Here is a 50,221-nt window from a genome sequence, read left to right on the forward strand (position 1 = left end):
AGGAGGTGCAAGATCACGCCACGGATTGGCTATGGACCTACAACAACGACAGACCCAATATGGCCATCGGCGGCATCACACCCGCCCAGAAACTGAAATTGGCCGCGTGAGTTCTATGTTCCAACCCCGTTAAAAACGGGGGGATTACCCTACAATGCACTACAGATACTACAATATACTACGGCGACAGCTGCGGCGTAATAAGCCTGAAATTTCAATGCTTTGATCAATAGTACCGTGCGGTTTGCCGTGCGGGTCATCGTGCGGTCAACCCAGCGGTTTGCCATGCGGCATTCAGGCTTTCCGCGGCATGTCCTTCTTGGCTTTCAGGAGACGAACAATACGCCTGGAAACTGTGTCAGGATCAAGCCGCTGCCCCGTCATTTTCATGAACTCTCTGGCGATATCGGTCGGACTGACCTTGATGTCGTCAGCAACGGTCAATCCGGTATAGCGCATGGCGGCGACCTTGCGAGCCAACCAAAGCTGTTCCCACTCGGCCGCCTGATTCTGGATCTGAGGTGTGCGATGCCTACCCAGCCATTGCCCGAAACGCTTGGCTTCCTTTCGCCACTCGACCAGTGCTGAACGCACCTTGGCAGGGCGCAGCATGGCAAGGTCCCAAACTTCATCTAGCTCCAGGCCGAGTGCGGTGATCTTCTTATCGAATCCCCATTCCGCAGTTGCGAAGTCGGCCGCCTTCTCTAAGTCGAATCCGTCAGCAAAGATCGGCTGCACGTTTTTAGAGCAGCGATCCGAGGAAAAGTTCTGGTTTCCAAGCCAATCCAGATCAAGCACCTGAAGATCAATCGCGAAATGCCCATCTATTTCTGACCATTCCGGAGACTTCGAGTGGACGACCTTCATCCGTGGACGATAGATTGGCGCGATCTCTCGGCGTAAATTTAGCTCCATTGCCAGTGCAAAATACTTACCGCGGAGACAATCGAATACTGCACGATCATGGCGGTTACAGTCCATGTCATTCGCTATACGACGCATGCCGTCGAGGATCATGTCTGTTGGGCGCTTTGAAAGGTCTGCGGCTTTTGGTTCAGGTAGAACGTAGGTCGATGGCTTCTTCGTCAGTGGCTTGGACGGCGAGATGATCGAATGGCTTTCGGTCAGAGGGATTGGATCGTCAAACATGGTCAAACCTTCTTCGGCGTGATGGTATCAGCGATCTGACGCGCAAGATCACGCGCCACTGACGGATGAAATGGGTGTTTGATGGTTTCGATGCTGGTGATCAGGCTCAGGACGAAGCCGTTTCCTTTGCGTCGGTAGGTGATGTCATCACCCGTGATGGTTCTTGCGTCCCCTGCGCAGCCCTGCCCCATCGCGATGGATAGTGTGTCGGCGTCTTGCATGGCTAACTGGAGCCGAACAGCCTGGTTGTCAGGTCGGTCGATGCTGACCATTACGACTGGCGTTTCATTGTCCGGCCCTATGGCGCGTATGACCTTGAAACCAGGAAGACCAAAACAGCCGGTATCAGACCACTCCCGAACGATGATCTGGTCCAGCCATTCTGACACCGTGACACCTTCACGTTCCGCCATCAGGCGAAGCTGTCTGGCGCGCACGGCGTCAATGGTAAGTCCGCTTTGATGTGGTCGGCGTGCCATGCGATCTCCGTTTATAATGCACGTGCATTTGATGACTCGATTCCGACCCAGAGTCAAGCCGCTCTACAAGGATGTACTGAAGATGGTCGCGGATCAGCCGCCATCCGGGCCAGCAGGTGCTGGATTTTCTAGGACTTCGATCTGCCCCAGCTATAGCAGCACGAGCGTGAGCGATAGGCGGCGTTGCCCAGTCCGGCCCTATGACTTTAGTTTCAATACGTCACTTGATCACACCGCCATCAGTGTGCAATGAAGCGGCCCCAAGGGAAGGGAGCGGGTCATGAAAGCTGTTGCCCTCGGCGATCTTTATCAGAGCGATGGTCGGAGCCGGACGGTTTGGTCGGTGGACAGCATCATCGACGTCCCGAAATCTGGAACCATGGTGCGGCTGACCAAGATCGATGGTTATGGCTCGGCGACGGTCCATGCGTCACAGCTGGGCATCGGCAGCGGGTTCACCAAGATCGACGAGGTTCTAATCCAGACAGGTTGATGCATCAACCCAACCGCAGTGCCAAGTCCTCGGCCCGCAGATGGGTGTACCGTTTCAACATGGTCAGGGTCTTGTGACCGCTGATGGCAGACACCTCCATCACATCCAGCCCCTTCTCGAACAAACGAGACACGCCTTCATGACGCAGATCATGGAAGTTGATGTTGTCCAGACCGATGCGGGTCCGCAGGCGATCCCATGCAAGACGGACGGCGTTCTCGGACACCATGAAGACCTTCTCTGGATCACGATCAGGTTGTTGCATCAACCCGGTTAGCGTCTCCACCGCCCTGGTAGACAGCGGCACGTCGCGGCTCGATCCATTCTTGGTCATGGACAGGTGGGCAACCCGACGATCAAGATCAATGTCGGACCACCGGAGCGATAACATCTCTCCACGGCGCATGCTGGTTTCCACTGCCAGCACTACCATGGGCTTGAGCCACCGGATGCGGCCCCGGTCGCAGGCAGCAAGAATGCGCCGCTCCTCATCACCTTCAAGACGGCGGTCACGGCCACGGGGAAGGCTAGGGCGACGAACAAGCTTGGCGGGATTGCGAACCAGATAGATGTTCCAGTCCTTCATGGCGGTGTCGATGGCTTGGCTGATGGTGGCGATCTCCCTGACCACCGCCGCCGGACCAACGGACTGGAGACGCTCATCACGATAGGCGGCAATGTCAGAACTGGAAAGAAGCGCCAAGGTCCGATGCATGATGTCATGACGCAGCATGGCATTGATCCGGAACACCTCGATCTTGGCACCGCGCTTCCTGGGCGTCACCTCTTCGCGATACCGGGTCATGATCTCGGCGAGAGTTGTATCCTCGGCGAGCTTGGTGTCGGGAAGGAACCCGCACCGATCAACCTCGGCTTCCAGATCACGCGCCCACTTCTCGGCATCGGTCTTCTTGTCGAAGGATTTGGACCTCGGCGCGGTGCCCTTCCGCCGCACCATCGCCTGCCACCTACCCCGGAGTTTCCTGATCGTCGCCATCGTCATCACCATCGTTGAGGTTGTCGATGAGTGATTCTTGGACGCCGCGATCAGGAAGTGAAGGAAAAGTCCATGTGGGTGTGCCTGGATCGTGCCGCTGGCATAATTTGAGACTAAAATGCGGTTAGTTCGGAACACACTGGGGCTAAGCCAGGCTTATGCTTGGCTTGTTCCTGACGATGTCTGTGGCTTTTACTTTCGGAGGGCAGCGCTCTATCCAGCTGAGCTACGGCTGCGCGGGTCTCGGGTTAACGAGAGGCGAGGGTTATAGCGCAAGGCGGCAGCGGTGGGAAGGGGGAAGCTGTGTGGATACCGACTCTGCTTCCCCCACTTCCCCTCCAGCACGAGTTTGCCGAACGAGTGGCAGAGGTTGAAGGCATTGCCACCTTGAACGATAAGGCGGTGGTAGCGGCGGAACAGTTGGCTCAATCGCTTATGTCCCAGGTGTTCGGGAAAGCGTAATGGCTGCAGGTCCGGATTTTACCGCCCCGCCTTCTTTGCGGCAGCTTCAATCCAGTTACCCATCTTGTTGTAGCCGTCATCGTTGACCCAGTCATAGGTGGGATAGGTCACCACATTGCCCTGGGCATCTTTGAACGTCCAATTGCTGAAGGGATTTGCCCCTTTTGTGTCGGTCTTGCTGCTGGAATCCTTCAGATTGTGAATGTAGATTCCCAGCAAGCCATTCCCTTTCTTATGGCTTTGAGTGATTTCGTACCCAACATATTCTCGAGTCGAAGTCTCAGAACCAATTAGTACGACGGTGACCGATGTGCCTTTCAGTTGGTCATCGATCCATGTCTTGATGGCTGCCTCACCTTTTCTCTTGACCTCTTCCCATGCCGCCGAATCCCAAAATCCTGCGGCGGCTCTATCTTGCGTGACCCAGCTATTCCGAACCTGCCCTGCCCGCCACACATCACGCTCGAAGTGAAAACTAAAAAAGGTATGCCGTGCCATTTTTAATCACTCCTATGATTTGATCAGAGCCAACATCGCTACAACGATCGTGATAAGAACGGCACCATGGAATGCCAACAGCGTTCTCGAGAAAACCGCACTTATCCATGGTGGAGTGCTGTTGTGAACAACAAGTGTGTTCATTGAATAATCAATATCGTCAGGGTTTAGAACCCGCACCCTGTCGTAAAGAGATCTAAAAAGTCGCTCTTGCCAGAGAAAATATCCATCGAGCATCCAAAAAATAAGCGTTGGAAAATACGCAATATATATAAAAACAGGCTTTGACTCTTTCGCCCCAAGGGCGACAAGACCAGAGACAAGTATGACGGACCAGCCTTTTAATAAAAACGAATTATTTGAAAGACGATTTACCACCCCCTGAATCATATTCAAGTGAGTATGTTTAGCGTCCATTGCTTTGTCCCCCATACCCACAAATCCCCCGAATTATGTGCCACAAAGCTTGACCGACTGACGAGTCGGTATTCTACCAAAAGAGGATGGACTCTCAATGAGTCATTCAATCGGGGACCAACCATCGACCACCACGGTCCAGATCACCGTCCTGAACCTTGCCCCGATGCGAGGTAGCGGAAACCTTCTGGCATTGGCTGACGTCGAGGTGTTGCTCGATGGCGTCTCCATCATTCTTCATGGTGTCCAGGTTTTTGCCACGGATCAACGCACCGAGGTCAGATTGCCCAAGTACCGTGCCCCAGATGGGAACTGGATGGCGGCGATCACCTTGCCAGACGAGGTGAAGGGTCCAATGGGTGATGCCGTGATAGCCGCTGGCATCGAAGCTGGAGTATTGCGGGAGACCGCTCCAATTCCTGGGCGAATCGAAGGGCGCAGTGCTTCGCTGATGAATCATGGCTCATTCCGACATGGTATAGCATCGGGGTAAGCACTCAATGATAGAGATTTTATTATTTGTGACTGAATAATACATTCATAAGAGATGGCTGTTTTAGGGATGGCGATCGTGCCACCGGCAGAGTTGAGAGTCGCAACTTTTGTCGAGGGTTTGGTCGACAAACATAAACCGGTATTATCACTTCCTTGATAAATAGATCACAAACCTATTTGAGAAGGAGGAGTGCTATGACGAATATTACTTTTAACAATGTTACAAACAGATTGAAGGCTGCTGGCAAAATTAAATCAGAAGCCGATATGGGGAACCTACTGGGGAAAGGTCAATCCTACGTATCATCAAGAAAGTCCAAGAATCGACCACCATCACTTGACGCGTTGACCCATTTAGCTTTCAATCTGGAGCAGGACATCCAAGAATTTCAGGATGAAGCCCGTGAGGGATTGGCATCGGCGGAAGAATGGGAATCTGCCAGCATCTTGTGGGATCTCCAGAACGAGGTGTTCGCCGTTATCAGGGAAACGGTGCAACGGGACCGTCCCGAGATATTTGACCGTCATCCCGAATTGAAGCGGATGACCTCTTGGATCAAGGACTGATCGGATTCCAGCAAGATTCCCGGGAATCTTCCCAGTGGTGTCCAGTAATCAAAAATCCCTAACGAAACTCCTCTAGATAGTAGTTTCGTCTGGGATTTTTCGGGGCACCAAGGGGCAATCACCTGCAAAAATATCTGCAATACCAGATGGTTAGCATGGACATGAGGCAGAAACCCACCAGGGAAGCCGACCAATGGCTCGTTCGATCTGGCTGGTGGGATTGGGCATTCCTTCCAGAGAAGCCCCGTATGGGCTTGAAAATGGCTTTCCCCACCATCGAGGGCAAATTCATCCCTTGTCCGATTTGGACATGAGGACGGCAAGGTCGCTCTGGGTCTTGATCATCTTGGTCCGTTGCCCATTGATCTGCTCCCGCTTCTTTGCCAATGCAGCCTGCTGTTTCATACGTTTTGCTTGATCAGCTTTGGCATCTGCCTGCTTGGTTAAATTACCAGATAGGGTGTTGGCGGATTGGTTTTCTGTAATCGTCATAAATTCGTGATATCTCATCTGTATGCCTCCGTAAAATGGTTCAACAGTATTTATGTTTGATATGTCGAATAGAGCTGGACTGATATTTTTGATCGCGTTACTGGTCGCTTCAGGGCAATATTACTGGAGATGACCATGTCCCTTTCCGAATTGAAGTTCAGCACCGATAAGCGTCCCACTCCTGCTTTTCGTGCCAATCCCACCGAGAAGGCTCGGAGTGCCGTTCTTGCCAGCATTGCCGTTCAACGCACCCTGTTGAATTCGGAACGCACTGGCACCGCCCACAGCATCACCAAGACGGTCAAGACCGTTGATACCGATGGCAATGTCATCACCAACACGGTGCAGCGGAAGCCCCGCAAATGGTGGTTCACGAATCCGCAGGGCGTGTTCCTGATCGAGGTTCTGTTTGGTGGTCAGCCCATCGCCATCAACGGCAAGCAGACTGCCATTGAAGCTGGAGACCTTGATGGGGTGGAGAAGGTGCTGACCATCATCGCCACCGCCGTTGGTGCTGGCGAGTTGGACAAGGTTCTGGCTGATGCCAAATCCAAGCGGAAGGCTGGTCGCCCCAAGAAGGCGTCCTGATGTTTCCCACGATTCCCACCTTCCCCTTTTGAATAATTGGGTGAAGGTGGGAGGAGGAGTTCCAATGAGCCGCCAAATTTCAATCCATACCGCATACGACGGCACCATCACCTTCAAGGATGCCATCAATGGCAAGGCGATTGGCTATGCTGGCTGGGCGGGCTTCATTGCCAGCATCATCCATACGCAGGGTTGGCGGGCATATGGTTCGCCATCCCAAGAAGGGGGCTACTTCATTGCCCTTCAGCATCCCCATATTCCCGAAGACCTTCCCATCGACCCAGGCTTTCATGGATGGCATAGACTTCAACTGGACGACCTGCTGGATTTTGCAGGTGATGATGGGCTGGTGATTTAGACGGGTTCAGCGACCCAACGGGACTGCCGCCAGTTCAACTTCTCCACCAGCACCAAATTGGGTCTGCATCACGGCGAAGGCGTATCGTTCCCCATCGGTAGGACGCCTCGCAGTCAATTTGGCAACTTCATCGGGAGTCGGGTCACGATAGCCAGCCTGCCCATTCAACGGCATCGCCAGGAAGCCAGAAGCGTTTTTGACCGCTGAACGGAAGTCACCCGCCCGAACCATACAGAAGGGCTTATGGTTATAATCCACGGCAAACAGCACACGAACAGCCATTGGTTCCTCCTCTCAAATTCAATGGGCTAATGTTCACCATTTGTTCTAATCGGGTCAAGTGGAAAGAATCTGGTGATGACGCTATCTAATCGTCGGATTGTTCGCTGGTAGTGCGTCTAAAACAGGGGTATAATTTGGCATTAAACGCGTATCAATACACAAGCGATACACACGAACAACCGACCATGAAATTATTTAACAATTACAATGACATAGTTGGCGTTACAACCCCTCCGAAGGCAGAGGTCGTAGGTTCGAATCCTACCGGTTGCGCCAAATTTTCCGCTTTGAATTGATGCGCAAAATTCCAGTCCCCGGATCGCGCCCGGTCCGGCGGGGTGGGTTTCTTGCTGCGATTTGGCTGGGCAAGGCACGGAGATTGACCGGGCCGCGTGGCTGGTTCACCATTCACGGCCTTATGCCGTTCAGAAGGAATGGCCTATGCCGGGAGATGCGGCCGAGATGATCGAAGAGAACTTCGCCGATGTGCTGGACGGCATCGCCATATCCAACGGAATCGTCCGCATGTCCCTGGCCAAGGCCGATCCCGATGTGCAGGGCAAGACCATTCCCGTTTGCCGGGTGGTGATGCCGGTTCGTGGATTTCTCGACGCCTATGAGACCCTGCTGGAACATGCCAAGGGGCTGGCCGAGGCTCCGGTGGTGGTGACGGCGGCCCCGGTGGCGCCGCGTTCGCCCAATTTCGGCTGAGATTTCCCATGACCGAAGGCCTCGCCCAGCCCATGACCGTGGTGGAGTGCTTCTCCCTGCTGGCCCGCCATCACGGCATCGAGGTCACCACCGAAAGCCTGGTGCACGAATACGTCCTGGACGGCACCAGCGTCTCCCACGCCCAACTGGTCTCCATGGCCAATGCCAATGGTCTGAAGGCGAAGGTCTCGTCGCTGTCATGGGGGGATCTGGCCAAGCTGGGTCAGGCCTTTCCCGTCCTGGGGCTGTTGAAGAACGGCAATGGCGTCATCTTTTCCGGCATGCGCGAGGAGAACGGCGTGCTGGAACTGGCGGTGATCGATCCGCTGGCCGACCGGCCGGGCTTTATCTTTCTCACCCGTGACAAGCTGGCCGAGGCCTGGGACGGCCATGTGCTGCTCTTGAAGCGCCGCCATTCCCTGTCCGATCCCGACCAGCCTTTCGGCCTTGCCTGGTTCGTGCCCGAGATCTTGAAGCAATCGCGGACCTTCGGCCATGTGGCCTTGGCCGCCATCTTCCTGCATCTGATCGGGCTGACCACGCCCTTCTTCTTTCAGATCGTCATCGACAAGGTGCTGGTCCATCACAGCCTGTCGACCCTTTACGTTCTGACCGTGGGCGTCTTGGTGGCCATCGGATTCGAAGCCGCTCTGGGTTTCTTGCGCAATTACATGCTGCTGTGGGCCACCAACAAGATCGATGCGCGGCTGGCGGCCCGGACCTTCGACCATCTGATGCGCCTGCCCATGCACTTCTTCGAGCAAAGCTCGGCTGGCGTGCTGGTCAAGCACATGCAACAGACCGAAAGCATCCGCGAATTCATGACCGGCAAGCTGTTCATGACCGCGCTGGATTCCACCGCCCTGCTGCTGTTCATCCCCATTCTGCTGTTCTACAGCGTGCCCATGGCGCTGATCGTACTGACCCTGTCGGGGCTGGTGGCGGCCATCATCTTCCTGGTGATGCCCATCTTCCGCCGCAACCTGGAAATGCTTTATCAGGCGGAAGGGTCGCGTCAGGCCATGCTGGTGGAGACCATCCACGGCATGCGCACCGTGAAGGCCCTGGCCATCGAGCCCGACCGCCGCAAGCAATGGAACGACCGCACCGCCCAGGCCATCACGCGCCACTTCGCCGTGGGCCGTATCTCGGTGGGCACCAATGCGGTGGTGGCGGGGCTGGACAAGCTGTCCTCGGTGGCGGTGGTGTTCTTCGGCGCCCTGTTCGTGTTCGACGGCAAGCTGAGCGTGGGCGAAGTGGTGGCCATCCAGATGATGGCGGGCCGGGTCAGCGGGCCGCTGGTGCAACTGGTCCAGGTGGTCAACCAGTTCCAGCAGACCTCGCTGTCCATCCGCATGCTGGGCGAGGTGATGAACCGCAAGACGGAGCGTTCGGGCGGCACCGCCTCCTTGCATCCCCAATTGACCGGCGATATCCGCTTCGAGGATGTGACCTACCACTATCCCGGCGCCGCCACCCCGGCCCTGGCCCATGTGGAGGTGGAGATCCGCAAGGGCTCCATGGTGGGCGTGGTGGGACGCTCCGGCTCGGGCAAGACCACCTTCACCCGGCTGCTGCAGGGGCTGTATCTGCCCCAGGCGGGCATGATCCGCTTCGACGGCTTTGATATCCGCGAGTTGGACCTGGCCCATCTGCGCCGCTCCATCGGCGTGGTGGTGCAGGAAAGCTTCCTGTTTCGGGGCTCGGTACGCGAGAACATCGCCGTGTCCAAGCCCGGCGCGCCCTTCGAGCATATCGTCGAGGCCGCCAGGCTGGCCGGAGCCGACGAGTTCATCAAGCGCCTGCCCCAGGGCTACGACACCATGCTGGAGGAGAACGGCGCAAATCTGTCGGGCGGCCAGAAGCAGCGGCTGTCCATCGCCCGCGCTTTGCTGCCCCAGCCGCGCATCATGATCTTCGATGAGGCCACCAGCGCGCTCGACCCGGAAAGCGAAGCCATCGTTCAGGAAAACCTGGACCGTATCGCCGAGGGCCGCACCATGGTGATCGTTTCGCACCGGCTGTCCAGCCTGACCCGCTCGGATGTGATCCTGGTCTTTGATCAGGGCCGTGTGGTGGATGCGGGCAGCCATGCCGAACTGCTGACCCGCTGCGAGATGTATCAGACCTTGTGGCGGCAGCAGACCCGCTTCATGGCGGAGCCCGCATCATGACCACAGCGCCGCGCATGGATGCCGAGGACGGCCAGATCCTGTTCCGCGAAGGCGAGCCCCGCCAGGGTGTCTGGGTAATCGCCGAGGGCAGCGTCAGCTTGAGCCGCGGCAGCATCGCCCTGGCGCGCTTAAACAGCGGCGCCCGCCTGGGCGAGGAGGGGGAGGGGGTCTGGGACTTCACCGCCACGGCCCAGGGACGGGTGAGGCTGACGCGGCCCACCACTTTGCCCACCACCATGGCCGAAGCGGGTGAAGTGGCTTTGGGCGCCGCCCAGCGGCTACAGCGCGGCGTGGCGCGACTGCTGACGCCTGATCAACACTTAAGCGGCGATCTTCTCGATTTCCAGCCCGACCTGATCGAACTGGAGGAGCGCCCGGCGCCGCGGGCCGCCGAATGGAGCCTGTTCGCCATCATCGCCGCCATCGTCTTTTCGGTGCTGTGGGCGTCTCTGGCCGAGGTGGACCGGGTGGTCACCGCCGAGGGCCGCCTGATCACCACCGCGGGCAAGATGGTGGTTCAGCCCCTGGAAACCGGGGTGGTGCGCTCTATCCGGGTCAAGGTCGGCCAGCCGGTGCGCCAAGGCGAGGTGCTGGCCACACTGGACGCCACCTTCACCGAAGCCGACGCCAATACCAGCCGCAATTCGCTGGTCAGCCTGGATGCCCAATTGCTTCGCCTGGAGGCCGAATTATCGGGTCAGATGCCGCAGAGCTTCTCCCCCGATGCCCGCGAGAACGCATTGCAGGCCGATCTGCTGCGTCGCCGTCAGGCCGAGATCAAGGCCAATCTGGCCGCCATCGACGGCGAGATCGGCGCCCTGTCGGCCGAACTCAACACCAATCTTCGCGACCAGAAGGACGCCGAGAAGGCCTTGCGGATCGCCCGCGAGGTGGAGGATATGCGCCGCCGTCTGGTGGAAAAGGACGCCGGGTCCAAGCTGCAATTGCTGGAAGCCCAGAACCGGGTCTTCGCCGCCGAGCGCGACATCAACCATTCCGCCAATACCGCGCAGCAGGTGTCTCAACGTCTGGCCGCCGCCCGCGAGAAGCGGATCGCCTATCTCAGCGAGACCCAATCCAAGGCCACCCAGGAAGTCCAGTCGGTGCGCCGCGAGCGCGACAAGGTCTCCGAGGATCTGAAGAAGCAGGACCGCCGGTCCAGTCTGGTGACGCTCACCGCGCCGGTGGATGCGGTGATTCTTGAAGTGGCGCCGCGCTCGGTGGGATCAGTGGCCTCCCAGGCGGAACCCCTGATCACCATGATTCCGCTGGATGCGCCGCTGGAGGCCGAGGTGGACATTCCCACCCTGGACGTGGCCCTGCTGCGCACCGGCGATTCCGCCCGTATCAAGCTGGAGGCGCTGCCCTATCAGCGTCACGGGATCCTGGAGGGGCGTGTCGACGTGGTCAGCGGCGACGTCCTCAAGGCCGAGAAGAGCGGCCCCATGGGCCAACAGGCTTCGGTCTATCGCGCCCGGTTGGCATTGCTGACCCGCGAGCTTCGCAACGTGCCCCCGGATTTCCGCCTGATCCCTGGTATGGCGGTCACTGCCGAGATCAAGATCGGCACGCGCCGCGTTATCACTTATTTCATTTATCCGTTGTTCCGCGCCCTGGATGAGAGCTTCCGCGAGCCGTGATCAACCCAAGGTGGGGCGGCAAATATTCATCTGATATTTAGTCAATAAAATCAGCGCGGTATCCTGTCTCCACCCGATAGCATCCGGGTCCGATAAGGCTGTAAATAGTGTGATCTGGTCCACAGACGCCTTTATCCGGAATGGATAGGGTGATGATCGATGGAACGGGACGCTCCCCTGGGGAGCTGATGAAGACACAGAGGGATATTATGGCCAAGATCTCCACTGCTCGCCGCTGGACCTCGGAACAAGGCTTGGAAATGGACGCTTCGGCGTTCAGCTTCGGCAGCTCCACCTATGCCGACGAACTGGTTTCCGCCAAGACGGTCAGCGTGACCGATAGCACGGTCTCGTCGGAAAGCATGAGCAGCAGCGAGCCGGGTGAAGCCGCGGGCTTTACCGCCAATCCCGGCATCGGCACCTACAACGCCCAGATTGGCAGTGCCGCCAACGCCTATATGATCAATGCCGCCCGGCAGTCCTTCATCTCGCGGCCCAACGGCCTGTACAATATGGGCTCCATCTTCTCGGTGAACGCGGCGGCCTCCAACGCCCCGTCCTATATCTCGCTCACCGTCTATGACCGCGATAATTACGGCGGCAAGGAGACCTATAACTACGGCACCATGATCGCCACCAACGGCGCCACCTACACGGCGGGCGGCTATACGGTCAGCTTCACCAAGGTGGGCAATCAGTATGTCACCGGCAACGGCCTGACCCTGTCGGACTTCACCTTCAAGGCCTCGACCCAGGAAGACCGCGTCGCCAATTTCGCCGTCTACGCCTACGACTCCGCTGGTAAGGTGTTGACCAGCCGCAACGTCGAAGTGGTGACACATGCCAGCACCGTGGACACGACCCCGGGTCTGGCCACCGCCGCCGAGATCGCCAAGACCGCCCAGTCCATGATCGGCAAGGTTTGGGACGCGTCGGGCTGTTGGAATCTGGCCTGCGACATCTCCGCCACCTCGGGCGCGGCCTTGGGCATCAATTCCGGCTGGATCAGCCCGTCTGTGGGCACCAACGGCCAGTGGAACGTGGCCTATTCCGGCTATAACGGCGTCAACGCCAACTGGATGAACACCATCCAGGCGGGCGACATCGTCGAACTGGGCTGGAAGAACGCCAATTACGGCCATATCTTCACCATCGACCGGGTGACCAATGGCGTCGCCTATCTGGTGGACAATTCGGGCAGTTCGGTGAAGGGCGGCGACGCCACTGACGTCTATGTCACGGAGCGCAAGCTCTCCGACTACGCGCCCTACATCAATCAAAGCACGGTGATGGTGTTCCGCGCCAACGGCACGGCGGCGACCACCGCCAATATGACCGCCACCACCGAGGTCAATCCCTACACCAATCTGACCTCGGGCAAGACCGTTTCCCTGGCCTCCATGGTCAGCGCCAGTGATACCGACAACGATGCCATCACCCAGTACAAGGTGATGTATGGTGGCTCCAACGGCAGCAAGGTGACCCTGAACGGTGTCACCCAAAGCGCCAATACCTGGTTCACGGTGACCGCCGCCCAGATGGCCTCGTCGCTGAACTATACCGCGGGCTATGGTTCCAGCTCGGATAACCTCTCGGTCATGGCCTATGACGGCAAGGCCTGGGGCACCGCCAGCACCGGCCGTGTGGTCAGCCTTTACGACCAGACCGGTCAGAAGGACGAGCAGACCTTCCGCAATCTGGGCGTTCTCGACAAGGCCAATGCGCCGACCCGGGCCACCGAATGGGTGGGCTCGACCGACGCTTACGACACCTGGACCTTCTCCATCTCCAGCCAGCCCACGGCGGTGGATATCCAACTGTCCAACATGACCGCCATGGCCAATCTTTATGTCTACAGCAGCACGGGTCTGGTGGGCGCCGCCTATGGCAACGCCTACAACAACACCGCCTGCAAGCTGACCGGCACGCTGGGCGTCGGCACCTATACGGTGCGGGTCATGAGCTATCTGGGCAATACCGACTACGACCTGACCGTGGGCAAGGCCGGAACCCTTCCCGCCGTGACGTCCGGCGGCACCACCCAGGCCATGTATTCCGGCACCACCTTGAAGCCCACCCAGGGCGAGGTTCCCAACTTCGCCATGGACCCCCTGACCTCGTCTTTGGCCCTGGCCGACAGCATGGGTCTGGGCAGCGGTCTGGTTTCCGCCGCCATCACCAACCAGCCCACCAACCAGAACGACCGTCTGCTTCTGGCCCAGGCGTAACCCGATCGGGATCTGTACAATGGCCGGGGGGCCTGCTCCCCGGCCATTTTTGTCGCCATTTCACCGATACGCACGGCCAGGGCGGCATAACTCATTTGGTGCGAATCACGAGCAGTGCTTGCATTTGAGCGCTAAAAAACAAACACTGTAAAAGTCGATCATGCCACGAGCAAAATTCTAAGTTGATCGGCACCTGATACAGGTTGCGAGGGTCGCGGCTTGTCTATCTCATTTTCGGAGAATTCTTCATGCCGAATGGCAGTGTCAAATGGTTCAACAGCACCAAGGGCTTCGGCTTTATCGCTCCGGACAATGGCGGTCCCGACGTGTTCGTGCACATCTCTGCCGTCGAGCGGGCCGGCCTCTCCGGGCTGAATGACGGCCAGAAGGTCTCCTTCGAAGAAGAGCGCGATCCCCGTAAGGGCAAGACCTCCGCGGTCAATCTGAAGGTCCTCTAAGCCTTCCGATGATACGGCCGGCACTGCTCGTCAGTGCCGGCCGTGTTCATTTTTCAGCTTGCGTCCCCATCTCCAAAGCTCATATAGCGGGTATCGTCTTGGACGAATCCGCCCGCCATCTTCATGAAGGCTTCGGCCGTCAGAATCGCGTCGAGCAGGGCTCCGTGATGTTCGAACCGGTCCGACCGGTCGACCCAAAGACGATCACACAGCACGTCCAGCGAGCCGGGAACGCCGGGGAAAAACTGCCGGGACAGGTCTTGGGTGCAGACGAAATCGTCGACGCTGAAAATCATCTCGTCAAATCCGCACCGTCCGGCCCGCGCATATTCAAAATTCAGAAACGCCATCTCGTTTTCAGCGCTGTGCGCCAACAGCACGTCCTGGCCGATGAAGGCTTCGAACTCGTCCAGGATATCTCTGAACGAGGGGGCGTTCTTCAGTTCCGCCGGGCTGATCCCATGGACTTCGACCGATGCCTTGGAGACGGGGCCGCCCGGTTGGATGCGGCGCTGCCAGCTTTTTCCGGTTTTCCATCCCTCTTCCGAACGAACCAGTTCGAGGCAGCCGATTTCGATGACGATGCCCGGCAGGCGCAGCCCCTTGGGCATCTTCCTGATCTCGGCCGGGGTCGGGACCTGAAATCCCGTGGTTTCGGCATCAATGGCGATGATCCGGTCAATGGCGCTCAAATCTTCAAGGGACAACATGGCGGTGTATTCCTGGGGGCGGACGAAGAAGGGACCACCGTGTTAGACACCCTCAAGGGGGCGGCGTCCATCGTGCAACTTGGAACGAAAAAGCGCCGCCGTCAGCCGGAATCGCCGACAGGGGACGCGGGCAGGAAGAAACGGGGATCCGTCAGGGCGGAGACAGAGATGATCCGCGTCTCGCCCTGATGGAAGAAACTCTCCATCCGGACATGGGCGATGCCGTCGACCGTATCCCAGACCCGAGACACCACCCAGACCTTATTGGGCTGATCTCCGATCTTGACGAACCGGTCTCCGGGCTTGACGGAGGGGAGCGCGCGCTTAAACCAGGACATGTTCCGGCTCCAAAATAGCAATCCACGCCGGAGCCGCTTCCTGATCTTTTAATCAGGAGTTGAATGCGTGGGGCTGCCTTTGAATTGAGTCCCGCCGTCGGGCGGGCGGGAGAGAAGGTTACGCCCTGGGAGGCGAATTGGGCAATGGGCGGAATGCTCCGGGCGCCCCCTCCGAACGGGAGGCTCCCATGTTAACGGGTTGTAAACTTTTGTATAGCGGTTCAAGATTCCGCCACCTATATTTCCCTCCTTCGCCACGATGAACAGGGGGGCTGTCGTGACGCGTCACTCATCCAAGGGAAATCCATCCGGGCCGGATGCCTATTTCTCTCCGGGGCAGATGCTTGTCGTCATCGACCAAAACCCGCGCATGCGCGATGAACTGGCCCGGCTGGCCGCATGCTCGTTCCGGGTCACGGATTTCCCCGATGTGGATGCGGCCGTGGCGCGGGTGACCAAGGAGCCCGCCGCCATTCTGATCGGCGCGGGCGTACCGGCCAGTGGCCGGACCCCGCCCATCGAGCGACTGCGCAAGCATCCCACATTCGGCCGCACACCCGTTATCCGCGTGGGCCATGCCAGGCCGGCAACGGGCGGCGCGGCGGCCGCCGACCGGGTGCCCGATGCCGAGCTGGCGCTGCCCGTCACCTCCCACGACCTGATCCGCCGGATCTGCGATCTTGCCAACAAGGCCGTGGAGGGCGAATGGGATAAGCTGCCCAAGGGGCCGCGCGCCGCGCTGAGCCAGACCCTGGCGGTGTTCAGCGGTATCCGCGATCTGGTGGGAAAGGGCAAGCCCATCCAATTCAAGACGGTCTCCGATGCCTGCGCCCCCGTACTCGACAGCGTGCGGCAGTCCGGGCATGGCTATATTTTCGAGGGGCTGCGCAGCCACAATGACATCTGGTATGTGCACTCTCTGCGGGTCGCGACCTTGCTGGCGCTGTTCGGGCATCGGATCGGCCTGGACGACGAGTCCCTGATGACCCTTGCTTCGGCAGGGTTCGTTCATGACTTCGGTAAGACCAATTACCCCGAAGGTCTCAGTTCCAAGATGGACGCGCTGACCCCGGAGGAGAAGGCGGTCGCCCATAACGGGCACGTCCTGGGCACGGCTGACTATCTGCGCCAGCACAGCGACGCGCCGCGTGCCGTCGTCATGGTGGCGGAACAGCATCACGAGCGGCTGGATGGCAGCGGTTACCCCAAGGGGCTGAAGAATGGCGATATCAATGACCTTGCCCGCATGGCGGCCATCGTCGATGTGTTCGCCGCCCTGACCGAACGCCGGTCCTACAGGGCCGCCATGACCCCGATGCAGGCGTTGGAAGTCATGGAGGAATTGTTGCGCGACAAGCTGGACATGCGTCTGGTGCGATTGTTCCGCGAGATGTTGCTGCAAGCGGTCTAGGGCCCTCTTTCCCGGGTTGCCCATTCCCGCCCGGCGTCATAGCCTGGGGCGTCAGTGCTGACTGATGCGTTCCGAGAACAGGTGGACAGGAATGACCGACGATCTTTGGACCGACGAAGCCGACCGGCGCCTTGTCGCCCTTGAATCCCGGTTGTCCCACCACGAGGTGATGGCGGAGGAATTATCCCAGGTCCTGGCTGAACAGGCCCGGACCATCGACAGGCTGGTGATGGAAATCCGTAGCTTGCGGGACCGGTTGGGCGAGGCCGAGGCCGGATTGCCCGCCTCCCCCCAGGACGACAGGCCTCCGCCACATTACTGAAGAAGGCGATGACACCATGATCGGCAATGACGGCAAGCCTGTGACCCGAGACCAGATTCGCGCGGCCATCACCGCCTATAATACGGGAGAGCGCGGGTCCAAGGATTTTGCCGCCATCCCCCGTGCCCTGGTGACCATCCTCGACAATCTGGCCGTGGGCAAGACCACCTATGTCAAGGGAGGCGACGGCCAGCTTCAGGTCAGCCGCCGCAAGGACAAGAGCATCGCCGCCGGATAGGCCCTCCGGGCAATGTGAGGATTCAGATTCAGGTGCGGAAGCCGAGGCGCAATCCGCCCCAGTGGCGTCCCTTGACGAAGATGGGCGCTGAGGCGTCGACCATCAACTGCACCGTTCCATCCCCCATATTGCGCCGGTAGTTCTGAATCAGCAGCGGGCTGGTGTTTTTGGCCGCCGCGAGACCCGTCGGATCAACGAATTTGCGCCGGTTGCGGCAATGGGCATCGTTCCATGCCGGGTCGGATCCCTGGGGCTGGGAGTAGATCTTGTTGTGAGTTGGCAAATAGCCGTTGCGATCGACTCCGGCGCTGAAGACCACAAGGTCGTTCATCTTCAGGGCGCTTTCCTGAAGTTCGGGGAACAGGCGATCGGTCAGATCGACGAACTTGGTACTGAATTGCTGCGGGTTGGTGCCGGGAATGGGCATGTAATTTTCGTCGAACAGATCGGCCATGGTAATGGCTCCGGTCTCCACGGCATTCTCAAGGCGCCGCGACAGTTCTGCGGCATTGGCGATCACCGCGTCGAACAGGACCCGGTTGCGCTCGACCATCTTTTCCGGTTCGCGGACGGTGGACAGGAAGGACTGCACCTGGGTCGACAGGAATTCCCCCTGGCGCGACAGTTCGGAAGCCGATGAACTGATCTGCTGCGCCGCCGCGCCGGTATCGCTGGCCGCTGTTTCCACCAGAGCGATGCTCTGAGCGACTTCCTCGGTGGCCGAGGAGGCTTCATGCACGTTGCGGGCGATTTCGCTGCCGGCGGCGCTTTGCTGGGTGACGGCGGCGGAAATGGAGGCGCTGACGGAATAAAGCTGGCTGATGGTTCCGGCGATCTCTTCGATGGCGCCAACGGCAGCCACGGTGTCACGCTGGACGGTATCGATCTGGCTGCGGATATCGTCGGTGGCGCGGCTGGTCTGGTTGGCCAGGGTCTTGACCTCATTGGCCACGACGGCGAAGCCTTTTCCCGCTTCGCCAGCCCTGGCGGCCTCGATGGTGGCGTTCAGCGCCAGAAGATTGGTCTGGCTGGCGATGTCGTTGATCAGGTTCACCACCTCGCCGATGCGCTCGACGCTGCGCGAGAGCGTTTGGATGAGAGCCATGGTGCTTCCGGCCTGGTCCTTGGCCTGACTTGAGACCGTCTGGGAGTAATCCACCTGGCTGGCGATTTCCGCGATGGAGGCGGTCAACTCCTCGGTGGCGGTGGCGACCGTACCCACATTGATGCTGGTTTCGTGGGCGGAGGACGCGACGCGGATCGACTGATGGCTGGTGGATTGGGCGGTGGCGGACATTTGCTGGGCGGCGGCCTGTAATTGGGTGGCCGAGGAGACCACGCTCCGCACAACCTCACCGACCGATTCCTCGAAATTACCGGCCAGGGCCAGCAAGGCGGCGCGGCTTTCGGCGCTGGCCCGTTCCTGGTTCTCCTTTTGCGCAATATGAAGCGCATCCAGTTCCTGCGCGGAGGTGAGGAATGCGTGAAGAGCCTTGGCGATGGGACCCAATTCGTCCTTGCGGTCCTCGGTCAGGATCAACTTGGCCCGGTAATCCTTGGCCAGGACAATGCGCACGTCGGAATTGAGGCTGTTGAAGACATGGGTCATGTGGCGGGAGAACAAGAATGCGATCACGACGCCGCCCGCCATGGTGGCGCCAAGCAACATCCAGATACGCCGAATAAGCGCCGTGCTGTGATTGAGCAATGATTCCGAGGTTTCCGAGAGGCCATTCATGGCGGTGTCGATGAACTCGTCCCCGGCCCGCTGCATTTCCTGCATGGAGTCCTGCAAGGCCTCTGAGGACTTGTCGAAATCACCCATGATCGGATTGCCGCCTGCCGGGCCCGACTTGACATAGGCCTCGGCCATGACCCGGCCCTGCGCGTAATAGAGGGGAAACTGTTTTTCCACTTTCTCCAGGGCATTGACCACGGAACCGAGTTTCAGCGCCAGGGCTTCCTTGCGGACCAGATTCAGATCGGTCTGAAACTTGCCCGCATATTCCTCCGCTTTCTCGAAGCCGTCGCCCAAGCCGTCCAGCCCGCGCGTGGCGGAAACATCGGAGAGGAACTGCTGCACCTGGACCACGTCCAGTTTCAGGGAGTCCAGGCTGCGCAGCATGGGAATGGCGTGGTCATGAATCCTGTCGGCGCGGTTGTCCATGTCCCGGATTTCCGGCATCTGCCCATCAATGACCAAGATGGTGACCAGACCGAACATGGCGGTGAGCAAAACGGCGCCCGCGAAAGTGAGGACAATCTGAGTCCGAAGTTTCATGTCCGCCACCCCTCTAAATTTATTGGTGTTCTGAGGCGATTAGTTTCGCCTTAATAAGCCATCACACCTTTCCATCGGCATATCAAAGATGTATGACGCAATCAATGCCAAAGTCCCTGGCTGCATATGACTAAGTATAAGCCGCAGGTAATATTTGTATTTCTTAATGAAGCTTAGGATGTAATCCAGGCTTGCTGGCCCCATCCGATAGAGGGAGCCGACAGAGTGTATGGGGCGAACCCGCCCTGACGGTCGAGGGGCCGGATCCGTGATTCACGGCACGGCTATTGTGCGGAGCAGCATTTTCGCATGGTTGGGATGTGATCTTCGGGAACCACTTGGGCCGCAAAAGCAGGCAAAAGGGTCACAAGCGGGATGCTGTCGCAAAGGAGATCGGCGATGCCGAAGTTTCTTGTTTCCATCGCCCGGAATGTGGCCAAGCGGGATGTCCTCGAGGTTAGCGCCGAGAGTGCTGATGAGGCTCGTTGGATTGCGGCTTCGAGCTGCGATGCCTGGATGGATGCCGAGCTGGGCGAGATTACGGTCATGCCCGCCCCCATCGCGGCGGATCACAAGATGTCCGCCCTCAAGAGCGCGGCCTGACCCTTATCCTTGGCCCGTAGCTTGGTCCAAGCGGGCGGCGCCACGCTTTCTTGCCCCTTCGCCGGAGGGCGGACTATAGTCTGCCGACATTTCGGGTGGGGTTTGGCAGGATGCTCACGGGGCGGATAAGCAGGTATGCAAGGGCGGTCTTTCTGCTCTTTTTGCTGAAACTGGCGCTGATGGCGTCCCTTGTTCTGCATGATCCCGCCGCCTTCATCATGGGCGACGGCTTCGAGTACCAGACGCGGGCCGATACTTTGTCGGCCACGGGAAAATTTGGTTCCCTGCACATGGATGGCAGCGTCAGCGATGACGGCTACCGGCTGCCGGGCTATCCGGCCTTTCTGTCGCTACTGAGATTTTCTGACGGTCCCGAGCGGGTGGCGGTCTGGAGCCTGCTGCAACTGGTGATCTGCCATGCCTGGCTGTTGCTGGTTGGCCGCTGGATCATGCGCAGGCATGGAGACAGCAGCGCCACCTATTTCGTGGTCGCTCTGTCCCTGACCCTGCCCTGGACCCATTACGTTGCCGTGGTCCATAGCGACTTTCTCTTCGCCGTCTTGCTGTTTTCCGGCGCGCTGTGTCTTGCCACAGCCCAGGAAGAGGGGGCCGCCCCATCGGTTCCGGTGGCGGGGGCCGCGCTGTTCTTTGGCGCGGCCGCGCTGACCCGGCCCGACCTCGTCTTCCTGCCCTTCTGGCTGGCGCTCCTGGCCGGAGCGGGCTGGGTCTGGAATCTCCGTTTCGCCGGGGCGCGGGGGCGGTTTGCCGCCATGCCGGTCCTGGCTGCCGCCTTGGGCAGTTTTGGCGCCATGGCGGGCTGGGCGATCCGCAATTACCTCGTCATCGGCCGGTTCACCTATACCTCGGTGGTCGATACGGTCGTCATGTTCTTTGCCTCCAGCGCGGACAAGACCGTCGTCGGCCCTCCGGGCAGCGGCGGATTGCTTCAGATGCTGGACCTGATGCTGCAAAGCTCCATGAAAATCCTGGTCGGCTTCATACCCGCGCTGGCTCAGATCTTTTTCAATCCCAGCCGGTGGTACCTGCACTTCTACATGCATGGCTGGGGGCTGGATCTGAAGAGCAGCGGCGTGCCCTTTTCGGAACTGGGTCTGTCGGGGCTGCCGGTCATCGAATATGTCTACATGGCGGTGGAGGTTCTGATCCCGCTGGCGGTCTTCGCCGTCTTCGCGCGCTTTCTGGTGGCTTTTTGGAAGGGACGGATCAACGCGCCCCAGCCGGTTTTAGTCCTGATGGGGGCGCTCGCGCTCTATCTTGTGGTGCAAAAGGGAATTTGGGGCGTGCTGACCGTGGGCAGCGGCCAGCGCTATGGCATGTCGATATTGCCGTTCATCGTCTATTTCGGCGCTTTGACCTTTGCCTGCCGGAGAGATGAGAGACGCGGTTAGGGCCGGTCGAGGGTGGCGGCCAGCAGGTCTTTCAGGGTCGGGCGCTTTTGGGCCCGCAGAAAGATCTGATAGGCGAACAATCCCGGCCAGACCCGGATCGCCCAGCGGTTCAGGGTCAGCAGCAGGTCGGCCAGCGTCGTGCGGCCCAGGGCCAGGGGGAAGGGCGCGGGGATCCCCCGGATCTCCTTGACCTCAAAGCCCGACTGCTCGAACAGATGGCGGATGGTGGCGAAGGTGTAGAGCCGGGTGTGGGTCATGTCGAGAATGCCCCGCTTGCCGTAATTGAACAGCCCGAACAGCAGCCCCAGCCGCACCACCAGGAAGCCGACATTTCCCGTGCTGACCAGAAGTTCCGTCTGGGGACTGAAATCAGGATCGCCGTGCAGCCGGTCGACAAAGGCTTCGGGCGAGGCCAGATGCTCGATGATGTCGAGCATCACCACCTTCTGCTTACTGGCCAGTAGGCCGGGGGGAAGGGGGGTGTTGAGGTCGTGAGCGATGAACTCCTTGAAGGTCACCGGCTGTTTCGGCGCCGAAAGGTCCAGCCCGGTGACGTCGCAGCCCCTGCCAGTCAGTTGGGCCGCCAGGTCGCCTTCGCCACAGCCCAGTTCCAGCACCGTTTCGCCGTCCCTGATGAACGAGGCGGCGACGGTGTGGGGGCTGTCGAAATCGAGCTTGGATTCGTACAGAACTTCTCCGGCGGCGGGACGGCAGTCATAGAGCCGGTCATAGACCAGGCCGAAATCGTTGAGCCTGGCGCGGCTGGTGGCGCAGACCACGTCCCAGGCGTATTTCATGCCGTTGACGTGGCAGATCTCGTCTCCGTAATAGGTGGGAATGGGAAGTTCCCGGATGCGCTGACCGGCGCGCTGCAACTGGATGATGATCTGGGTGTCGAAGTGAAAGTCGTTGGTGTTGAGGTGGAATGGAATCGTCCGAAGGGCGGCGACGGAATAGAGGCGATAGCCCGAATGGAACTCCGTCAGTTCCAGGCCAAGAACGGTATTCTGGAAGAAGGTCAGGATCTTGTTGCCGACGAACTTGTATAGCGGCATGCCGCCCTGGCGGGCGCCGCCATGGGTCATCATGCGCGATCCCATGACGGCCTCGGCCTGGCCTTCGGCCAGCGGCGCCACCAGTTCGGGCAGGCATTCGGGGGCGTACTGGCCGTCGCCATGGATCAGGGCGACATAGTCGAAACCGTTCTCCATGGCATAGAAGAAGCCGATCTTCTGATTTCCGCCATAGCCCTGATTAACCGGATTGCGCAAGACGGTGATGGGAAACGGCCATGTCTCTTGCATGGCGCTTTGGTAGCCGACCCGGAAGGTGTCATCGGGCGATGCGTCGTCGATGGCCAGGACCTCGACGTCATAATGATCTGTCAGGCTTGCCGGAATGCGGGAGAATACCGCGGAAATGGTCTTTTCCGCGTTATAGGCCACGATGAAGGCGAGGAGGCGTTTCTTCATTCTATGCGCTCTGTCCTTAAGTCCCGGAAGCGGCCTTTCGCAAGCAATACCGATCCGGTTCTAATGACAAGCGAGGGGAAAGGAAAGAGATGTGTTCGCCCTTGTCGGGACGGGCCGAATGCCGCTAGGTTCGCTGCTTATCCTTCGAACCCGCATGGTCTGCCTATGAATGTCATTTCTCTCGCCATCCCCGAGGTCAAGGTTCTGACCCCAAAGCGCTTTGGTGACGACAGGGGTTTCTTCGCCGAGACCTATAATGCCCATATCCTGGCCGAGCATGGGATCACCGCTGTCTTCGTCCAGGATAATCAGAGCTTTTCCCGCCCTGCCGGTGTGGTGCGGGGGCTGCACTTTCAGCGCGAACCCTATGCCCAGGACAAGCTTCTGCGGGTGGTTCGCGGCGCAATCCTCGATGCCGTGGTCGATATCCGTCCCGGTTCGCCGAGTTTCGGCCAGGCGGTGACCGTCGAACTGTCCTCGGAGGACAGCGCCTCCATCTTCGTTCCCAAGGGCTTCGCCCACGGCTTCATGACCCTGGAGCCCGATACCGAGGTCTTTTACAAGGTGTCATACCGCTACACCCCCGAGGCGGAAGGCGGGATCCACTGGCGCGATCCAGATCTGGCCATCTCCTGGCCCTTGGACCGGATCGGGGGCGAGGGGGCCGTCACCATCGCCGCGCGCGACCAGTCCTTCGGCCTGCTGCGGGATCTGGCCCTGCTCTAAGGAGCGCCTAAGCCGCCTTGACGCTTGTCAGGAAGACCCCCACATGGCGCCCGAGATCGGCGCCGGATTCTTCCAGAATCTTGGCGACGCTCAGCATGGCGCTGGCCATTTCCCCGGTATTGCGGGCCGCCGAAGCCACGTCGGAGATGCTGTGGGTAATCTCCTGGTTGCCGGTGGAGGCCTCGTTGACGTTGCGGACGATTTCCTGGGTGGCGGCGTTCTGCTGCTCGACGGCGGCGGCGATGGAGGCGACCACCTCATCGACGCGGGTGATGGCGCCTCCCACGGTCTTGATGGCTGCGACGGCACCCTGGGTGGAGGCCTGGATACCGTTGATCTGTTCGGCGATTTCGCTGGTGGCCTTGGCGGTCTGGTTGGCGAGATGCTTGACCTCGCTGGCCACCACGGCGAAGCCCTTACCCGCTTCTCCTGCCCTGGCGGCTTCGATGGTGGCGTTGAGCGCCAGGAGATTGGTCTGGGACGCGATGTCGTTGATCAGATCGACGATCTCGCCGATTTTCAGCGCCGCCTGAGACAATCCCTCCACCGTCCCATCGGCGTCCCGCACGCCCATCACCGCTTCCTGGGTGATGCGGGTCGTGTCTTGGACCCGGCGGCTGATTTCCATGGTGGAGGTTCCCAGCTCCTCGGCGGCGGCGGCCACCGTCTGGATGTTGTTGGACGACTGGTTGGCGGCCGAAACAACAGCGGAGCTTTGAGAGCTTGTCTGCTCCGCGGCGGCGCGCAAGGCCGAGGAGGTGGTGTTCACCTGACTCACCTGCCCATCGACCTTGGCGATGATCCGCCGGATCATGACGTCGAAATCGGCGGTCAGCAGTTCACGCTTGCGCCCTCTGGCCAGTTCGCGCTCCTGTTCCGCGCGGGCCTGGGCCTCAAGCCGTTCGGCTTCGGCCATGCTGTTCTTGAAGACCACCACTGACCGGGCCATCTCGCCGATCTCGTCACGGCCTTCGGTAAACGGCACATCCACGGTCCTGTCGCCCTTGGACAGGGTGCCCATCACATCGGTCATGGCCCGGACCGGGACGACGATGGAGCGGCTGACCCCAAAGGACGCCAGGATGAACAGCATTGTCGCCAGGCCGCCCACCAGACTGGCGACCTGCAAGGTATGACGTCGAGTGGCATCGCTTTCCTCTTCGGCAAGCTTGGTCTGCTCGGTGATGAAATCGTCAACCTTGTCGAAGGCGGGAGTGAACGCGGAATAGATGGCGCTGAGATCGCCCAGTGCCTTGCGCGAGGCCTGGTCCGCCTGGATCAGGGCGGCCAGTTTGGTGCGGTATTCGTCGATCAGCTTTTGCGTATTGGCCTTTCCCCTTGTCTCCACGGGCGAGGCCTCCAGGCGCCGGGTGAAGGCCTGATGCTCGGCATCGACCTTGGACATCATTTCGGGCTTGCCCCGCAGAAGGTAGTCCTTCTCATAGCGCCGCATCATCAGCATATGGACCATCAGGGACTGGTCACCGGATTCCGCCACCACCTTTTCGACCGCATGGACGGCATTGCGCAATTCGCCCTGAAGCCCGCTGGCTTCATCCAGCCCAGCCGCCTTCATTGTGTCGACCAAGGATTCAAAAGCCTTGGCATATGCATTCATTCCCTCGGAAATCTGCCGGGACAGGGCGCTGACCGGGGCAAGCTCTGGCAAAGAGAGCAATTTGTCGGCCATGGCCCGGGTTTCGGTGACCCCCGCATGGACCTTGTCGACATATTTCAGGTCGCGCCGCAGCAGGAAGTCCTTTTCGCTGCGCCGAAGCTGGAGGTTGCCGATCTCCAGGGCCTCTGCCGTCAGACGGGCGGTATAATAGGATTTCAGCTTGGCATCGTCGCGGGCGAGGGAGGTCAGCGACCACACAATGATGGCGCCGGTCACCACCAGGGCCAGAACCCCCAATCCCGATAGGGCGAAATTCGGTAGCGAACGGAAAGCCCAAGCATGACGACCTCCAGCCGATAAACGACGACTGTTCGCTTATACCGAGGTCTTATGAACAATGTTTTGTTACGAATTAAACAGATTATAAATCTCATGCCGCATCGCAACAACCTGCGCGGTGGTACGGTTTGGGCCTGTGGTCAAAAAAAGAGCGGGTAGTTGCCTACCCGCTCCGATTGGTTATTGAGGCCCGCGCCTATTTGGCCTTGGGCTTGGTCTTGGCGGGGCCATGACCATGGCCGTAACCATACCCATAACCACCGTAACCGTAGCCATATCCGCCCCAGCCATCACGATGCCAGGTATAGGCATAGGGATCGAGCATCTGCGGCTTGATGGTGGAGATCGCCGACACCGGCAGGGCTTCGAGAGCCGTGCCGGGTTTGGCGGCCTGGATCTTGGAATAGGGCACCACGGATACCGTCAGGTAGCTGGCGTCCTTGAAGGCCTCGGTCCGGGTGTAGGTCTTGTTGTTATAGACCACGACACCGGTATTGGCGGTCCAGGCGCTATGCTCCTTGGCGGTCAGCAAGGCGGCGTTGAAACGGCGCTGCCAGGCTTCGGCCACATAGACGATTTCCTCGTTCTGATTGGTCGGACGATAGCGGCTGCCGATATAGCTCAGAACGTCCACCGAGTAGTTGGGCACCATGGCATGGGCTTCGTCGGTGATGGTGACGTCGAGGGTCTCGCCCGCCGCATCCTTCAGGGCCGCATTGATCAGCGGAATGTCGGTCTGAATGGACTGGTCGACGACGGAGCTGTAGAGGGTCTGCTTGACGGTCTCTACCACGGGGCGGGTGCGCGGGTCGTAGGGGTTGGCTACGGGTTCGAGAACCTGCAGGGTCTGGTCGGCCTTGTTGTAGACGGCGAAGGTGCCGACCAGGGCGGTCAGGTCGTTCTGATACGTTCCGGCGGGCGCCACATAGCGTGTCTCGGCCGGGGGCACCAGATTGGTCGGCTTGGCCTCACTGGCGTAGTAAATGCCAGAGCAACCGCCCAGGGCGGGCAATAGGCAGGCGATCACCGTGGTGATACGGGACTTATTCATCGTATTTGCTCCCACATCTCATTTTCCGATGGGCGATGCCGGAATTTTCCTCCGGCATCGCCGAGGGGGTTCATCAGTAGCCGAACAGAATCTCGACGCGCCGCGCGCGTCCGTCATAGGCGCCGCCCCAGACTTCGCCAGGACGGGCTTCGACGGAGGTGGTGCTGCCGCCCAGCTTGGCGATCTCGGCGGCGACCGCCTGGGCGCGTTCGTTCGACAGACGGGCATTGGTCGCGGCCGAGCCGGTCTGATCGGTGAAGCCGACGACGGTGACCGTTTTGGGCTTCAGAGTCTTCTGGGCGGCGACGACCTGCTTGAGGCGGGCGATATCGGCAGAGCCCAACCGGCTGGAGCCGGGGAGGAAGAACACGGCAAAGCCGTTATGCCCGTAATAGCCGCCCCAGCCGTGGCCGTGATCGCCGTAGGCATATCCGCCGTAACGGCCATGCGCCCAGGTCGGACCCGCCAGGGTGATTTCGACGCGGCGGTTCTTGGCCTCGGCCTTGTTGTCGCCGGTGGCGACGGCCAGCTTGGTCTCGCCCAGAGCGTTTTCCGAGATGATGGCGGGATTGACGCCCAACTTGACCAGTTCCGCCGTCACGGCGTCGGCCCGCTGACGCGACAGCCGCAAATTGGCATCGGCGGCGCCCAAGGTATCGGTATAGCCCGCCACCGAAACCAGGGGGGCATGCATTTGCGCCTGGGCGGCCGCGGCCTCCTTCAGGGTCTGCAGCGCCTGGGGCGACAGTTTCGCCGAGCCGAGGTCGAAGTTGATCGTGAAGCTGCGGCGGGTATCGGCGGCGACCTCAGTCGTCCCGACGGCCTTCTTCAGGATGGGCTCGTGGGTCAGGAAGGTGGTGCGGCAGGGGCTTGCGGCATAGCCTTCCGCCGCCTGCTCGAGCCAGCAGTCGAAGGCCACCTGCGCCTTGGCGGCGGCGGCGGGAACCCGCTGGGTGGCGCCGCCCTGGAAATAGCCCATCAGGCGGGCCCGGGCGGCGGTCAGTTCGGGCAGTGCCGAAGCCGGAACCGCGCGCTGGCCGATCTCATCGGGCAATACGGCCTCGCCATTGCCAGCCATCAGACCCTTACGGGCGGTGGAGGAGGCATCGACCCATTCCACTTCCTTCAGGACCTGGGACTGGGTATAGGCCTGATATTCCTGGAACAGCGCCTGGGTAAAGGCCGAGCCGGACGATGCCTTGGATCCGAGGATGGTTTGCACATCCGTGACATCCGACGGCGTCGCACAAGCCGCCAGGGCCGCAACGGCGCCTAGACCAACCAACCGTGTGAGTCTTTTCATTTTTCATTCCTCATCTAGAGAATGACATTAGGTCTTCCTGAACGGGCAGCTTTGAACAGCCAGCGCGTCAATCGGAAGTAGCCGGGATAAGAGAAATTTGTTGCGATACGCGAAACGTAATCGCCCACCTTCGCACTCCCCCCTCCAAACAATACGTGCGGGCGTTCTTAACCGTAATTTAAATTGTCCTAGGTGTGAAGTCCCCGTGAAGGGAATCCATATGCAGACGTCCACAATATGGAGAGGCCAATATTCCGTGACAAGATGCAGGCCTACAGTAAACACCTTATGTGGAGTAAAGAAATTTTGTCGGCACAGGTGCCAGAGGCGCCGATTCCATCCGGAATGCCGCTATGGCCAAGGCCGGAAATTCAGGGGAAGGTCAGAACAGATAGTTCATCACGCTGCCCGGCTTGACGGAGCCGGGAGACGTGATGCGGATGTTCTGTTCATAGGTCCCGACGCCGCGCAGGACGTCGTTCAGGAAAATCTTCGACGAGGTGGGGTCGCTGCCATCTTCCGAGTTATCGGTGCCGTACTCGAAAATCCGAAGCGAGGTCTGGGGCGCGAAGCCGCCCTTGCCCTCGCGCTGGCGACGGCTGCCGTCGGGATTGACGCCGCTTTCCTGCTGGAACCGGAGGATGGATTCCTCGTTCAGACCCATATGCTGGGCATAATCCAGCCGTTCCACATCGGGGCGGGTGGAGGATGCCACATTGCGCCCGCCCGTGCCGACACGCGCAGTCGCCGCCGCCACACTTGACGCCGCCGCTGCCGATCCGACCTGTTTGGTGCTCAATGCCATGATTGAAGCCTGGGTACACGAAACCTAGATTAATCCAACGTTAATCATAGCCTTGTGGGCCCCCGAAGGGAAGCGTTATCGCAGCGCCGCAATATGTTCCCGCCGGTCTTCGGGCCAATGGCATGTGGATAAAATTCAAGGCGGGATGGTGCCGTCCGGCATTCGCCAAAAGTAGTTTCCTGCGAATTGGGGGGCAATACCTTTGCTCTATTTCCGACGTTTTTGGCGGTCCGGAAGCAAAGCTTGCGGCAACCTGACGCTCAGAACCGGGATTCCAGCCAGGACAGTATGCGTTCCGCCGCTGGCTGCCACCAGCAATCGTCGAGCATCAGTCCGTGGGGCGCTCCGCTCAGCAGCGAAAGCTCGGCGTCGAAATAGGTGGCGGTTTCCCGCAGAGCCGAAGCCGGGACCAGCACGTCCCGGTCGCCGCCCATGACCAGGATTTCGGGACGATGCTCGCCCAGGGGAAGGCGCGGGCGGGTTGGATTGAGCAGTTCGACGCAGATGCGGTGTGATTCCTTTTGCAACAGGGGCAAAAGGCGGTCCAGGACGTCGTCCGGCGTGGCGTCGGAGAAGAAGGCGCGGCGGATGACGTCGCCCTTCACCACTGTCGGCCCCAGCGCCTGCAGCAAGCCGAACTGAAGGCAGACATCGGGTGAGAACAACGACAGATGCAGGGCCGACGACATCAGGCCCGATGGCGGAACGCTGGCCAGCAGCACGGCGCCTTGGACCCGTTCGTCGCCGGTCAGGCAGTGCTGGACCAGAAGTCCGCCCATGGAATGGCCGACTAAGATGACCTCTCCGCCGATGTGATCCATGGCCGAACGGATATCGGCGACGTAATCGGCCATCGAGGCGTAATTGAAGCCGCCCTCGCTGCCGCCGTGGCCGCGCAGCGACACCGCATGGCTGGACCAGCCGCGATGGGCGAAGAACGGCATGAAATGCTCGGCCCAAACCCAGGCGCCGCAATAGGAGCCGTGGACGAACAGCAGGGCGGGGCGCTGGGCGGCGGGACCCCGGGGCGGATGGCAGTGCAGAAGTTCCAGTTTCACGACAGGCCGATCGATTTCTTGAGCCGCGCGAACAGACCCGGCTTGGGTTCAGGCTTCTTCTTTGGGGCCGCCTTGCGGGCGGTGGAAGCGATGCTCACCGGTTTCGCCTTGGGGACCGGCTTGCAATTGGGATTGGTGTAGGAAAAGAACAGGCGGAACTCGCCATCGGCGGCCACCTTGTAATAGGCCACCTTTTTTATGGTGGGGTCCAGCTTGCAGCGCCGCTTGGCATCGATTTCCGCGGTTTCGCGATCGTCGATATCGGAATAGTCCAGCTTGCCCTGCTTGAGTTCCTGCCCTTCCCGGCAGGAGTAAATTTCAGTGCTCATGCGCCCGTCCTCTGCCCGGGGCGGATCATAGCGGCAGGGCCTTGGAAATCGCAACCGTCTCCAATGCACAAAGCGTCGGGCATCCGGTTAACCGGATGTTCGGAAATGCCGGATATGCTATATATTGTGAAGGCCCGCGTATCCTGGGCCAAAAGGATGAATCGACATGGCCGACGACGACGCGATCAACGCAGCCCTGGGTATCGGAGATAACCGCGAGGCGGTCTATGACGTCTCGGTGGAACTGTCGGCCGTGCTGGGAACCGCCAATCTTCCCATCGCCCAACTCCTGAAACTGGGCCGCGGCGCCGTGGTGGAACTGGACCGCAAGGTCAACGATCCCGTCGATCTCTATGTCAACCGCAAGAGGGTCTGCCGCGCCGAGGTGGTGGTGGTCGAGGATCATCTGGCGGTGACCATCACCGAGGTTTTGAAGCGCGCCGCCGATTGACGGCACGCCTCGGGCTGCTAGTCTGTGCCCCGCAAACGCCAATGCAGGGGCCTTATTCCATGAAGTTCTTTATCGATACCGCCGAAGTCGCGGAGATCCGCGAGCTTGCCGCCACCGGTCTGGTGGATGGCGTCACCACCAATCCGTCGCTGATCGCCAAGTCGGGCCGCAAGATTCTCGATGTGATCGCCGAGATTTGCGACATCGTCCCCGGCCCCATCTCGGCCGAAGTGGCCGCCACCGATTTCGACACCATGCTGGCCGAGGGCCGCAAGCTGGCGGCCCTTCGCCCCAATGTGGCGGTGAAGGTGCCCTTGACCCTGGCCGGGCTCAAGACCTGCAAGGTCCTGGCCGATGATGGTGTCAAGGTCAATGTCACCCTGTGCTTTTCCGCCAATCAGGCCATCCTGGCCGCCAAGGCCGGTGCCGCCTTCATCTCGCCCTTCGTCGGGCGTCTGGACGATATCGGTCAGGACGGCATGGACCTGATCGCCGACATCGTGTCCATCTACCGGGAATATCCGGCATTCCGCACCGAGGTGCTGGCCGCGTCCATCCGCCATCCCATGCATGTGACCGAGGCGGCGCGCCTGGGCGCCCATGTGGTCACCATGCCGGCCTCGGTGTTGCGGCAGATGGTCCAGCATCCCCTGACCGACAAGGGCCTGGCCGCCTTCATGGCCGATTGGGCGAAGACCGGGCAGTCCATTCTCTGAGGATTTCGCGGACGCAATCGCGGTCAAGGAACGACCCCTTGCGGGTCACCTTGGCCGATCCCCAGCGTACGGCCAGGGGCAGGGCGTGATCCATCTCCATTCCCAGGGACAGGGCGTGGGCGAGGCCCGCTGCAAAAGCATCGCCCGCCCCGGTGGTGTCCACCACATCCACGTCGGGTGCCGTGGCCCGCAGCCGTTCGCCATGGACACTGAAAGCCTCGGCCCCCTCGGCACCATGGGTGATGACCACCCAGCGCAGGGTATCGCCAGCCAGGGCCCGTCCCGCCGCCAGAGGATTGGACAGGATGTCCGGATCGAGATCCCCATGGGAGCCGACCAGCACCTGGACCGGAAGCCTGCCTTCGTGCAGGGGCTGAATCTGGGCGATGATCGGGCATAGGGCGGATTTGGTCCGCAGCAATTTTTCCAGATCCTGGCCGTGGGAGCGCACGTAAACGCAATCGGCCGCCAGATCCAGCAGGCGCCGGGGTGGCCGGGTTTCCCGCGCCCGTGTCAGGTTGACGATGGTCCGCTCACCCTCGGGGTCAAGCAGGACCAGAGAATGGGTGCTGGAGCCGGAAAGGCGGGTCACCGGGCCGACATCCACGCCGTATCGGGACAGTTCGGCCAACAATTCGTCGGCCAGGGAATCGGTCCCGACCGCAGCAACCAACGAGACCTCGTGTCCGGCATGGGACAGCGCGATGGCGGCATTGGCGCCGCCGCCGCCCAGGCGGGTTGCGGGAGGGCTTCCCTGAAGATGGGTTCCTTCCCGCAGGCGTTGATCCAGATGGATGACGTCGTCGCGGGCGATGCTGCCCAGGACCACGATTCGTGCCATCGCGGCCTCCCTTGCTCTACCCTCAGGATAGTCCTAATCGCCATACGATGCCATGATGACCGTCATGACCGACACGGATTCAAACCCCAAGGGGCAAAGCTGGGGGCGCGCCTTGCGCCATCCCGGCTATCGCTTGTTCTTCTGCGGCCAGGCGGTGTCGCTGATGGGGTCCTGGATGCAGATGGTGGGGCAAAGCTGGCTTGTCTACCGCCTGACCGGTTCGGCCGAAATGCTGGGGCTGGTGGCCTTCGTGGGACAGATTCCGGTATTCGTCTTCGGATTGCTGGGCGGTGCCGTGGCCGACCGCATGCCGCGCCGCCGCCTGATCCTTCTCACCCAGGGGATCTTTTTGATGCAGGCGGCGGCGCTGGCCGTGCTGACCCTGGCGGGATGGGTCGAGGTCTGGCACGTGCTGGCCCTGGCGGTGGTCTTCGGCATCATCAACGCGGTGGACATTCCCGCCCGCCAGGCCTTCACCGTGGATCTGGTGGGTAAGGAGGATTTGGGCAATGCGGTGGCGCTGGATGCCTCCATCTTCAACGGAGCGCGTCTGGTGGCTCCGGCATTGGCCGGTTCCCTGGTGGCGGGCCTGGGCGAGGGGTGGTGCTTCGCGATCAACGCCCTCAGCTTTCTCGGCGTACTCGCCGCCTTGGCCGTGATGCCCGAGCCGAAGCAGGGCGCGGGCGCGCCTGCCGGCGAGAGCATGCTGGCCCGTATCCGCGATGGTCTGGTCTTCGTGGCCGGACATGGCCCCATTCTGGCCCTGATGGCCATGCTGGGGCTGTCGGGGCTGATGGGGATGTCGTTTTCCGTGCTGATGCCGGTCTTCGCCGACCGTGTCCTGGGCGGCGGGCCGGAGACCCTAGGCCTGCTGATGAGCGGTGCGGGAGCCGGTGCCCTGCTCGCCTCGCTGGCCGTGGCGGGGCCTGCGCAGGGCGCGTCGCGCGGGCGGGTGGCCTGGGGCCTGTGCGGTTTCGGCTTTGCCCTGGTGGCATTTTCCATGTCATCGCTGACGCTTTTGTCCATGGGGCTGCTGGCCCTGGCGGGCATGGCCCTGGTGGCCCACAACACCGCGTCCCAGACGCTGGTCCAGACCCTGGTGCCCGATGCCTTCAGGGCTCGGACCATGGCGCTGTATTCCATGACCTTCATGGCGGCGACGCCTTTGGGCTCGCTGCTGGCGGGGGTTGCCTCGGGCCATCTGGGGCCGCAGGCCACCGTGGCCACGGGCGGCATGGCCTGTATCCTGGGAGCCCTTGCCTATCGCCGCTGGGCGCCCTGATCGGGGAAAATCAGGGAAAAGATCGCGCCGCCGCCGGGGCGGTCCTCCACCTCCACCCGTCCCGAATGGGCCATCATGATCTCGCGCACGATGGCCAGGCCCAGGCCCGATCCGCTCTTGCGCCGTTCGGCCCGCCAGAAGCGCTGGAAGATGCGGTCACGCAATTGGGCGGGAATGCCGGGCCCGCGATCCTCGACCCGCAGGATGGCCGGGTTTTCGACCCGTACGCTGACGGTGCTGTCGGCGGGGGTGTGGGTCAGGGCGTTCTCCACAAGATTGCGCAGCGCATTGAACACCGCCTCGGCATTGGCGGTGATCAAACATGGAGAGGGAGACTCGATGACCTCGATCATGCGGTGCTGCTTGAGCGCCATGGGCGCCAGAAACGTCCCCACGTCCACGGCGATGGCGTTGAGATCGGCCTGCTCGTCCATGGCGACGGTCAGGGCCTCGGCGCGGGCAACCGTCAGCAACTGGGCGATCAGGCGGGTCATGGACTCCAGGTCGCGCACCAGGGCGTCGCGGGTGGCCGGGTCGGGAAGGGTCTCCACATGGGCCCGCAGCACCGCCAAGGGAGTGCGCAATTCGTGGGCGGCATCGGCGGTGAAATCGCGCTGGATGCGGAATCCTGCCTCAATACGGTCCAGGGCGCTGTTGATGGCTTTGACCAGCGGCATGATCTCGCGCGGGACGCCGGCTTCCGGCAAACGGATGTCGGTACTGCTGGGGCCGATGCCAGCGGCCTGTTCGGACAGGCGCTGGAGCGGCAGCAGCGAGTTGCGGATGGTCACCAGACTGACCAGCAGCATGGCCAGTAGGAAAGGTGCCCCCAGCCAGCCGCCTTCCGTGGCGAATTTCCGCACCAGTTCCTGGGTAATGGCTTCGAAATCGCGACCGCTTTCCTCCACCTGGACGACCACCTTGCGGTCGCCGACCATGCTGGGCATGGCGGCACCGAACATGCGCATGGGGCCGGGACCGTCGGGGTTGTACTGGTAGAGGGTCAGGGCTCGGATAGCCTCCTTTGGGGGCTCTCCCACATCGCCCCCCACCACTTTCAGGATGGTTCCCGTGCCAGCATCGCGGATGGAGAAGCGGAAATCGTTGTCCGTGGTGTTGGCGTAATAGGCCAGAGTCGCTTCCGACATGTTGACGGCGACGGAGCCGTCGGGCGTGGCCCGCAGATTGACGGCGACCGAACTGACGAATTCGCTGAGCAACTGGTCGCGCATCACCTCGGTGACCGAATGGTATTTCCACCATAACCAGGAATAGGCCAGGACGATGGCGACCAGGGTGGTCAGCGACAGGCGGAAGACGATGCGCCACAGGATGGCCGGTGGCTGGCGGATCAAGGAGCGCCGTCCGCCAGCATGTATCCGATGCCGCGCAAAGTATGGACGGTCAGGCGCGCGCCCGTCTGTTGCAGGCGTTTGCGCAGACGCGACACCAGCACCTCGACCGAATTGGGCGTGACGTCGTCGTCGAAACCGTAAAGTCCTTCTTCCAAAGAGCGCTTGGACACCACTTTGCCCGCGCGGCGCAGCAGATGTTCCAGCATTTCCATCTCGCGGCGCGGCATGGAGATCAGGGTGCCATCGACCCGCACCTCCCGCCCCGTTGTGTCGAAGGTGAGATTGCTCAAGGACAATTCCACCGACAAGGCCGCGCCCGGCCGACGCAGAATGGCCCGCAGCCGGGCAATGAGCTCCTCCATGGCGAAGGGCTTCAGCAGGTAGTCGTCGGCACCGGCATTGAGGCCCGAGACCCGGTCGCTGACGCCGTCGCGGGCGGTCAGCACCATCATGGGGCAGGGGGCGGATTTTGCCCGCTGGGCGCGGATGATGTCCAGGCCGTCGCCGTCGGGCAGGCCGAGATCAAGGATGGCGGCCTGATAGGTGGCGGACTCGAAGGCGGCGATGGCATCGGCCTTGTTGCCGAACACGTCTGGGACGAAGCCTGCGCTTTTCAGCGCCCCCGAGATGAACTCGGCCAGACGGTCATTATCTTCGACCAGCAATATGCGCATGAGCCCCGCGACCTCACTTGAGCACGTAGTAGATGTCCGATCCGTCATCTCCCTTGATCCAGACCTGGACCAGGGCCTGCTCGGAATCGTACCACAATTCCCGGCGAAGGCCGTCATCCCACAGCCATCGCGTGGTATGGGTCGTCTTGCCGCGCACCATGATGGTCTCCTCCCCCAGGGACTGGACCTTCAACGGCGTCGGTTTACCATCGCCTGGGTCCAGCATCATGGTGGTGCTGGGCGACAAAGGGTACCACAGCGAGCCGGGAAACATCCGGGGATGGCTGGCGGGCGGCTTATCGTCCACCCAAACCCTGATTGCGCCACCCGACGCTTCGGCCCTGACCCTGTGGCGGATGCCGTCGTCATTGGTGGTGTAATCCATGGATTGGAGATGGCCGTTTTCCCAGATCTCGACGCCCCGCTGCTCGAAGATGAAAAAGGGTATGAGCATGAAATTGACGCGGATATCCGCCTCGACCAGCACTTCGAATCCGCCCTTGCGGGGGCGGAAGACGAAATTATGGTAGCCGATATAGCCGCCGTTACGGGTGACGGCAAAGGACAGGTTCTGTTCGCTCTGATTCGTCAGAAAGGGGGGGGCCGCCGCCGCTGTCGTGGCGGCTACAAGCAGGACCAGGGCGGCGATGAGTGGACGAAAGGTCCTCATGCGCGGCGGGTACCTTCAGTAAAGACATGGGCGGCCCCCGGCCTTGACCGGGAGCCGCCCAAGCTGGATCAGGACATCAAACGGTTCCACCACCCCTTGCGCGGCGGCTTGGCGGGAGCCAGGGGCTCGGCCTCGGGCTGGGGCGCGGCGGCGGCTGGCGCTTGCGCCACGGCCACCGGCTCCGGCTCACGCGCGGGAGCAGCCGGTTCCTCGGCAACCACTTCCGGCTCGGGCGCGCGCACCGGCTCGGGTGCGGGCTCCGAAACGGCTTCGGGTTCAGCTTCGGCCTTGGCGTCCACCTTCTTCTTGGCCGGGGCGCGCTTGCGCTTGGGCTTTTCCTCGGTGGCGGCCGCCTCCTCGGGGGCAGCCTCCTCGGTCTTGCCCTCGGCCTTCTTCTTGGCGGGCGCACGCTTGCGCTTGGGCTTTTCCACCTCGGCGGCGGGAGCGGCCTCCTCGGCGGAGGCGGCTTCGCCTTCGGCTGATTCCTGCGGCGCGGTTTCGCCTTCGGCGGCCGGGGTGTCGCTCAGGCTCTCGGCGGTTTCACCGCTGCCAGCCTCGGCGGTCTCGCCGCCTTCACCGGCCTCGCCCTCGCCTTCGCCCTCACGCCGACGCCGACGGCGGCCGCCACGGCGGCCACGGCGGCGCTTGCGCGGCTGATCATCGTCGCCACCCTCGGTGCGGGTGCCTTCGCCTTCGCCCTCGGCCTCGTCGTCCTCGGCTTCGCTTTCGCCCTCAGTGGGGGGCAGCTCCTCCTCGGAACCGCCTTCGCCCTCGGCCTGTTCGGGACGGTCGTCACCGGGCTTGCGGCGGCGGCGGCGGCGGCGGCGGCGCTTGCGTCCGGCCTCGCTGTCCGGGTCTTCCTCGCCCCGGTCTTCCCTGGGGCGTTCGTCCCTGGCGCGGGGAGCGCGCTCGGGCCGGGCCTCCACCTCTTCCTCGTCTTCCGGCTCGGCCTCGTCGGCCTCGGGCTCGGCGGGCGGACGGTGGACGGCGTCATCCATGGAGATGGCGGTGCGCGCCGGTTCGTCGGGTCGGAACTCGGCCTTGACCTTGTCCATGCGGAAGGCGGGCGGAATCAGCGTGTCGTCGCCCGACAGGAACACGTCGAACTCATAGCGCTCCTCGATGGCGGCCAGCGCCGAGCGCTTCTGATTGAGGATGTAAAGCGCGATGGCCGACGACACATAGACGGTGACCTCGGAGGAGCGCCGCCGGATGCCCTCTTCCTCGATGGCGCGCAGGATGTGCACGGCGGCCGATTCCACCGAACGCACCAGACCGGTGCCGCCGCAATGGGGGCAGGGGCTGAAGGTGGTTTCCTGCAAGCTGGGGCGCAGCCGCTGGCGCGACAGTTCCAGCAGGCCGAAGGCGCTGATCTTGCCCACCTGGATGCGGGCGCGATCATTCTTCAGCGCTTCCTTCAGGCGACGTTCAACCGCATGGTTGTTGCGGTTCTCTTCCATGTCGATGAAGTCGATGACGATGAGGCCGGCCAGATCGCGCAAGCGCAACTGGCGGGCCACTTCGTCGGCGGCCTCCATATTGGTCTTAAGCGCCGTCTCCTCGATGTGGCGCTCCTTGGTGGCGCGGCCCGAATTGACGTCGATGGCGACCAGAGCCTCGGTCTGGCTGATGACGATATAGCCGCCCGACTTCAGCTGGACCACCGGCGAATGCATGGCGTCCAACTGGGCTTCCACCTGATAGCGGTGGAACATGGGCATCACCGGGTCCTTGTAGGGCTGGACCTTCTTGGCATGCGACGGAGTCAGCATGCGCATATAGTCCTTGGCCAGACGATAGCCCTCGTCGCCGTCCACCAGCACTTCGTCGATGTCGCGGGAATAAAGGTCGCGGATCGAGCGCTTGATCAGGCTGGCCTCTTCATAGACCAGGGCGGGCGCGCTGGACTTCAGCGTCAGTTCGCGCACGCTGTCCCACATGCGCAGCAGATATTCGTAGTCGCGCTTGATCTCGGTCTTGGAGCGCTCGGAGCCAGCGGTGCGGATGATCACCGCCATGCCATCGGGAATATCCATCTCGTTGGCGATGGACTTGAGACGGCGGCGGTCGGTGGCGGAGACGATCTTGCGCGAGACCCCACCACCGCGGGCGGTGTTGGGCATCAGAACGCAATAGCGGCCAGCCAGGGAGAGATAGGTGGTGAGTGCGGCGCCCTTGTTGCCGCGCTCCTCCTTGACCACCTGGACCAGCATGATCTGGCGGCGCTTGATCACTTCCTGGATCTTGTAATTGCGCAGCAAGCGGGCCCGGCGACGCTCGTTTTCCACGTCGTCGTCGCCGCCGACGGTCTCCACGTTGCGCTTGCGCTGGGAGCGGCCATTATCGGAACCGCTCTCCCCATTCTCGCCGTTTTCGCCATTCTCGCCGGTTTCGGAAGGGGCGTCCTCGACGGTGGAACCGTCGGTCTGTTCCGCCACTGCTTCGGCGGCCAGATGGCCTTCGCCCACCGGTTCGGCGTCATCGCGGTCGTTGGTGGCTTCGCGCATCACCTCGGCGCGCTGGGCGGCCAGCAGCGCCTGGCGGTCGGCCACCGGAATCTGGAAATAGTCGGGGTGGATTTCGCTGAAGGCCAAAAAGCCGTGGCGGTTGCCCCCGTATTCGACGAAGGCAGCCTGGAGCGAGGGTTCGACCCTCACCACCTTGGCCAGATAAATGTTACCCTTCAGCTGCCGCTTGGTGGATGTCTCAACATCCAGTTCTTCCAGGCGGGTTCCATTGACGACCACGACCCGGGTCTCTTCCGGGTGGGTGGCGTCGATCAACATACGTTTGACCATTAAGGCGATCTCTCCGTGGCGCCGCCCGCGACGCGCTAAGCGCATGCGAGCGGTTGTCTGATCCAGCGAAGCCGGCGCTTAGGCACGCGCGACCAATCAGCTTGCCGCTGGAACCAGCGGCGCCTCGGAAAACGACCTCGCGTCCGTGTGCGGATGCGGGCCTCATTCGGCGGGAACCTGATCGCGGGCGAATCCGCCCGGCTTCGAATTCTAGTCTGGCATCGCGGTCCGAGCCATGGCGTGCCTCAGGGTTCGCAATCATTGCGAACCACCGTGACGCCATCGTCCTGGAACGGACTATCGGATCGTACGAGCTCATGGGCAGTCAAAATAGCCTTGCTCCGTCCATTCGACAACGATCTTGTTGCAACCCATCCACACAGAGGGAAAATCGAATAGAAGAGTCTGCCGAATCAATGCGTTTTGGGTTGAGCTTGAGTCCGCGTCTGCGGTATAGCTGTCTCTCGAGATTCCCTGACTGGCCCCTTGGCGATGAGGCAGATGAGGACAAGACCGCGTTTCTGGTCGGCGCTGATGGCCCTGGTCGTGCTGGGAGGGCTGGGCGGCCCCCCCGCAAGTCTGGCGGCGACGGCGTCGGGTGCGCGTCTCGGCGTCCATGGCGAGGGTGTCACCCGTTTCGTCCTCGATCTTTCCGATCAGGTGGGCTTCAAGATCACGCCCCTGAATGATCCCTACCGCATCGCCATCGATCTGACCGGAACCGAGTTTAACGGCACACCGGGTATTTCCAAGCCCTGGGGCTCGGTCAATTCCCTTCATCTGGAGGGCGGGCGGATCGTGCTGGATCTCAGGAAGCCCGCCCTGGTCAAAAGCGCCTTCATCATCGCTCCGCGCGACGGCATGGGCCATCGCCTGGTGGTGGACCTGGCCGACACCACGCGCGAAGCCTTCATGGCGGCAGCCGGGTCCAATGCCGGGCTGGCCGCCAAGGCGCCGGTCCCGAAGCTGCCAGCCAAGGCATCGGCACCGGTACCTGCACCGGCTCCGGCCAAGGCCGCTCCATTGCCCGAGGCCCCTAAGCCGGTGGAGGAGTTCCATCTGCCCGAGGCCGTGGCCCCATCCTCTCCGTCCGAGGCGGCCCGCCCTGGTGCCAACCGCATCGTGGTGAACAGCCCCAATGCGCCCGCCGAGGCTCTTGCCCCGCCTTCCGAGCCGGTGACCCTGGTGCCGCCTCCTTCCATGCAGGCGCCCCTTCCGGTGGAGCGCCCCCAACTGGCTGACAAGCCGCTGGCTGAGAAGGGGGCGCGCACGCCCCTGGGCACGCCCATGCTGTCCTCGCCCATGCCGCCGCCGCCCGAGCGGCCCGCGCCGCCGCAGCCCGTGGCCGCGCCTCAGCCTCCCGCGCCCACGCCCGTTCCTGCCGCGCCGCCTCCGCAGCAGGCGGTGCAATCTTCAGCCCCGGCCATGGAGAGCGTCGCCAGGGCCAAGGACGGCGTGCCGGTGATTGTCATCGATCCCGGTCATGGCGGCGTCGATCCCGGTGCCACCGGCGTGTCGGGCACCTATGAGAAGCACATTACCCTGGCCATGGCCCGCGAACTGAAGGCCATGTTGGAGCACAACGGGCGCTATCGGGTTCATCTGACCCGTGACCGCGACGTGTTCATCCGCCTGAGGGAACGTATCGCCATCGCGCGGGCCCAGGGTGCCGATCTGTTCATCTCACTTCATGCCGATGCGGTGCAAAGCCCGCAGATCCGGGGCCTGTCGGTCTATACCCTGTCGCGCAACGCCTCGGACGCCGAGGCGCAGGCCCTGGCGGAAAAGGAAAACAAGGCCGATCTCATCGCCGGAATCGATCTCACCCACGAATCCGCCGACGTGGCCAATATCCTCATCGATCTGGCCCAGCGCGAGACCATGAACCGTTCGGCGGGCTTTGCCACCGAACTGGTGGATGAGGTGGGCCAGGAGATGGATCTGCTGGGCAATACCCATCGCTTCGCCGGTTTCGCCGTGCTGAAGGCGCCCGATGTTCCGGCGGTTCTGGTGGAGATGGGTTATCTCTCCAACGAATCCGAGGAGAAGATGTTGCGCCAGCCGCAATACCGCGCCCGTCTGGCCAAATCCATCGCCAAGGCGGTGGAGCGTTTCTTCCCGCCCAATCTCAAGGCCAAGCGGCCTTAAGGCATGCGGCTTCCCGCCCTCCTCATCTTGGCGCTGACCGTTTGGGCTGCCGCTGCCCAGGCCGAGACCAAGCCCACCGTGCCCTGTCTCACCTGTCCCCGCATCGTGCCCGCCTGCTGGATGATGGTCTACCGCTGGACCGACTACAATTTGCGCTCGGGGCCGGGCAATCATCTGGTGATCACCGACGGACCGCCGCCCACCCGGCCGGAACTGGCCAAGGCGGCGGAAGAGGTCATCCGCTCGCTGCCCAAGGGCATGAAAACCGCCCTGGTGGGCACCAGCCGCATCGATTGCCCCGAACCCATCAAGGCGGAGTCGCGTAAGCCGTAGGCGGAGATGGCACGCCTGCTGAATGGATGATGGACAGACGTTTCTAACGCCTGCATCTTCCCCGCACTTGACGCCGGAGGCCGCAAGGCGGTACCACCAGCCCAAACCGCAAGGCACCGCCGCCATGTACCGTTTCTTTCTGGGACTGTTCAGTCTGTTGATCCTGCTGGCCATCGTCGGCGCGGGCGGGGTCCTGTTCGTCTTCTGGCATTTCGGACGCGGCCTGCCGGACTATCACCAGCTGGCCCATTACGAGCCGCCCATCACCACCCGCGTCTATGGCGGCGACGGACGTCTGGTGGCGGAATATGCGGTGGAAAAGCGGGTCTTCGTGCCGCTGCCGGTCATTCCCCAATTGGTGAAGGACGCCTTCCTCTCGGCCGAGGACAAGAATTTCTATACCCATGCCGGTATCGACCCGGTGGGTATCGCCCGCGCTATCCTGGTCAATCTGAAGAATCGGGGCAAGGGTGCCGACCGGCGGCCCGTTGGCGCTTCGACCATCACCCAGCAGGTGGCGAAAAACTTCCTGCTGACCAACGAAGTCTCCATCGAGCGCAAGGTCAAGGAAGCCATTCTGGCGCTGCGCATCGAGCGCACCTTCTCCAAGGACCATATCCTCGAGCTTTACCTCAACGAGATCTATCTCGGCAGCGGCGCCTATGGCGTGGCGGCCGCCGCGCTCAATTATTTCGACAAGGGCCTGGACGAGTTGAACGTGGCCGAGGCCGCCTATCTCGCCGCCCTGCCCAAGGCGCCCAACAACTACAACCCCCATCGCCATCCCGAAGCCGCCAAGGAGCGCCGGGACTGGGTGATCGGGCGTCTGTTCGAGGACGGCAAGATCACTCAGGCCGAGTATCAGGCCATGGTCGCCATGCCGCTGGAGGTCCGCACCCGCAAGGAGATGCAGGCGACCCAGGGTGGTGACTATTTCGCCGAGGATATCCGCCGCGAGTTGCAGGCCAAATACGGTGAATCGGCGCTGTGGAAGGGCGGGCTGGTGGTGCGCGCCTCCATGGATGCCAAGCTTCAGGCGGTGGGGTCCAAGGTGTTGCGCCAGGGTCTGGCATCTTACGACCGCCGCCACGGCTGGCGCGGTCCCATCACCCGCATTCCCGCCGCCGCCGGTTGGGGGCCGCTGCTGGCCGCCGTTCCGCGTCCAGGCGGGGCCGAAGAGTCCTGGCAAACGGCCGTTGTGCTGGCGCTGAACGACCATGAGGCCACGTTGGGTCTGGTGGGCGGCAAGGTGGGCCATGTTCCCTTCGCCGAGATGAAATGGGCGCGCCCCACCCTGGAGAAGTCCTCTGCCGGGCCTTTCCCGCGCAAGCCCGCCGACGCCTTGGCGCTGGGCGACGTGATCCTGGTGGAGCCGGTGGCCAAGGGCGAGGATGGCAAGCCCTATCCCGCCAACTTCTTCACGCTTCGCCAGATTCCAAAGGTGGAAGGCGCCCTGGTGGCCATCGATCCCCATACGGGCCGCGTCCTGGCCATGGTGGGCGGCTGGTCCTACGGCAAGAGCCAGTTCAACCGCGCCTCCCAGGCCATGCGCCAGACCGGCTCGTCCTTCAAGCCCTTCATCTATCTGGCTGCGCTGGAAAGCGGCTATACGCCGTCGTCGCTGGTTCTCGACGCGCCCATCGCCCTGCCCCAGGGGCCGGGCCTGCCGTTGTGGCGTCCCAAGAACTATCACGACGACTATCTGGGGCCGACCACCCTGCGGGTCGGCATCGAGAAGTCGCGCAATCTGATGACCGTGCGCCTCGCCCAGGCGCTGGGCATGGACAAGGTGGCCGATTACGCCGGACGCTTTGGTATCTACGACAATCTGCCGCGCCAGTTGTCCATGGCCCTGGGCGCGGGCGAGACCACGCCGCTGCGGCTCACCGCCGCCTATGCCATGCTGGTCAATGGCGGCAAGAAGGTGCGTCCCACCCTGATCGACCGTATTCAGGACCGCAACGGCAAGACCATCTTCAGCCATGACCTGCGCTTCTGCGACGGTTGCTCGGCCAACCGCTTCACCGGCCAGGACATGCCGGTTCTGCCCGATATCCGCGAACAGATCGTGGATCCCGTTTCCGCCTATCAGATGGTCAGCATCTTAGAAGGCGTGGTCCAGCGCGGCACCGGCACCTCGGTGAAGGCGGTGGGCAAGCCCCTGGCGGGCAAGACCGGCACCTCCAACGATTCCAACGATGTGTGGTTCGTGGGCTTCTCGCCCGATCTGGCGGTGGGCGTGTTCGTGGGCTTCGACGAGCCAGGCACTTTGGGGGCAAAGGAAACCGGCGGCTCCATCGCGGCGCCCATCTTCCGCGACTTCATGATGGAAGCCCTGAAGGACAAGCCGCCGACACCCTTCCGCGTGCCCTCCGGCGTGCGGCTGGTGCGCGTCAACGCCCATACCGGCAAGCCCGCTCTGCCCGGCGATGCCAAGGCCATCTATGAGGCCTTCAAGGGCTCTGACCGCATGCCCGGCGACGAGGAAGACGTGCTGGAAGGATCCGGCAATATCGATGCGGGCTTTAGCTTCGCGCCCTTCCTGGGCGCGGAAGAAGGCGCCAGCGGCGTGCAACTCACCGCGCCGCCCGGCACGCCCGGCCCCGACGGCACCATTCCCGCCGCTCAGCCGGTCCAGCAGGCCCCGACCGGACCGGCACCCTCGGCGGGCGGGTTGTATTAAGGGAAACGAGATTCTGACCGTGAAGGGCTGATGCCCTTCCGGGCGGTCAGCCCTTGGAATCCGTCATCACCTTGATGATTTTTTCCTTGAGCGCGGGCGGCAGGACCGGCTTGGCCAGGAAGGCATCGACGTTCAGTTCCTTGGCGCGGCCCACCGTGGCGGCGTCGGTATGGGCGGTCAGCATCACCACCGGCAGGGACTTGCCGAAGGGGATCGAGCGCAGCAGCTTGACGAAGCCGAAGCCGTCCATGGGGCGCATCTGAACGTCGCAGATCACCACATCGGGCTTTTCCAACTCGGCGACTTCCAAGCCGGAATTGCCGTCATGCGCCTCGACCACCATGCCGATGCCGATCTGTTGCAGCATCTTCTTGACGATGGTCCGGACGAATTCCTGGTCATCGATGACCAGCACTTTCAGCGCACTCAGATCCACCGAAGCAGACATCCGATCATTCCCCTGGATAAGACATTCTCACCGGTTCGTTGAGGCTAACAGAACCCGGTGAGAATGCCAAAGGGCGATAAATACTTAAGCGGCGGAAGTCTTGGTCTTGGCGCTTTCGGCGGCATCGCGGCCAGCGGCAAACGCCTTCTGGTTGACCTCGACCATGGCGGGCTTCTTCTCGCGGAAGCGCCCGACGATCTGCTCTTCCAGCTCGCCCGCCGGGAAGGGCAGGTAATCGGCGATGGCGCCCAGCATGATGGTGTTGATCAGGCGCAGATCGCCCAATTCGCGGGCAATGGCGCCTGCGTCGAAATCATAGACGGTGACGCCCGCCGCCCGCATCTGGGCCACCGGGTCGTCCGGGTACTTGAAGAGTCCGGCCGAGACCACCGGCGGAACCAGGCGGATGGTGTTGACCATGGCCACGCCGCCGGGGCGCAGCATATCGGCCCAGCGCGATCCTTCCGCCACTTCGAAGGCGACCAGGATGTCGGCGGTGCCGGGCGTGATGACCGGCGACCAGACGCGCTTGCCGAACCGGACATGGCTGGTGACCACGCCGCCGCGCTGGGCCATGCCCGCCACTTCCGACTTCTTGCAGTCCAGGCCGCGCGCGATGGCCGCCTGGGACAGGATCTCGGCGGCGGTCATGACGCCTTGGCCACCGGTGCCGCACACGAGAATGTTCGTGATTACATCGCTCATGATTGTGTCCTTCACTCAGCCGCCACGGCGGGCTTGGCCTTGACGATGGCCTTGGGGCCGCAGGATTCGACGCACATGTTGCAGCCGGTGCACATGGCGGTGTCGATGGTGGTGAATTTCAGCTCGTTGACCTTGCCGTCGGGGCGGACCTTGGATTCCGAACGCTTCACCGTGATGGCCGGACAGCCCACATTGATGCAGTTGCCGCAGCCGGTGCAATCCTCGTCCACCACCTTGTAGGGTTCGATCTTGGAGTAGAACTCGGACAAGACGCAGGGCCGGTCGGTGATGATCACCGAGACCTCGGGGATGGCGGTTTCCTGCTTGATGGTCTTGAACACCACGGGCAGCTGGTAGGGGTCGATCTTCTTGATGCGCTCGGGATTGACGCCCAGCGCCTCGACCAGCTTGGTGAAGTCCACGCGGGGCGTGTCGTCGCCCTTCAGGCCCTTGCCGGTTCCGGCATGGTTCTGGCCGCCGGTCATGCCGGTGGTGCGGTTGTCCAGAATCAGGACGGTGACGTTGCCCCGGTTATAGACGATGTCCAGCAGGCCCTGCATGCCCATGTGCAGGAAGGTGGAATCGCCGATGACGGCGACCACGGCCTTGTCCTTGGTCTCTTCCGAACGGGCCTTGTCCATGCCGAGAGCGATGCCCATGGAGGCGCCCATGGAGATGGTGCTGTCCAGCGCGTTCCAGGGATGACCGGCGCCGAGCGTATAGCAGCCGATATCGCCCGAAATCTGGACGTTTTTGCGCATACGGGCCAGCGAGTAGTAGACGCCCATATGGGGACAGGCGGCGCACATGGTCGGCGGCCGGGGGAAGGGGTCGAATTTCGGATAGGTGGTGGCGGGCGGCACCGGCTCGCCCAGGAAGGTCTTGATGGCGGGGATCAGCACATTGGGGGTCAGCTCGCCCAGGCGGGGCAGCAAATCCTTGCCATGGATCTTTTGCAATCCGGCGGCCTTGAGTTCGCGCTCCATCAGCGGCTCGGTCTCTTCGACCACCACCAGATGCTCCACCTGGCCCGCCAGCTTCTCCACCAAAGCCAGGGGCACCGGATAGGTGAAGCCCAACTTCAGCACGGGGGCGTCGGGGAAGCTTTCGCGCACATGCATGAAGGCGGGGCCGGAGGTGACGAAACCCACCCGCTTGTCCTTGCCGTCATCGAGGAAATTCAGCGGCGAGGCCTCGGCCAGCGCCTGCAGCTTGCCCTCGCGGGCGATCTGGGCGGGAAGCAGGCCCTTGGCATTGGCGGGCGTCATCACCCAGCGCCGCGCGTCGGACTTGAAACCGCCGATGGCGTGGGCGACCTTCTCGCCCACCTGGACCACCGCCTTGACATGGCAGACGCGGGTGGTGAGGCGCAAAATGACCGGGGTGTTATAGGCCTCCGACAGTTCGAAGGCATACTTGGCCATCTCATAGGCTTCCTGGGAATCGGCGGGCTCGAGCACCGGCACATGGGCGAAGCGGCCCCAAAAGCGCGAATCCTGCTCGTTCTGGGAGGACGACATGCCCACATCGTCGGCCACGGCGATCACCAACCCGCCGATCACACCGGCCACGGTCACCGTCATGAAGGCGTCGGAGGCGACGTTCAGGCCCACATGCTTCATGGCACAGAACGAGCGGGCGCCCGACATGGAGCCGCCGATGGCCACTTCCATGGCCACCTTCTCGTTCACCGACCACTCGGCGTAAAGGTCGGGATAGAGCGACAGGCTCTCTAAGATCTCGGTGGACGGGGTGCCAGGATAGGCGGCGGCCACTCTGGCGCCAGCCTCCCACACGCCCCGGGCGATGGCATCGTTACCCGACAACAAAAGCCGCGATTGCGGCTTGGCCTGAACGGCAGCGGTCATGAACAGCTCCTCACGCTCTCCGGTATCATCCACGGGCGCGGGGACTTGCCCTCTCTTTGCCGCGGAAACGGCGGAGCCTAACACCGACGGGGGCTTCACCGGAAGCAGAATGCGCAGTCAGTTTACGTGATTGCATTACGAAGTGATACTCACAATGCGATTGTGCGTATCAGTTCCAGCGGCCGTCGGTGGTCAGTCTGTCCAGGTGTTCGATGGCGATGGCGTGCACTGCTCGTGCCGCGATGGACAGGGGCCGGTCGGAAGCATGGGCCAGAGAGATGATCCGCTCGATTTCCGGATTGACGATGGCCACCGCGTCCAGATTGGCGGCCTCCGGCCCGAAGCGGGCATAGCGTTCCGACAGCACGGTATAGCCGGCCCCGGCGGCCACCAGCGACTTGATCTGGTCCAGGGCGTCGATCTCGATCACCACGCGGGGCTCGGCCCCTAAGGTGCGGGCGGCGCGTTCCACCTCGGCCCGCACGCCGTGGGGACGGCCGGGAAGGATCAGCGGCAGCATCAGCACGCTGGTCAGGTTGATGTCGTGGCGGCCCTGCAGCAGGGTATCGCCCTTGGGGCCCACCAGGGCCAGACGCTCGCGGGCGATGAAGCGAGGGGCGAGGCCGGGCGGATGCTCCGAGCCGAAGACCAGCGCCATATCCACCGAGCCCGACAGCACCCATTCCAGCATGTGGCCCGACAGGCCTTCGACCACCCGCAGATGGATGGAGGGATGGCGGCGGCGCACCGCCAGGGCCAAAGGAACGGTCAGGACGGGGCCCAGCGAGGTGGGGATGCCGATCACCGCCGGACCGGCGGGGGCGGCTTCCAGCCCTCTGATCTCGTCCTTGAGATTGGCCATGCGCTCCACCAGCACCCCGGCCCGCACAGCAAGGCGCATGCCGCTTTCGGTCGGGATCACGCCCCGCGCCGTGCGATGTACCAGGGGACAGCCGAACTCCTCCTCCAGCTTTTTCAGGTGGAGACTGAGCGCCGGTTGGGCCACGCGCAGCGCCTCGGCCGCCTTGGTCAGCGAGCCGTGTTCGATAATGCCGAGGAAATAGCGCAGTTGCCGGATGTCCATGGTGGCGTTTTTTCGTTTCGTCATCCCGGAAGCGCGTCAGCGCTATCCGGGATCAAGTGGGGCAAGTCGGGATGACGGTATCGCCAAACTCACACATATAATGATTTGTTATAGCCTCCATAGAAAAGATATTTTTCTCATGATGGCTCGGATCAGGCATGGTGCCCCAAGTGCCATTCATCATCGTGTGGGAGACATACCGTGCAGAATTTCAAGTGGGACGACCCCTTCCTCCTGGAAGACCAGCTCAGCGAGGACGAGAAGCTGATCCGCGACTCGGCGCATGCCTATTGCCAGGAGAAGCTCCAGCCGCGCGTGATGAAGGCGTTCCGCGATGAAAGCTTCGACCGCGAGATCATGAACGAGATGGGCGAGATGGGCCTGTTGGGCCCGACCATCCCCGAGGAATACGGCGGTCCCGGCGTCAACCATGTGGCCTATGGCCTGATTTCGCGCGAAGTGGAACGGGTGGATTCCGGCTATCGCTCGGCCATGAGCGTGCAGTCGTCGCTGGTGATGCATCCCATCTTCAGCTACGGCACCGAGGAGCAGAAGAAGAAGTATCTGCCCCGCCTGGCCACGGGCGAGATCATCGGCTGTTTCGGCCTGACCGAACCCGATGCCGGTTCCGATCCGGGTGGCATGCGCACGCGTGCCAAGAAGGTGGACGGCGGCTATGTGCTGACCGGCTCCAAGATGTGGATCACCAATTCGCCCATCTCGGACATCGCCATCGTCTGGGCCAAGTCCGACGCCCATGAGGGCAAGATCAAGGGCTTCATCGTCGAGCGCGGTACCAAGGGCTTTTCCACGCCCAAGATCGAGGGCAAGCTCAGCTTGCGCGCCTCCATCACCGGCGAGATCGTGCTGGACGAGGCCTTCGTTCCCGACGACGCCCTGATGCCCAACGCTTCTGGCCTGGGCGGCCCGTTCGGCTGCCTCAACAAGGCCCGCTACGGCATCGCCTGGGGCGTCATCGGTGCGGCCGAGTTCTGCTGGCACGCGGCGCGGCAGTACATGCTGGACCGCAAGCAGTTCGGCCGCCCGCTCGCCGCCAACCAGATCCCCCAGCTCAAGCTGGCCAATATGATGACCGAGATCACCCTGGGCCTGCAGGCCTGCGTGCGTGTCGGGCGCATGATGGACGACCACACCTGGGCGCCGGAAGCCGTGTCGCTGATCAAGCGCAACAATTGCGGCAAGGCGCTCGACATCGCCCGCATGGCGCGCGACATGCACGGCGGCAATGGCATCTCGGAAGAGTTCCATGTCATCCGTCACATGGTGAACCTGGAGACCGTCAACACCTATGAAGGTGCCCACGACGTCCATGCCCTGATCCTGGGCCGCGCCATGACCGGCATCCAGGCCTTCTCCTGAGCCAAGGCCGAGCCCCGCAAGGGGCTCGGCTAGGCCCAAGGGGCCGCGCCGCTTCTGCGGCGGGAGCCAAGGGCGCTTGCGCCCGCCCGGCGCCTGACGGGCATTGATTAGAGGATGAGAAAACCATGAAGGTGTTGGTCGCGATCAAGCGGGTGATCGACTACAACGTCAAGATTCGGGTCAAGTCGGATGGTTCGGGTGTGGAGACCCAGAATGTGAAGTTCTCCATGAACCCCTTCGACGAGATCGCGGTGGAAGAGGCCGTGCGCCTCAAGGAAGCGGGC

The 50,221-nt window shown here is 61.9% G+C and carries 49 protein-coding genes and 1 pseudogene; 23 read left to right on the forward strand and 27 right to left on the reverse strand.

Going from position 1 to position 50,221, the window contains the following annotated elements:
* Window positions 1-294 precede the first annotated feature (294 nt).
* Window positions 295-1,149 carry a hypothetical protein gene (locus CCC_RS00165; RefSeq protein WP_041039063.1) on the reverse strand — a complete coding sequence of 285 codons (855 nt, stop codon included), beginning with the start codon at window positions 1,147-1,149 and terminating at the stop codon, window positions 295-297.
* Between the two features lie 2 nt (window positions 1,150-1,151).
* Window positions 1,152-1,628, reverse strand: a complete 477-nt coding sequence (locus CCC_RS21920; protein WP_152619643.1) for a hypothetical protein — start codon at window positions 1,626-1,628, stop codon at window positions 1,152-1,154.
* A 280-nt stretch (window positions 1,629-1,908) separates the two neighbouring features.
* Here CCC_RS21920 and CCC_RS00175 point away from each other — a divergent pair, with 280 nt between their 5' ends.
* The gene (locus CCC_RS00175) at window positions 1,909-2,121 is read left to right on the forward strand and encodes a hypothetical protein (RefSeq protein WP_041039067.1); all 213 of its coding nucleotides are present in this window, start codon (window positions 1,909-1,911) and stop codon (window positions 2,119-2,121) included.
* Between the two features lie 4 nt (window positions 2,122-2,125).
* On the opposite strand, the gene CCC_RS00180 is transcribed toward CCC_RS00175, so the two are convergent.
* The 4 genes from CCC_RS00180 to CCC_RS22335 form a co-directional block, all read right to left on the reverse strand.
* A complete protein-coding gene (locus CCC_RS00180) occupies window positions 2,126-3,079 on the reverse strand; it encodes a site-specific integrase (protein WP_009866158.1) in 954 nt (317 codons plus the stop codon).
* A 519-nt stretch (window positions 3,080-3,598) separates the two neighbouring features.
* On the reverse strand, window positions 3,599-4,078 hold the full coding sequence (locus CCC_RS00185) for a TIR domain-containing protein (RefSeq protein ID WP_041039069.1): 480 nt from the start codon (window positions 4,076-4,078) through the stop codon (window positions 3,599-3,601).
* A gap of 12 nt (window positions 4,079-4,090) precedes the next feature.
* A complete protein-coding gene (locus CCC_RS21460; RefSeq protein ID WP_201773267.1) occupies window positions 4,091-4,510 on the reverse strand; it encodes a hypothetical protein in 420 nt (139 codons plus the stop codon).
* Window positions 4,511-4,601: 91 nt separating this feature from the next.
* Window positions 4,602-4,955, reverse strand: a complete 354-nt coding sequence (locus CCC_RS22335) for a hypothetical protein (RefSeq protein WP_160295483.1) — start codon at window positions 4,953-4,955, stop codon at window positions 4,602-4,604.
* Window positions 4,956-5,185: 230 nt separating this feature from the next.
* On the opposite strand from CCC_RS22335, the gene CCC_RS21925 reads away from it, so the two are divergent.
* On the forward strand, window positions 5,186-5,557 hold the full coding sequence (locus CCC_RS21925; protein ID WP_152619644.1) for a DUF6626 family protein: 372 nt from the start codon (window positions 5,186-5,188) through the stop codon (window positions 5,555-5,557).
* Between the two features lie 288 nt (window positions 5,558-5,845).
* On the opposite strand, the gene CCC_RS00200 is transcribed toward CCC_RS21925, so the two are convergent.
* A complete protein-coding gene (locus CCC_RS00200; RefSeq protein ID WP_041039073.1) occupies window positions 5,846-6,067 on the reverse strand; it encodes a hypothetical protein in 222 nt (73 codons plus the stop codon).
* Window positions 6,068-6,184: 117 nt separating this feature from the next.
* Between CCC_RS00200 and CCC_RS20915 the strand changes: the two genes are divergently transcribed.
* Window positions 6,185-6,637, forward strand: coding sequence for a DUF6641 family protein (locus CCC_RS20915; RefSeq protein WP_152619645.1), 453 nt, complete (start codon window positions 6,185-6,187; stop codon window positions 6,635-6,637).
* A 64-nt stretch (window positions 6,638-6,701) separates the two neighbouring features.
* The gene (locus CCC_RS00210; RefSeq protein ID WP_041039075.1) at window positions 6,702-6,995 is read left to right on the forward strand and encodes a hypothetical protein; all 294 of its coding nucleotides are present in this window, start codon (window positions 6,702-6,704) and stop codon (window positions 6,993-6,995) included.
* A gap of 6 nt (window positions 6,996-7,001) precedes the next feature.
* Here the strand turns inward: CCC_RS00210 and CCC_RS00215 are convergent, their stop codons facing one another.
* Window positions 7,002-7,277, reverse strand: a complete 276-nt coding sequence (locus tag CCC_RS00215; RefSeq protein ID WP_041039077.1) for a hypothetical protein — start codon at window positions 7,275-7,277, stop codon at window positions 7,002-7,004.
* A 441-nt stretch (window positions 7,278-7,718) separates the two neighbouring features.
* Between CCC_RS00215 and CCC_RS00220 the strand changes: the two genes are divergently transcribed.
* The 5 genes from CCC_RS00220 to CCC_RS00240 all read left to right on the forward strand — a co-directional run bounded on the left by CCC_RS00220 (window position 7,719) and on the right by CCC_RS00240 (window position 14,488).
* Window positions 7,719-7,988 (forward strand): hypothetical protein, encoded by a 270-nt coding sequence (locus tag CCC_RS00220; RefSeq protein WP_009867402.1) that lies wholly within the window; start codon window positions 7,719-7,721, stop codon window positions 7,986-7,988.
* 8 nt (window positions 7,989-7,996) lie between these two features.
* Window positions 7,997-10,162 (forward strand): peptidase domain-containing ABC transporter, encoded by a 2,166-nt coding sequence (locus CCC_RS00225; RefSeq protein ID WP_009867403.1) that lies wholly within the window; start codon window positions 7,997-7,999, stop codon window positions 10,160-10,162.
* A complete protein-coding gene (locus CCC_RS00230) occupies window positions 10,159-11,802 on the forward strand; it encodes an HlyD family type I secretion periplasmic adaptor subunit (RefSeq protein WP_009867404.1) in 1,644 nt (547 codons plus the stop codon). Before CCC_RS00225 ends, CCC_RS00230 begins: the two co-directional genes overlap by 4 nt.
* 209 nt (window positions 11,803-12,011) lie before the next feature.
* The gene (locus tag CCC_RS00235; RefSeq protein ID WP_041039081.1) at window positions 12,012-14,030 is read left to right on the forward strand and encodes a hypothetical protein; all 2,019 of its coding nucleotides are present in this window, start codon (window positions 12,012-12,014) and stop codon (window positions 14,028-14,030) included.
* Window positions 14,031-14,278: 248 nt separating this feature from the next.
* Window positions 14,279-14,488, forward strand: coding sequence for a cold-shock protein (locus CCC_RS00240; RefSeq protein ID WP_008618036.1), 210 nt, complete (start codon window positions 14,279-14,281; stop codon window positions 14,486-14,488).
* A gap of 53 nt (window positions 14,489-14,541) precedes the next feature.
* Here CCC_RS00240 and CCC_RS00245 read toward each other — a convergent pair whose 3' ends face one another.
* Both CCC_RS00245 and CCC_RS00250 read right to left on the reverse strand, forming a co-directional pair.
* Complete coding sequence (locus tag CCC_RS00245; protein ID WP_009866986.1) at window positions 14,542-15,198, reverse strand: exonuclease domain-containing protein; 657 nt, start codon at window positions 15,196-15,198, stop codon at window positions 14,542-14,544.
* Window positions 15,199-15,299: 101 nt separating this feature from the next.
* A complete protein-coding gene (locus tag CCC_RS00250; protein WP_041039088.1) occupies window positions 15,300-15,536 on the reverse strand; it encodes a hypothetical protein in 237 nt (78 codons plus the stop codon).
* A gap of 277 nt (window positions 15,537-15,813) precedes the next feature.
* Here CCC_RS00250 and CCC_RS20920 point away from each other — a divergent pair, with 277 nt between their 5' ends.
* The 3 genes from CCC_RS20920 to CCC_RS00265 all read left to right on the forward strand — a co-directional run bounded on the left by CCC_RS20920 (window position 15,814) and on the right by CCC_RS00265 (window position 17,507).
* Complete coding sequence (locus tag CCC_RS20920) at window positions 15,814-16,947, forward strand: HD-GYP domain-containing protein (protein ID WP_160295484.1); 1,134 nt, start codon at window positions 15,814-15,816, stop codon at window positions 16,945-16,947.
* Between the two features lie 91 nt (window positions 16,948-17,038).
* Window positions 17,039-17,269: a SlyX family protein gene (locus CCC_RS00260; RefSeq protein ID WP_009867349.1), complete on the forward strand. Its 231-nt coding sequence runs from the start codon at window positions 17,039-17,041 to the stop codon at window positions 17,267-17,269.
* 16 nt (window positions 17,270-17,285) lie between these two features.
* Window positions 17,286-17,507, forward strand: coding sequence for a hypothetical protein (locus CCC_RS00265; protein WP_009867348.1), 222 nt, complete (start codon window positions 17,286-17,288; stop codon window positions 17,505-17,507).
* A 28-nt stretch (window positions 17,508-17,535) separates the two neighbouring features.
* On the opposite strand, the gene CCC_RS00270 is transcribed toward CCC_RS00265, so the two are convergent.
* Window positions 17,536-19,788, reverse strand: a complete 2,253-nt coding sequence (locus CCC_RS00270) for a methyl-accepting chemotaxis protein (RefSeq protein ID WP_052472837.1) — start codon at window positions 19,786-19,788, stop codon at window positions 17,536-17,538.
* A gap of 399 nt (window positions 19,789-20,187) precedes the next feature.
* Here CCC_RS00270 and CCC_RS00275 point away from each other — a divergent pair, with 399 nt between their 5' ends.
* On the forward strand, window positions 20,188-20,391 hold the full coding sequence (locus CCC_RS00275) for a hypothetical protein (RefSeq protein ID WP_041039090.1): 204 nt from the start codon (window positions 20,188-20,190) through the stop codon (window positions 20,389-20,391).
* A 179-nt stretch (window positions 20,392-20,570) separates the two neighbouring features.
* The gene (locus CCC_RS00280; protein ID WP_152619646.1) at window positions 20,571-21,800 is read left to right on the forward strand and encodes a hypothetical protein; all 1,230 of its coding nucleotides are present in this window, start codon (window positions 20,571-20,573) and stop codon (window positions 21,798-21,800) included.
* Here the strand turns inward: CCC_RS00280 and CCC_RS21465 are convergent.
* Complete coding sequence (locus tag CCC_RS21465; protein ID WP_009867546.1) at window positions 21,797-23,272, reverse strand: bifunctional glycosyltransferase/class I SAM-dependent methyltransferase; 1,476 nt, start codon at window positions 23,270-23,272, stop codon at window positions 21,797-21,799. The two genes, CCC_RS00280 and CCC_RS21465, sit on opposite strands and share 4 nt — an antisense overlap.
* 165 nt (window positions 23,273-23,437) lie before the next feature.
* Here CCC_RS21465 and rfbC point away from each other — a divergent pair, with 165 nt between their 5' ends.
* A complete protein-coding gene (rfbC, locus tag CCC_RS00290; protein WP_009867545.1) occupies window positions 23,438-23,998 on the forward strand; it encodes a dTDP-4-dehydrorhamnose 3,5-epimerase in 561 nt (186 codons plus the stop codon).
* A gap of 7 nt (window positions 23,999-24,005) precedes the next feature.
* On the opposite strand, the gene CCC_RS00295 is transcribed toward rfbC, so the two are convergent.
* The 6 genes from CCC_RS00295 to CCC_RS00320 form a co-directional block, all read right to left on the reverse strand.
* A complete protein-coding gene (locus tag CCC_RS00295; RefSeq protein WP_041039093.1) occupies window positions 24,006-25,913 on the reverse strand; it encodes a methyl-accepting chemotaxis protein in 1,908 nt (635 codons plus the stop codon).
* A 238-nt stretch (window positions 25,914-26,151) separates the two neighbouring features.
* Window positions 26,152-27,006, reverse strand: a complete 855-nt coding sequence (locus CCC_RS00300; RefSeq protein WP_041039095.1) for a hypothetical protein — start codon at window positions 27,004-27,006, stop codon at window positions 26,152-26,154.
* A 73-nt stretch (window positions 27,007-27,079) separates the two neighbouring features.
* Window positions 27,080-28,309, reverse strand: a complete 1,230-nt coding sequence (locus tag CCC_RS00305) for an OmpA family protein (RefSeq protein ID WP_041039098.1) — start codon at window positions 28,307-28,309, stop codon at window positions 27,080-27,082.
* A 382-nt stretch (window positions 28,310-28,691) separates the two neighbouring features.
* Window positions 28,692-29,114: a hypothetical protein gene (locus CCC_RS00310; RefSeq protein WP_041039100.1), complete on the reverse strand. Its 423-nt coding sequence runs from the start codon at window positions 29,112-29,114 to the stop codon at window positions 28,692-28,694.
* Window positions 29,115-29,374: 260 nt separating this feature from the next.
* A complete protein-coding gene (locus CCC_RS00315; protein ID WP_052472838.1) occupies window positions 29,375-30,172 on the reverse strand; it encodes an alpha/beta hydrolase in 798 nt (265 codons plus the stop codon).
* Entirely contained in the window at window positions 30,169-30,501 is a 333-nt protein-coding gene (locus CCC_RS00320) for a hypothetical protein (RefSeq protein ID WP_009867418.1), read from the reverse strand. Before CCC_RS00320 ends, CCC_RS00315 begins: the two co-directional genes overlap by 4 nt.
* 166 nt (window positions 30,502-30,667) lie before the next feature.
* Here CCC_RS00320 and fliN point away from each other — a divergent pair, with 166 nt between their 5' ends.
* A complete protein-coding gene (fliN, locus tag CCC_RS00325) occupies window positions 30,668-30,952 on the forward strand; it encodes a flagellar motor switch protein FliN (RefSeq protein WP_009867419.1) in 285 nt (94 codons plus the stop codon).
* Window positions 30,953-31,011: 59 nt separating this feature from the next.
* The gene (gene fsa, locus CCC_RS00330; RefSeq protein ID WP_041039102.1) at window positions 31,012-31,668 is read left to right on the forward strand and encodes a fructose-6-phosphate aldolase; all 657 of its coding nucleotides are present in this window, start codon (window positions 31,012-31,014) and stop codon (window positions 31,666-31,668) included.
* On the opposite strand, the gene CCC_RS00335 is transcribed toward fsa, so the two are convergent.
* Complete coding sequence (locus CCC_RS00335; protein WP_052472839.1) at window positions 31,628-32,509, reverse strand: carbohydrate kinase family protein; 882 nt, start codon at window positions 32,507-32,509, stop codon at window positions 31,628-31,630. The genes fsa and CCC_RS00335 overlap by 41 nt on opposite strands.
* Before the next feature lie 64 nt (window positions 32,510-32,573).
* On the opposite strand from CCC_RS00335, the gene CCC_RS00340 reads away from it, so the two are divergent.
* Window positions 32,574-33,791, forward strand: a complete 1,218-nt coding sequence (locus CCC_RS00340; protein WP_236686252.1) for an MFS transporter — start codon at window positions 32,574-32,576, stop codon at window positions 33,789-33,791.
* Here the strand turns inward: CCC_RS00340 and CCC_RS00345 are convergent.
* The 4 genes from CCC_RS00345 to CCC_RS00360 form a co-directional block, all read right to left on the reverse strand.
* Window positions 33,770-35,146, reverse strand: a complete 1,377-nt coding sequence (locus CCC_RS00345) for a sensor histidine kinase (protein WP_009869150.1) — start codon at window positions 35,144-35,146, stop codon at window positions 33,770-33,772. The genes CCC_RS00340 and CCC_RS00345 overlap by 22 nt on opposite strands.
* Window positions 35,143-35,820: a response regulator gene (locus CCC_RS00350; RefSeq protein WP_009869151.1), complete on the reverse strand. Its 678-nt coding sequence runs from the start codon at window positions 35,818-35,820 to the stop codon at window positions 35,143-35,145. Before CCC_RS00350 ends, CCC_RS00345 begins: the two co-directional genes overlap by 4 nt.
* A 13-nt stretch (window positions 35,821-35,833) precedes the next feature.
* Window positions 35,834-36,490, reverse strand: a complete 657-nt coding sequence (locus CCC_RS00355) for a DUF6134 family protein (protein WP_009869152.1) — start codon at window positions 36,488-36,490, stop codon at window positions 35,834-35,836.
* A gap of 68 nt (window positions 36,491-36,558) precedes the next feature.
* Complete coding sequence (locus CCC_RS00360; RefSeq protein ID WP_041039112.1) at window positions 36,559-39,288, reverse strand: Rne/Rng family ribonuclease; 2,730 nt, start codon at window positions 39,286-39,288, stop codon at window positions 36,559-36,561.
* Window positions 39,289-39,789: 501 nt separating this feature from the next.
* Between CCC_RS00360 and CCC_RS00365 the strand changes: the two genes are divergently transcribed.
* From CCC_RS00365 to CCC_RS00375, 3 genes are all read left to right on the forward strand, one after another.
* Window positions 39,790-41,436 carry an N-acetylmuramoyl-L-alanine amidase gene (locus CCC_RS00365; protein ID WP_236686253.1) on the forward strand — a complete coding sequence of 549 codons (1,647 nt, stop codon included), beginning with the start codon at window positions 39,790-39,792 and terminating at the stop codon, window positions 41,434-41,436.
* Between the two features lie 3 nt (window positions 41,437-41,439).
* Window positions 41,440-41,769, forward strand: coding sequence for a hypothetical protein (locus CCC_RS00370; protein ID WP_009869157.1), 330 nt, complete (start codon window positions 41,440-41,442; stop codon window positions 41,767-41,769).
* A 124-nt stretch (window positions 41,770-41,893) separates the two neighbouring features.
* Complete coding sequence (locus CCC_RS00375; RefSeq protein ID WP_041039115.1) at window positions 41,894-44,452, forward strand: penicillin-binding protein 1A; 2,559 nt, start codon at window positions 41,894-41,896, stop codon at window positions 44,450-44,452.
* 46 nt (window positions 44,453-44,498) lie between these two features.
* Here the strand turns inward: CCC_RS00375 and CCC_RS00380 are convergent, their stop codons facing one another.
* From CCC_RS00380 to CCC_RS00395, 4 genes are all read right to left on the reverse strand, one after another.
* Window positions 44,499-44,900 (reverse strand): response regulator, encoded by a 402-nt coding sequence (locus tag CCC_RS00380; protein WP_041039119.1) that lies wholly within the window; start codon window positions 44,898-44,900, stop codon window positions 44,499-44,501.
* A gap of 84 nt (window positions 44,901-44,984) precedes the next feature.
* Window positions 44,985-45,605: an indolepyruvate oxidoreductase subunit beta gene (locus CCC_RS00385; RefSeq protein WP_041039121.1), complete on the reverse strand. Its 621-nt coding sequence runs from the start codon at window positions 45,603-45,605 to the stop codon at window positions 44,985-44,987.
* 11 nt (window positions 45,606-45,616) lie between these two features.
* The gene (locus CCC_RS00390; RefSeq protein ID WP_041039144.1) at window positions 45,617-47,473 is read right to left on the reverse strand and encodes a thiamine pyrophosphate-dependent enzyme; all 1,857 of its coding nucleotides are present in this window, start codon (window positions 47,471-47,473) and stop codon (window positions 45,617-45,619) included.
* A gap of 169 nt (window positions 47,474-47,642) precedes the next feature.
* A complete protein-coding gene (locus CCC_RS00395) occupies window positions 47,643-48,581 on the reverse strand; it encodes a LysR family transcriptional regulator (RefSeq protein WP_236686254.1) in 939 nt (312 codons plus the stop codon).
* Window positions 48,582-48,758: 177 nt separating this feature from the next.
* Between CCC_RS00395 and CCC_RS00400 the strand changes: the two genes are divergently transcribed.
* Together CCC_RS00400 and CCC_RS00405 are read left to right on the forward strand one after the other, a co-directional pair.
* Window positions 48,759-49,937 (forward strand): acyl-CoA dehydrogenase, encoded by a 1,179-nt coding sequence (locus CCC_RS00400; protein WP_041039123.1) that lies wholly within the window; start codon window positions 48,759-48,761, stop codon window positions 49,935-49,937.
* 125 nt (window positions 49,938-50,062) lie between these two features.
* A pseudogene (locus CCC_RS00405) lies at window positions 50,063-50,221 on the forward strand (electron transfer flavoprotein subunit beta/FixA family protein); the annotation flags it as partial.

It is taken from the genome of Paramagnetospirillum magnetotacticum MS-1, assembly GCF_000829825.1.
GTDB lineage: Bacteria > Pseudomonadota > Alphaproteobacteria > Rhodospirillales > Magnetospirillaceae > Phaeospirillum > Phaeospirillum magnetotacticum.

Excerpts from the sequence above, each read along its gene's own strand:
- CCC_RS00165 (WP_041039063.1), bottom strand. The coding sequence starts at position 1,149 with ATGTTTGACGATCCAATCCCTCTGACCGAAAGCCATTCGATCATCTCG.
- CCC_RS21920 (WP_152619643.1), bottom strand. The coding sequence starts at position 1,628 with ATGGCACGCCGACCACATCAAAGCGGACTTACCATTGACGCCGTGCGC.
- CCC_RS00175 (WP_041039067.1), top strand. The coding sequence starts at position 1,909 with ATGAAAGCTGTTGCCCTCGGCGATCTTTATCAGAGCGATGGTCGGAGC.
- CCC_RS00180 (WP_009866158.1), bottom strand. The coding sequence starts at position 3,079 with ATGGTGCGGCGGAAGGGCACCGCGCCGAGGTCCAAATCCTTCGACAAG.
- CCC_RS00185 (WP_041039069.1), bottom strand. The coding sequence starts at position 4,078 with ATGGCACGGCATACCTTTTTTAGTTTTCACTTCGAGCGTGATGTGTGG.
- CCC_RS21460 (WP_201773267.1), bottom strand. The coding sequence starts at position 4,510 with ATGGGGGACAAAGCAATGGACGCTAAACATACTCACTTGAATATGATT.
- CCC_RS22335 (WP_160295483.1), bottom strand. The coding sequence starts at position 4,955 with ATGATTCATCAGCGAAGCACTGCGCCCTTCGATTCGCCCAGGAATTGG.
- CCC_RS21925 (WP_152619644.1), top strand. The coding sequence starts at position 5,186 with ATGACGAATATTACTTTTAACAATGTTACAAACAGATTGAAGGCTGCT.
- CCC_RS00200 (WP_041039073.1), bottom strand. The coding sequence starts at position 6,067 with ATGAGATATCACGAATTTATGACGATTACAGAAAACCAATCCGCCAAC.
- CCC_RS20915 (WP_152619645.1), top strand. The coding sequence starts at position 6,185 with ATGTCCCTTTCCGAATTGAAGTTCAGCACCGATAAGCGTCCCACTCCT.
- CCC_RS00210 (WP_041039075.1), top strand. The coding sequence starts at position 6,702 with ATGAGCCGCCAAATTTCAATCCATACCGCATACGACGGCACCATCACC.
- CCC_RS00215 (WP_041039077.1), bottom strand. The coding sequence starts at position 7,277 with ATGGCTGTTCGTGTGCTGTTTGCCGTGGATTATAACCATAAGCCCTTC.
- CCC_RS00220 (WP_009867402.1), top strand. The coding sequence starts at position 7,719 with ATGCCGGGAGATGCGGCCGAGATGATCGAAGAGAACTTCGCCGATGTG.
- CCC_RS00225 (WP_009867403.1), top strand. The coding sequence starts at position 7,997 with ATGACCGAAGGCCTCGCCCAGCCCATGACCGTGGTGGAGTGCTTCTCC.
- CCC_RS00230 (WP_009867404.1), top strand. The coding sequence starts at position 10,159 with ATGACCACAGCGCCGCGCATGGATGCCGAGGACGGCCAGATCCTGTTC.
- CCC_RS00235 (WP_041039081.1), top strand. The coding sequence starts at position 12,012 with ATGGCCAAGATCTCCACTGCTCGCCGCTGGACCTCGGAACAAGGCTTG.
- CCC_RS00240 (WP_008618036.1), top strand. The coding sequence starts at position 14,279 with ATGCCGAATGGCAGTGTCAAATGGTTCAACAGCACCAAGGGCTTCGGC.
- CCC_RS00245 (WP_009866986.1), bottom strand. The coding sequence starts at position 15,198 with ATGTTGTCCCTTGAAGATTTGAGCGCCATTGACCGGATCATCGCCATT.
- CCC_RS00250 (WP_041039088.1), bottom strand. The coding sequence starts at position 15,536 with ATGTCCTGGTTTAAGCGCGCGCTCCCCTCCGTCAAGCCCGGAGACCGG.
- CCC_RS00260 (WP_009867349.1), top strand. The coding sequence starts at position 17,039 with ATGACCGACGATCTTTGGACCGACGAAGCCGACCGGCGCCTTGTCGCC.
- CCC_RS00265 (WP_009867348.1), top strand. The coding sequence starts at position 17,286 with ATGATCGGCAATGACGGCAAGCCTGTGACCCGAGACCAGATTCGCGCG.
- CCC_RS00270 (WP_052472837.1), bottom strand. The coding sequence starts at position 19,788 with ATGAAACTTCGGACTCAGATTGTCCTCACTTTCGCGGGCGCCGTTTTG.
- CCC_RS00275 (WP_041039090.1), top strand. The coding sequence starts at position 20,188 with ATGCCGAAGTTTCTTGTTTCCATCGCCCGGAATGTGGCCAAGCGGGAT.
- CCC_RS00280 (WP_152619646.1), top strand. The coding sequence starts at position 20,571 with ATGGCGTCCCTTGTTCTGCATGATCCCGCCGCCTTCATCATGGGCGAC.
- CCC_RS21465 (WP_009867546.1), bottom strand. The coding sequence starts at position 23,272 with ATGAAGAAACGCCTCCTCGCCTTCATCGTGGCCTATAACGCGGAAAAG.
- rfbC (WP_009867545.1), top strand. The coding sequence starts at position 23,438 with ATGAATGTCATTTCTCTCGCCATCCCCGAGGTCAAGGTTCTGACCCCA.
- CCC_RS00300 (WP_041039095.1), bottom strand. The coding sequence starts at position 27,006 with ATGAATAAGTCCCGTATCACCACGGTGATCGCCTGCCTATTGCCCGCC.
- CCC_RS00305 (WP_041039098.1), bottom strand. The coding sequence starts at position 28,309 with ATGAAAAGACTCACACGGTTGGTTGGTCTAGGCGCCGTTGCGGCCCTG.
- CCC_RS00310 (WP_041039100.1), bottom strand. The coding sequence starts at position 29,114 with ATGGCATTGAGCACCAAACAGGTCGGATCGGCAGCGGCGGCGTCAAGT.
- CCC_RS00320 (WP_009867418.1), bottom strand. The coding sequence starts at position 30,501 with ATGAGCACTGAAATTTACTCCTGCCGGGAAGGGCAGGAACTCAAGCAG.
- fliN (WP_009867419.1), top strand. The coding sequence starts at position 30,668 with ATGGCCGACGACGACGCGATCAACGCAGCCCTGGGTATCGGAGATAAC.
- fsa (WP_041039102.1), top strand. The coding sequence starts at position 31,012 with ATGAAGTTCTTTATCGATACCGCCGAAGTCGCGGAGATCCGCGAGCTT.
- CCC_RS00335 (WP_052472839.1), bottom strand. The coding sequence starts at position 32,509 with ATGGCACGAATCGTGGTCCTGGGCAGCATCGCCCGCGACGACGTCATC.
- CCC_RS00340 (WP_236686252.1), top strand. The coding sequence starts at position 32,574 with ATGACCGACACGGATTCAAACCCCAAGGGGCAAAGCTGGGGGCGCGCC.
- CCC_RS00350 (WP_009869151.1), bottom strand. The coding sequence starts at position 35,820 with ATGCGCATATTGCTGGTCGAAGATAATGACCGTCTGGCCGAGTTCATC.
- CCC_RS00355 (WP_009869152.1), bottom strand. The coding sequence starts at position 36,490 with ATGAGGACCTTTCGTCCACTCATCGCCGCCCTGGTCCTGCTTGTAGCC.
- CCC_RS00360 (WP_041039112.1), bottom strand. The coding sequence starts at position 39,288 with ATGGTCAAACGTATGTTGATCGACGCCACCCACCCGGAAGAGACCCGG.
- CCC_RS00365 (WP_236686253.1), top strand. The coding sequence starts at position 39,790 with ATGAGGACAAGACCGCGTTTCTGGTCGGCGCTGATGGCCCTGGTCGTG.
- CCC_RS00370 (WP_009869157.1), top strand. The coding sequence starts at position 41,440 with ATGCGGCTTCCCGCCCTCCTCATCTTGGCGCTGACCGTTTGGGCTGCC.
- CCC_RS00375 (WP_041039115.1), top strand. The coding sequence starts at position 41,894 with ATGTACCGTTTCTTTCTGGGACTGTTCAGTCTGTTGATCCTGCTGGCC.
- CCC_RS00380 (WP_041039119.1), bottom strand. The coding sequence starts at position 44,900 with ATGTCTGCTTCGGTGGATCTGAGTGCGCTGAAAGTGCTGGTCATCGAT.
- CCC_RS00385 (WP_041039121.1), bottom strand. The coding sequence starts at position 45,605 with ATGAGCGATGTAATCACGAACATTCTCGTGTGCGGCACCGGTGGCCAA.
- CCC_RS00390 (WP_041039144.1), bottom strand. The coding sequence starts at position 47,473 with ATGACCGCTGCCGTTCAGGCCAAGCCGCAATCGCGGCTTTTGTTGTCG.
- CCC_RS00395 (WP_236686254.1), bottom strand. The coding sequence starts at position 48,581 with ATGACGAAACGAAAAAACGCCACCATGGACATCCGGCAACTGCGCTAT.